Annotated in this window: 63 protein-coding genes and 2 tRNA genes (2 of these 65 cut by a window edge); 51 read left to right on the forward strand and 14 right to left on the reverse strand. The window is 45.4% G+C overall.

The window, feature by feature from the left end; translation table 11 throughout:
* Positions 1–321 carry the 5' portion of an ABC transporter ATP-binding protein gene (locus tag ICN24_RS05270; protein WP_216221870.1) on the reverse strand. The gene continues 786 nt to the left of window position 1, outside the view, so the window shows 321 of its 1107 coding nt (coding positions 1–321); the start codon lies at positions 319–321; the stop codon falls past the left edge of the window.
* Positions 321–974, reverse strand: coding sequence for a molybdate ABC transporter permease subunit (gene modB, locus ICN24_RS05275; RefSeq protein ID WP_011902625.1), 654 nt, complete (start codon positions 972–974; stop codon positions 321–323). The genes ICN24_RS05270 and modB overlap by 1 nt, the downstream gene beginning before the upstream one ends.
* 131 nt (positions 975–1105) lie before the next feature.
* Here modB and ICN24_RS05280 point away from each other — a divergent pair, with 131 nt between their 5' ends.
* From ICN24_RS05280 to ICN24_RS05290, 3 genes are all read left to right on the forward strand, one after another.
* A complete protein-coding gene (locus tag ICN24_RS05280) occupies positions 1106–1411 on the forward strand; it encodes a hypothetical protein (RefSeq protein ID WP_216221871.1) in 306 nt (101 codons plus the stop codon).
* A gap of 85 nt (positions 1412–1496) precedes the next feature.
* Positions 1497–1988, forward strand: a complete 492-nt coding sequence (gene pal / locus ICN24_RS05285) for a peptidoglycan-associated lipoprotein Pal (protein ID WP_216221872.1) — start codon at positions 1497–1499, stop codon at positions 1986–1988.
* A 56-nt stretch (positions 1989–2044) separates the two neighbouring features.
* Positions 2045–2551: a hypothetical protein gene (locus ICN24_RS05290; RefSeq protein ID WP_011902628.1), complete on the forward strand. Its 507-nt coding sequence runs from the start codon at positions 2045–2047 to the stop codon at positions 2549–2551.
* Positions 2552–2927: 376 nt separating this feature from the next.
* On the opposite strand, the gene ICN24_RS05295 is transcribed toward ICN24_RS05290, so the two are convergent.
* The gene (locus ICN24_RS05295; protein ID WP_255532571.1) at positions 2928–3815 is read right to left on the reverse strand and encodes a c-type cytochrome; all 888 of its coding nucleotides are present in this window, start codon (positions 3813–3815) and stop codon (positions 2928–2930) included.
* A 90-nt stretch (positions 3816–3905) separates the two neighbouring features.
* Entirely contained in the window at positions 3906–4619 is a 714-nt protein-coding gene (locus ICN24_RS05300; protein WP_216221873.1) for a cytochrome c, read from the reverse strand.
* Between the two features lie 78 nt (positions 4620–4697).
* On the opposite strand from ICN24_RS05300, the gene ICN24_RS05305 reads away from it, so the two are divergent.
* From ICN24_RS05305 to ICN24_RS05335, 7 genes are read left to right on the forward strand one after another with little or no spacing between them, the layout of a single operon-like run.
* A complete protein-coding gene (locus ICN24_RS05305) occupies positions 4698–5225 on the forward strand; it encodes a YeeE/YedE thiosulfate transporter family protein (RefSeq protein ID WP_011902631.1) in 528 nt (175 codons plus the stop codon).
* A gap of 1 nt (position 5226) precedes the next feature.
* On the forward strand, positions 5227–5796 hold the full coding sequence (locus ICN24_RS05310) for a DUF6691 family protein (protein ID WP_011902632.1): 570 nt from the start codon (positions 5227–5229) through the stop codon (positions 5794–5796).
* 20 nt (positions 5797–5816) lie between these two features.
* The gene (locus ICN24_RS05315; RefSeq protein WP_048812081.1) at positions 5817–6050 is read left to right on the forward strand and encodes a hypothetical protein; all 234 of its coding nucleotides are present in this window, start codon (positions 5817–5819) and stop codon (positions 6048–6050) included.
* An 8-nt stretch (positions 6051–6058) separates the two neighbouring features.
* A complete protein-coding gene (locus ICN24_RS05320) occupies positions 6059–6691 on the forward strand; it encodes a hypothetical protein (RefSeq protein ID WP_216221874.1) in 633 nt (210 codons plus the stop codon).
* A gap of 14 nt (positions 6692–6705) precedes the next feature.
* Positions 6706–7683 carry a sulfurtransferase gene (locus ICN24_RS05325; RefSeq protein WP_216221875.1) on the forward strand — a complete coding sequence of 326 codons (978 nt, stop codon included), beginning with the start codon at positions 6706–6708 and terminating at the stop codon, positions 7681–7683.
* Between the two features lie 12 nt (positions 7684–7695).
* On the forward strand, positions 7696–8013 hold the full coding sequence (locus ICN24_RS05330) for a metalloregulator ArsR/SmtB family transcription factor (protein ID WP_216221876.1): 318 nt from the start codon (positions 7696–7698) through the stop codon (positions 8011–8013).
* Between the two features lie 14 nt (positions 8014–8027).
* Complete coding sequence (locus ICN24_RS05335) at positions 8028–8240, forward strand: DUF2892 domain-containing protein (protein ID WP_216221877.1); 213 nt, start codon at positions 8028–8030, stop codon at positions 8238–8240.
* 41 nt (positions 8241–8281) lie between these two features.
* On the opposite strand, the gene ICN24_RS05340 is transcribed toward ICN24_RS05335, so the two are convergent.
* Positions 8282–9178, reverse strand: a complete 897-nt coding sequence (locus ICN24_RS05340) for a prenyltransferase (protein ID WP_216221878.1) — start codon at positions 9176–9178, stop codon at positions 8282–8284.
* A 163-nt stretch (positions 9179–9341) separates the two neighbouring features.
* Here ICN24_RS05340 and ICN24_RS05345 point away from each other — a divergent pair, with 163 nt between their 5' ends.
* Positions 9342–10058 (forward strand): Crp/Fnr family transcriptional regulator, encoded by a 717-nt coding sequence (locus ICN24_RS05345; protein WP_011902639.1) that lies wholly within the window; start codon positions 9342–9344, stop codon positions 10056–10058.
* 52 nt (positions 10059–10110) lie between these two features.
* Here ICN24_RS05345 and ICN24_RS05350 read toward each other — a convergent pair whose 3' ends face one another.
* From ICN24_RS05350 to ICN24_RS05360, 3 genes are read right to left on the reverse strand one after another with little or no spacing between them, the layout of a single operon-like run.
* The gene (locus ICN24_RS05350; protein WP_216221879.1) at positions 10111–10419 is read right to left on the reverse strand and encodes a high-potential iron-sulfur protein; all 309 of its coding nucleotides are present in this window, start codon (positions 10417–10419) and stop codon (positions 10111–10113) included.
* 12 nt (positions 10420–10431) lie between these two features.
* Positions 10432–11241 carry a sulfite exporter TauE/SafE family protein gene (locus ICN24_RS05355; RefSeq protein WP_011902641.1) on the reverse strand — a complete coding sequence of 270 codons (810 nt, stop codon included), beginning with the start codon at positions 11239–11241 and terminating at the stop codon, positions 10432–10434.
* 2 nt (positions 11242–11243) lie between these two features.
* The gene (locus ICN24_RS05360) at positions 11244–12485 is read right to left on the reverse strand and encodes an FAD/NAD(P)-binding oxidoreductase (RefSeq protein ID WP_216221880.1); all 1242 of its coding nucleotides are present in this window, start codon (positions 12483–12485) and stop codon (positions 11244–11246) included.
* Between the two features lie 146 nt (positions 12486–12631).
* On the opposite strand from ICN24_RS05360, the gene ICN24_RS05365 reads away from it, so the two are divergent.
* The 17 genes from ICN24_RS05365 (at position 12632) to mnmH (ending at position 25938) form a co-directional block, all read left to right on the forward strand.
* Positions 12632–13492, forward strand: a complete 861-nt coding sequence (locus ICN24_RS05365) for an MBL fold metallo-hydrolase (protein ID WP_048812083.1) — start codon at positions 12632–12634, stop codon at positions 13490–13492.
* 50 nt (positions 13493–13542) lie between these two features.
* Positions 13543–14898 carry a sulfite dehydrogenase gene (gene soxC, locus ICN24_RS05370; protein ID WP_011902644.1) on the forward strand — a complete coding sequence of 452 codons (1356 nt, stop codon included), beginning with the start codon at positions 13543–13545 and terminating at the stop codon, positions 14896–14898.
* Positions 14882–15964 carry a c-type cytochrome gene (locus ICN24_RS05375; protein ID WP_011902645.1) on the forward strand — a complete coding sequence of 361 codons (1083 nt, stop codon included), beginning with the start codon at positions 14882–14884 and terminating at the stop codon, positions 15962–15964. The genes soxC and ICN24_RS05375 overlap by 17 nt, the downstream gene beginning before the upstream one ends.
* A gap of 83 nt (positions 15965–16047) precedes the next feature.
* Positions 16048–16500: a thiosulfate oxidation carrier protein SoxY gene (soxY, locus tag ICN24_RS05380; RefSeq protein WP_011902646.1), complete on the forward strand. Its 453-nt coding sequence runs from the start codon at positions 16048–16050 to the stop codon at positions 16498–16500.
* A gap of 54 nt (positions 16501–16554) precedes the next feature.
* A complete protein-coding gene (gene soxZ / locus ICN24_RS05385; RefSeq protein ID WP_011902647.1) occupies positions 16555–16863 on the forward strand; it encodes a thiosulfate oxidation carrier complex protein SoxZ in 309 nt (102 codons plus the stop codon).
* 45 nt (positions 16864–16908) lie between these two features.
* A complete protein-coding gene (gene soxA / locus ICN24_RS05390; RefSeq protein ID WP_011902648.1) occupies positions 16909–17721 on the forward strand; it encodes a sulfur oxidation c-type cytochrome SoxA in 813 nt (270 codons plus the stop codon).
* Between the two features lie 19 nt (positions 17722–17740).
* Entirely contained in the window at positions 17741–18379 is a 639-nt protein-coding gene (gene soxX, locus ICN24_RS05395) for a sulfur oxidation c-type cytochrome SoxX (protein ID WP_011902649.1), read from the forward strand.
* 47 nt (positions 18380–18426) lie between these two features.
* On the forward strand, positions 18427–20157 hold the full coding sequence (gene soxB / locus ICN24_RS05400; RefSeq protein ID WP_011902650.1) for a thiosulfohydrolase SoxB: 1731 nt from the start codon (positions 18427–18429) through the stop codon (positions 20155–20157).
* A gap of 24 nt (positions 20158–20181) precedes the next feature.
* Complete coding sequence (locus tag ICN24_RS05405) at positions 20182–20619, forward strand: DsrE family protein (protein WP_011902651.1); 438 nt, start codon at positions 20182–20184, stop codon at positions 20617–20619.
* A 165-nt stretch (positions 20620–20784) separates the two neighbouring features.
* A complete protein-coding gene (locus ICN24_RS05410; protein ID WP_255532572.1) occupies positions 20785–21588 on the forward strand; it encodes an MBL fold metallo-hydrolase in 804 nt (267 codons plus the stop codon).
* Positions 21589–21647: 59 nt separating this feature from the next.
* Positions 21648–21965: a hypothetical protein gene (locus ICN24_RS05415; RefSeq protein ID WP_216221882.1), complete on the forward strand. Its 318-nt coding sequence runs from the start codon at positions 21648–21650 to the stop codon at positions 21963–21965.
* A gap of 19 nt (positions 21966–21984) precedes the next feature.
* The gene (locus tag ICN24_RS05420; RefSeq protein ID WP_011902654.1) at positions 21985–23106 is read left to right on the forward strand and encodes a YeeE/YedE family protein; all 1122 of its coding nucleotides are present in this window, start codon (positions 21985–21987) and stop codon (positions 23104–23106) included.
* A 25-nt stretch (positions 23107–23131) separates the two neighbouring features.
* Positions 23132–23569: a YeeE/YedE family protein gene (locus ICN24_RS05425; protein ID WP_011902655.1), complete on the forward strand. Its 438-nt coding sequence runs from the start codon at positions 23132–23134 to the stop codon at positions 23567–23569.
* 1 nt (position 23570) lies between these two features.
* Positions 23571–24017 (forward strand): YeeE/YedE family protein, encoded by a 447-nt coding sequence (locus ICN24_RS05430; protein ID WP_216221883.1) that lies wholly within the window; start codon positions 23571–23573, stop codon positions 24015–24017.
* Between the two features lie 11 nt (positions 24018–24028).
* Positions 24029–24412 carry a TIGR01244 family sulfur transferase gene (locus ICN24_RS05435; RefSeq protein WP_011902657.1) on the forward strand — a complete coding sequence of 128 codons (384 nt, stop codon included), beginning with the start codon at positions 24029–24031 and terminating at the stop codon, positions 24410–24412.
* A gap of 62 nt (positions 24413–24474) precedes the next feature.
* A complete protein-coding gene (locus ICN24_RS05440; RefSeq protein WP_255532573.1) occupies positions 24475–24852 on the forward strand; it encodes a thioesterase family protein in 378 nt (125 codons plus the stop codon).
* Between the two features lie 9 nt (positions 24853–24861).
* Positions 24862–25938 (forward strand): tRNA 2-selenouridine(34) synthase MnmH, encoded by a 1077-nt coding sequence (gene mnmH / locus ICN24_RS05445; protein WP_216221885.1) that lies wholly within the window; start codon positions 24862–24864, stop codon positions 25936–25938.
* On the opposite strand, the gene ICN24_RS05450 is transcribed toward mnmH, so the two are convergent.
* Entirely contained in the window at positions 25931–27109 is a 1179-nt protein-coding gene (locus ICN24_RS05450; RefSeq protein WP_216222249.1) for an acyl-CoA dehydrogenase, read from the reverse strand. The genes mnmH and ICN24_RS05450 overlap by 8 nt on opposite strands.
* Positions 27110–27203: 94 nt before the next feature.
* On the opposite strand from ICN24_RS05450, the gene ICN24_RS05455 reads away from it, so the two are divergent.
* Both ICN24_RS05455 and ICN24_RS05460 read left to right on the forward strand, forming a co-directional pair.
* Positions 27204–27914: a queuosine precursor transporter gene (locus ICN24_RS05455; protein ID WP_216221886.1), complete on the forward strand. Its 711-nt coding sequence runs from the start codon at positions 27204–27206 to the stop codon at positions 27912–27914.
* Positions 27915–28025: 111 nt separating this feature from the next.
* A complete protein-coding gene (locus tag ICN24_RS05460) occupies positions 28026–29633 on the forward strand; it encodes an ABC-F family ATPase (RefSeq protein ID WP_216221887.1) in 1608 nt (535 codons plus the stop codon).
* Between the two features lie 47 nt (positions 29634–29680).
* Here the strand turns inward: ICN24_RS05460 and ICN24_RS05465 are convergent, their stop codons facing one another.
* The 4 genes from ICN24_RS05465 to ICN24_RS05480 are packed head-to-tail and all read right to left on the reverse strand — an operon-like array spanning position 29681 to position 33170.
* Positions 29681–29938: a DUF1289 domain-containing protein gene (locus ICN24_RS05465; protein ID WP_216221888.1), complete on the reverse strand. Its 258-nt coding sequence runs from the start codon at positions 29936–29938 to the stop codon at positions 29681–29683.
* Entirely contained in the window at positions 29935–31107 is a 1173-nt protein-coding gene (locus ICN24_RS05470; protein WP_216221890.1) for a GNAT family N-acetyltransferase, read from the reverse strand. The genes ICN24_RS05465 and ICN24_RS05470 overlap by 4 nt, the downstream gene beginning before the upstream one ends.
* On the reverse strand, positions 31107–31496 hold the full coding sequence (gene gloA / locus ICN24_RS05475) for a lactoylglutathione lyase (RefSeq protein WP_216221892.1): 390 nt from the start codon (positions 31494–31496) through the stop codon (positions 31107–31109). Before gloA ends, ICN24_RS05470 begins: the two co-directional genes overlap by 1 nt.
* Positions 31497–31499: 3 nt before the next feature.
* Positions 31500–33170, reverse strand: a complete 1671-nt coding sequence (locus ICN24_RS05480) for an electron transfer flavoprotein-ubiquinone oxidoreductase (protein WP_216221894.1) — start codon at positions 33168–33170, stop codon at positions 31500–31502.
* Positions 33171–33329: 159 nt separating this feature from the next.
* Here ICN24_RS05480 and ICN24_RS05485 point away from each other — a divergent pair, with 159 nt between their 5' ends.
* From ICN24_RS05485 to ICN24_RS05560, 16 genes are all read left to right on the forward strand, one after another.
* Positions 33330–34031: a CoA transferase subunit A gene (locus tag ICN24_RS05485; RefSeq protein ID WP_216221896.1), complete on the forward strand. Its 702-nt coding sequence runs from the start codon at positions 33330–33332 to the stop codon at positions 34029–34031.
* A gap of 46 nt (positions 34032–34077) precedes the next feature.
* Positions 34078–34728: a CoA transferase subunit B gene (locus tag ICN24_RS05490; protein WP_216221898.1), complete on the forward strand. Its 651-nt coding sequence runs from the start codon at positions 34078–34080 to the stop codon at positions 34726–34728.
* Positions 34729–34763: 35 nt separating this feature from the next.
* The gene (locus ICN24_RS10410) at positions 34764–36668 is read left to right on the forward strand and encodes an alpha/beta fold hydrolase (RefSeq protein ID WP_216221900.1); all 1905 of its coding nucleotides are present in this window, start codon (positions 34764–34766) and stop codon (positions 36666–36668) included.
* A gap of 9 nt (positions 36669–36677) precedes the next feature.
* Entirely contained in the window at positions 36678–38699 is a 2022-nt protein-coding gene (locus ICN24_RS05500; RefSeq protein WP_216221901.1) for a bifunctional (p)ppGpp synthetase/guanosine-3',5'-bis(diphosphate) 3'-pyrophosphohydrolase, read from the forward strand.
* 18 nt (positions 38700–38717) lie between these two features.
* Positions 38718–38794, forward strand: a tRNA-Val gene (locus ICN24_RS05505).
* A gap of 100 nt (positions 38795–38894) precedes the next feature.
* Complete coding sequence (gene thrS / locus ICN24_RS05510) at positions 38895–40817, forward strand: threonine--tRNA ligase (RefSeq protein WP_216221902.1); 1923 nt, start codon at positions 38895–38897, stop codon at positions 40815–40817.
* A gap of 42 nt (positions 40818–40859) precedes the next feature.
* Positions 40860–41384: a translation initiation factor IF-3 gene (gene infC, locus ICN24_RS05515; RefSeq protein WP_216222251.1), complete on the forward strand. Its 525-nt coding sequence runs from the start codon at positions 40860–40862 to the stop codon at positions 41382–41384.
* Positions 41385–41523: 139 nt separating this feature from the next.
* Complete coding sequence (rpmI, locus tag ICN24_RS05520; RefSeq protein ID WP_114691330.1) at positions 41524–41721, forward strand: 50S ribosomal protein L35; 198 nt, start codon at positions 41524–41526, stop codon at positions 41719–41721.
* A 25-nt stretch (positions 41722–41746) separates the two neighbouring features.
* Complete coding sequence (gene rplT / locus ICN24_RS05525; RefSeq protein ID WP_068948443.1) at positions 41747–42112, forward strand: 50S ribosomal protein L20; 366 nt, start codon at positions 41747–41749, stop codon at positions 42110–42112.
* 29 nt (positions 42113–42141) lie between these two features.
* Positions 42142–43188 (forward strand): phenylalanine--tRNA ligase subunit alpha, encoded by a 1047-nt coding sequence (gene pheS, locus ICN24_RS05530; RefSeq protein ID WP_216221903.1) that lies wholly within the window; start codon positions 42142–42144, stop codon positions 43186–43188.
* A 20-nt stretch (positions 43189–43208) separates the two neighbouring features.
* Complete coding sequence (gene pheT, locus ICN24_RS05535) at positions 43209–45665, forward strand: phenylalanine--tRNA ligase subunit beta (protein ID WP_216221904.1); 2457 nt, start codon at positions 43209–43211, stop codon at positions 45663–45665.
* Positions 45666–45724: 59 nt separating this feature from the next.
* On the forward strand, positions 45725–46048 hold the full coding sequence (locus ICN24_RS05540) for an integration host factor subunit alpha (RefSeq protein WP_216221905.1): 324 nt from the start codon (positions 45725–45727) through the stop codon (positions 46046–46048).
* On the forward strand, positions 46026–46376 hold the full coding sequence (locus ICN24_RS05545) for a MerR family transcriptional regulator (protein ID WP_216221906.1): 351 nt from the start codon (positions 46026–46028) through the stop codon (positions 46374–46376). Before ICN24_RS05540 ends, ICN24_RS05545 begins: the two co-directional genes overlap by 23 nt.
* Positions 46377–46401: 25 nt before the next feature.
* A tRNA-Pro gene (locus ICN24_RS05550) sits at positions 46402–46478 on the forward strand.
* Between the two features lie 28 nt (positions 46479–46506).
* Positions 46507–46926 (forward strand): PaaI family thioesterase, encoded by a 420-nt coding sequence (locus ICN24_RS05555; protein WP_216221907.1) that lies wholly within the window; start codon positions 46507–46509, stop codon positions 46924–46926.
* 217 nt (positions 46927–47143) lie between these two features.
* Positions 47144–47428, forward strand: a complete 285-nt coding sequence (locus tag ICN24_RS05560) for an H-NS family nucleoid-associated regulatory protein (protein ID WP_216221908.1) — start codon at positions 47144–47146, stop codon at positions 47426–47428.
* 54 nt (positions 47429–47482) lie between these two features.
* On the opposite strand, the gene ICN24_RS05565 is transcribed toward ICN24_RS05560, so the two are convergent.
* Positions 47483–48202 carry an excisionase family DNA-binding protein gene (locus ICN24_RS05565; RefSeq protein ID WP_255532574.1) on the reverse strand — a complete coding sequence of 240 codons (720 nt, stop codon included), beginning with the start codon at positions 48200–48202 and terminating at the stop codon, positions 47483–47485.
* A gap of 279 nt (positions 48203–48481) precedes the next feature.
* On the opposite strand from ICN24_RS05565, the gene ICN24_RS05570 reads away from it, so the two are divergent.
* The 5 genes in view from ICN24_RS05570 to ICN24_RS05590 are tightly spaced (at most 44 nt apart) and all read left to right on the forward strand, a layout consistent with a single transcriptional unit that may run on beyond the window.
* Positions 48482–51337 (forward strand): 2-oxoglutarate dehydrogenase E1 component, encoded by a 2856-nt coding sequence (locus ICN24_RS05570; protein ID WP_216221909.1) that lies wholly within the window; start codon positions 48482–48484, stop codon positions 51335–51337.
* Between the two features lie 44 nt (positions 51338–51381).
* Complete coding sequence (gene odhB, locus ICN24_RS05575; protein WP_216221910.1) at positions 51382–52596, forward strand: 2-oxoglutarate dehydrogenase complex dihydrolipoyllysine-residue succinyltransferase; 1215 nt, start codon at positions 51382–51384, stop codon at positions 52594–52596.
* A gap of 12 nt (positions 52597–52608) precedes the next feature.
* A complete protein-coding gene (lpdA, locus tag ICN24_RS05580) occupies positions 52609–54045 on the forward strand; it encodes a dihydrolipoyl dehydrogenase (RefSeq protein WP_216221911.1) in 1437 nt (478 codons plus the stop codon).
* On the forward strand, positions 54046–55149 hold the full coding sequence (gene zapE / locus ICN24_RS05585) for a cell division protein ZapE (RefSeq protein ID WP_216221912.1): 1104 nt from the start codon (positions 54046–54048) through the stop codon (positions 55147–55149).
* A 9-nt stretch (positions 55150–55158) separates the two neighbouring features.
* Positions 55159–55790, forward strand: partial view of a 3',5'-nucleoside bisphosphate phosphatase gene (locus tag ICN24_RS05590; RefSeq protein WP_216221913.1) — the 5' portion only. Its footprint extends 220 nt past the window's final position; the window shows 632 of its 852 coding nt (coding positions 1–632); the start codon lies at positions 55159–55161; the stop codon falls past the right edge of the window.

Raw genomic sequence — 55790 nt, forward strand, 5'->3', positions numbered from 1 at the left:
GCTGTTGTAAAGGGGAATGCATACATTTTCAATTGCATTGAGATGGGGAAAAAGGGCGTATTGCTGAAATAAGAATCCGCATGAACGCTGGGCTGGACTAAGTGCGGTAGTCGTTCCATTGATTTCATTTGCCTCAAACCAAAGCTCACCATCACATTCAATTTTTCCTGAGGAAGCATTATTGAGTCCAGCAATTGTTCTTAATGCAGTTGTCTTGCCGCTTCCTGAGGGACCTACCAATGCATGGAGTTCTCCAGGAATGCACTCAAGCTTGAGTTGCAAAGGGTTAGGTGTCGTCTGCGATAGTTTAATTTTGAGCATTAGCTTCTCCACCCTTTACCGCGAGAGGGATTGCGCCCAAAGAGGCCATACGAAATAGCAATTGCTATAAGCGAGGTACCCAACAGAATTAATGAGAGCGTACCAGCGCCTGCAGTATCAAAGCTTTGCACCTTGTCATAAATTGCAATAGATACCGTTTTAGTTTCTCCAGGAATTGCGCCACCAACCATCAGAATGACACCGAATTCTCCGAGAGTATGTGCAAACGTCAGTACCGCTGCACTAGTGATCCCTCGCCAAGCCAGGGGAAACTCAATCAAGCGAAAGACTTGCCAATTGGATAAACCGCTCACTTGAGCTGCTTCCCGAATCTCAGGGTTAATAGCTTCAAAGGCACGCTGGATTGGCTGAATGGCAAATGGCAAATTAACAATCAGAGAGGCAATCAGTATTCCGGTAAACGAAAACACCAAAGGGATGCCAAATATAGTTTTCCCACCTAGGCCGACAAGAAGGTAATAACCTAAAACGGTAGGAGGGAGGACTAAAGGAAGTGCTAGGGTAGCCTCAATAAAAGGCTTAATAACTCCGGCATTAAGTAAGTAGCGAGCAGCCAATATACCAAAGGGCAATAGCAGCACAAGGGTCCATATGGCAAGCTTTAGGGAGAGATAAATAGCATCTGAATCCATCACGTGCAATTGTATTGCCTTTGCTAAGGAGTGGAGAGATATTGCCCCAATGGAAGCCTTAAATAAGGTATAGAATCATTAACATGCGCTGCAACAGAAAATCCCTCGCCATTCTTCTTTGCTTATTTCTAATGTCATTTAAGGTGGCGGCCGCTAATATTTTCCTTGATGCTGCTATCGAGCGTGCTCAAATGCATCAAATGGCCCATATTAGCGACTTATCTGATGGCGGAAAATCAGCTATACATGGTAGCAATGGTGAGCGAGAGTCTCATACGCTTTTTTTAATGAGTCATGTCACTGCAAACGTTGGTGAAACTGGGGTGGTAATTGCTTTCGTTCCTCACCAGATTGCAACGTTCATTCCCTCAAAAAATATTCTGTATACACAGAATTTCCCGGATTCAGCCTTCAAGCCCCCCAAAATCACTGCCTAATTTTCTTAGGTGTGGATTCTTGTTTTCACAGAATCCAGTGTCGATTTGACTAAATGATTTAGTCTTAATAGGGAGTATTCTCGCGATGAAGTTTTTTAAAATATGTATTTTGGCGATCTTTGCTGTATTGGTTGCAGCCTGCTCTACTGGTGTAAAGCTTGATGACAATAATAGAGTGGCTACGGTCAGTGCTGGCAGCCCATTGACTTATGATCCGATTTCGGACCCTATATCAAGCGTATACGGTAAGCGTTCAATTTACTTTGAGTTTGATAGCTACTCTATAGATCCAAAATATGCATCCATTATTTCCGCACATGCCTCGTATTTGAAATCCTTTGAGAGGCAAAAAGCATCGATCATTATTCAAGGAAATACAGATGATCGTGGAACTGCAGAATATAACCTAGCCCTTGGCCAGAGGCGATCTGAAGCAGTAAAAAAGGCACTTCTGGCTTTGGGTGTAAGCGAGTCTCAGGTTGAAGCGGTTAGCTTTGGTAAAGAGAAGCCTGAAAACCCAGCTCAAACGGAAGCAGCTTTTAAAGAAAATCGTCGCGCCGACATTGTTTACCGCTAAGTTGAATTTGAATTTAGCGACTTAATTGAAACGTCTTCCCACATTCAGAGGTATGTATGAAATATATTTATCGCAGTATTTTATTGGTTGGATTTTTATTAGTTGGATGCTCAAGCAATAAAGCTCCAACATCTCAGTCAGCAACAGATGTCTCTCAAACTCAAGTAGATAGCGTTTTGAAAAAAATACAGGTATGCCTATCCGAGGTTAACCAGACTGAAGATGCAAAGTACGTTGATCAGAAAATCATTGCCCTGTTACCAAACAACCCCAATGCAAAGACATTATTTAATTCAAGTGACAAGATTAGTTCAGAGCAGGCTGTAATTCTTACTCGATTCCAAGAATCTACTTTGAGATGTCAGGTAATAGCAAAGGAATTACCGTCACCTGATTTAGTGGCTGTCTATAGCAATTACTACGAAAAAATTGGTGATGTCTATAAAGATTTAATTGGCCAGAAGATCACAATTGGTGTCGCCAACCAAGAGCGAGCTATGCGTATTCAATATGCTAGATCACGGTGGGCGCAAATCATGAAAGAGCATAAGGTAGCTAATTAAATGATGTCTTCCGAGTATCGGTTTGTATGTCGATCTTGTAGTTATGAATGCGTTTCTGGGATTGGTGCCGAAAGAGGGCCTCTATTCTCTAAGGCTGCAATGGTATGTAGCTCTTGTAAAGAGGTTGCAACCTGCACGGTTCCCAATCCTGGGACATTTTTAGACCCGCCAGAGGAGTCTTCTGTTTGCAAATCTTGCCATTCTGCAAACCATTTGACTCCTTGGGATGGTTTGACATGTCCACATTGCAGGAAGCGAATGAGAGCAATCGGTCCGAATACGAAAGCGGAACGACCATTTAAGTATTGGTAGCAATTTGAACAAAAGACTGTTTGACAGTCTTTTGTTTAACTAACTTATATAGTGCTGGGTAAAATTATTTTGTTCCTTGCCCAATGAGTACACCATTTAGGGTGGTCCCATAAAGGTTAACACCATCATCGGCATGGAATCGCTTACGCGTTTTTTCAATATCCCCATCAATCAGCCTCGGATCTTGGGGGCGTTCGTGCATATTCACATAAGCAGCAACATCCCAGGCTTCAACATCGGATAATGTTTCACCACGGCCAAGAGGCATATTGTGTTGAATGAATCCGGCTGCAGTATTAATACGGTGCATTCCGGCTCCCCAGTTATAAGAGTCTTTGCCCCACAGCGGCGGAAAGACATAGTTCACGCCAACTTTTTTGCCTTCCCCATTTTCACCATGGCAAATTGCGCACTGCTTTTCGTAAACCACTTTTCCGCGCGCAATATCAAATCCTCCTTTGGGTGGTTGAGGTTCATCAAAACCTCTGCCTGGAAGCGCTTTCCCAGTTGGCGCTCCTGTTGATAACCAATAAGAATAGGTAGTAAGAGCAAGAATAATTTCGCCATCAGCTGGCGGTGGAGTGCCATTCATGCTGTATGAAAAACAACCTTGCAACCTTTCTGCGTAGGTGTTTACTTTATTATTTTTTTTGCGATACGCAGGGTACATTGGATAAGCACCCCACATTGGGGATGAGTTTGCTTTTCTACCTCGATCTAAATGGCAATTCACACAATTCATCTCATTGCCAACATTTTGAGGGGCAAGCGCCTTTGTATTAACAAATAGCGCCTCTCCCTTACGAACCAAATCCCCAAAGGCATTGTTTTGTAGATCTGAATCCTTAGGCGGTTGGAAGTATTTTTCACTACTTAATTTGTTGGGTGCTGCAGGAATCTGTGTTTGATCATCCAGCTTGCTTTTATCTGCGGCGTAAATAGCGGTGCACAAAAATAGTGATATCAGGGCAATGCAATGTTTGGAGTAATTTTTCATATCTCAATACATCTCATGAATATTTATTGTTAGTAGAGTGAATTTTTATCTCAAGCGATGCTGAGATTCATCAAAGGGTTCTGTTGAATCACCAAGACTGCCAAAGTACTCAGATACGGCTTTAATTTGCGCTTCTGTAAGGCTGGCAGCAATGTGTTGCATTAGATGATTAGGATCATTGTGTCTTGTTGCAGGAATATTGCTAGTCTTTTTTGGTGTTGTTAATTTTTGCTCTCTCCATGCATTCAATTGATTTTCAAGATACAAGGGAGATTGACCTGCAAGAGGTGGGAATGAATCACCTACGCCAACACCATCTGGGCCATGACAAAGCGTGCATTCAGGAATATTTTTATTCCACTCCCCACGTGTAGCAATCCAAGCGCCGCTGCCTTGTACTGGATTGGATTTAGTGGAGTTGTTGACATTGACTTTAGGCCGCTTGGAATAGGCAATTGCAAGTTCTTTAATTTCCTCATCAGATAGGGCTTTAGCAATCGGCCCCATTACTGGATTCTCTCTTGCCCCACTTCTAAAGTCGTAGAGTTGCTTTTCAATATATGGGGCTGGTAGACCAGATAACCTTGGAAATCCAGAGGAGGGCATTCCCTTTCCATCTGCTCCATGACAGGCGATGCAAGGCATTGCTGCTGGATTTGAACCGCCGTGAACCATGATGGCTTCCCCGTCTGCTGCAAATCCACTAATGGGTAATAGGGCCCAGATAAAAATGAAATAGACGATTCTAAGTATTTGCATATTTATATTTCCCAACTGCCTATGATTTAATATATATTATGATATATTATATATTAGTAAATTAAAAGGAGAAATTGCATGTCTGAGACAAAAATTTCAAACCTACCTCAGCCTTATTGGAACCCCTTGGTAGCGGGTATTTTGCTTGGAATGGTATTGCTGACGACTTTTGTCATAACCGGTCATGGGCTGGGGGCAACTGGCTTTACTACTCGTTTGACTGCTTGGTTGGGAATGAACCTTGCTCCAGTAGCCACAAGTGCAAATGATTATTTGGGTGGAATGGTAGAGGATGGCAAGCCATTAAATGCCTGGATTACATGGCAGGTGGCTGGTGTTGCTATAGGCGCCCTTATTTCCGCTTATTTTGCCCACAGGATTCAGTTTCAGATGGATGGGCGCAAATTCTTGGGGGGATCTAAGCGTCCCATTACCGCACTGATGGGTGGCGTATTGGCTGGTTTTGGTGCTCGTATTGCTGCGGGATGCACTAGTGGGTTGGGATTATCAGGGGCGGCAGTCTTAAGTCTTGCTGGATTCACATTTTTGTGCACATTCTTTGCGGTTGGCTTATTGGCCAATCGCTTTATTAAAGAGGAGAAATAATATGGAAATCATTATTTCAGGCCTTCTATTGGGCGGTGCTTTTGGTTTTGTACTGGAGCGCGCAGGGTTTGGTAATCCAAATAAGTTGACAGCTCAGTTTCGATTAACTGACTGGTCAGTTTTTAAAGTGATGTTCACGGCGATTGTTGTTGCAGCCGTTGGCTTAATGATTTTTGAAAAGCTAGGCATTGTTGCAGTGGATGAGTTGTTTGTACCACCAGCATTCTTGGGGGCCGCAGCGCTAGGTGGTGCCTTAGTAGGGGCGGGATTTGCTATAGGTGGATATTGCCCAGGTACATCAGTAGTTGGAATGATGTCTGGACGCATTGATGCAGCAATTTTCTTAATTGGCTTGCTATTTGGTACGGTCATATTTTCTGGAATATATCCAAGCATCGAAGCTTTAACGACTCTGGGTGAGTTTTCTAAGGCCGATGCTTTGCCAGCAGCTTTGAATGTTTCAAGTCTCTCTATAGATGTGGTGATGGTATTAGCAGCAGTTGGTGTTTTCTTATTTGGGTCATGGATGGAGAAAAAATCTATAGGTCCAGTGAGCTCTAAATTAAATTAATTCTTATAACTAGGAAATCTATGTCTAAAAAATCAACAGTAGCTGCACTTATATTGGCATTATCTGGTCTAGCGGCAGCTCCAATGGCGCGTGCCGCAGATACTCCTCCTGCAACAACTGGGGCAGAGCAAAAAAATCCATGTGGTCCAAAGAAGGATGCCCCAAATCCATGTGGACCTGCTAAGAAAAAGCCAGCCAATCCATGCGGCCCGTCTAATCCTTGTGGCCCTAAGAAGCGTAAAGCCGCCGAATAATTTTTAATATGCTGGTTCAATCAACTCTCTGCATGGCCGCGCAAGAGATTGTGAGTGTGCAGACCCGCTATGCCAAACAAGGCAAGAGCTTATGTGAGGCTGCACTCTATGGATCAAAGCAGTTTGTTGAATGGCAGCATTACCCAAGAAATGACTTGGTAGATTCTGATAGTGGATATGAATTTTATTATCACTCTCACGAATCCGAAGGGATGCCAAATGGGGAGCATGGCCACTTTCATCTGTTTAAGCGAAGTACAAACACGCCAGAAAAATTTCATCATCTGATTGGAATTGCATTGAATCAACAAGGTTTGCCCGTCAGAATTTTTACCACTAATCAATGGGTAACGGGAGAGTCTATGGTCGACGCTAAAGCAGTCATTAAGGCATTGAGGGGATTTGATGTAGTAACCAAGGGTAGAGCAGGACCAATCGCTCGATGGGTAAGCGCATTCACTAAATTGTTTTATCTTGAAATGGAAAAGCTCATTCATCAGCGTGATGAAAGAATTAACCAACTCAAAGTCAAGGTGGGTAACCTGCCATCGGTATTACAGTCCAAGAAACATCATGTCATTACGGAATGCAAAATTGACTTACTTAATCGTCTTTCTGAGCATTTATTGGTAGTAAATTAATTAAAGGAGTTGAAATGAAAAAGATTCAATGGATGTTGGCTGTTGTCTTAAGTTCATTAATTGGGCTTGTCCATGCGATTGACTTGCCTGGCCCAGTAGTGACGGCAGATTGGCTTAGCAAAAACCAATCAGAGGTTCAAATTGTTGAGGTGAGAACAGATACTGCTAGCTATCTAAAAACTCCAGAATTTGATGTTGATAAAAAAACCGGAAAGAAGTTCTTGGTTGAGATGGGTGGTCATATCAATAATTCAAGTCTTCTTGACTTTAAGAAGGTTAGGGTTGAGCGCGTGGTAGATGGAAAAAAAGTGAAATTTTTAATTCCAGAAAAAGCTGACTTTGAGAAGTTAATTCAATCTGCAGGCGTGAATGCGGATAAGCCAATCATTCTTGTTCCTGTTGGGCAGGATATGTCTGACGTAGATGAGGCACTGCGAACCTACTGGGAATTTAAGGTTTATGGAGAAGATCGGGTAGCTGTATTAGATGGTGGTATTGCTGGCTGGCTCAACGAAGGCCGGGAGTTCACCACTACTAATTCACAAAAAGCCGATGGAAACTGGGTAGCAAAAGCATACCGCAAAGAATTGATCGCCAGCTCAGATGAGGTCGCTGCAGCATCCAAAACTGGCAAACCACAGTTACTTGATGCACGTCAGCCAGCCCAGTATTGGGGTGTTGCAAAGAGTCCTTCGGTATTGACTTATGGCCATATTGCCGGCGCAAAGGAATTGGCCCCTGAGTTGCTAGCTAAACCAAGTAATGGAGCGCTATATTTCTGGAGTAAGAATACTTATGAGGCATTAATGGCTGGTAATGGTCTTAGCAATAAGGCTCCAACTATTACTTACTGCAATACCGGTCATTTGGCTGCGGGAGGGTGGTTTGTAATGTCTGAATTGGTCGGCAATAAATCTACAAAGTTATATGATGGTTCTTTACATCTTTGGACTCTCGAGGGGCGTCCATTAGTAGGTGTGCCTTTAAATTAACAGTTTAAAAATATGACAACCATTCAATCAAAAATTAACTTAAAGAAAATGCAAGCTTCAGCTGATGAGGCTTGTCGTTTAATGAAGGTGTTAGCAAATCGCGACCGCATGCTTTTGCTATGTGAAATCAGTCAAGGCGAGAAATGTGTCGGAGAGCTTGAAGAGGCTCTTGATATTCATCAGCCTACCCTTTCGCAGCAATTGACGGTATTGCGTAATGAAGAGTTGGTTGAAACTAGGAGAGAGGGTAAGCAGATTTATTACTCACTCTCAAGTAGTGAGGCATTAGAAGTTATGAGCGTTCTTTATAAAAATTATTGTGGTAAATAAAAAGAGGTATTAATATGAAATGTAACGTCGGTGGTATTGATCGTGTATTGCGTATCATTGTTGGCTTAGCATTAATTGGAATGACTATTGCTGGCATGATTGGTGTTTGGGGTTGGATTGGTGTTGTACCTTTGGCTACAGGCTTATTCAAGTTCTGCCCTCTATATCCAATTCTTGGAATTAATTCCTGCGGAACCGGTTCTGGCGGTGGTGGTTTCTGCAAGTAAGTGTTAATGAGGCATTCTGAGTCAAGGAATGCCTCATGGCTTTACCCCCAGAAGAGTCCCATGCAAATTAGTAGGGCATATAGGTGGACTCCTATTATATTTAGAGGAATGATCCAGCTTTGCTTGGTTCGATCCAGCGGGAATGCTCGCAGCTGAATTGCGCAAAAGATGAAAATTGGCGCCATTACTAAGGTAATCAGCGTTGATATATATGTCTGTTTATAAAAAATACTAATCGCTTGCAATATATATGCAGACAGGAAGATGACTGAATACCACTTCCATAACTTGTGCGGTAAGGTTTTCACGGCAATTGTTTCTTTGCTAGAGTTTCTATCTGCCTCAATATCAGGTATCTGATTTAAGAACAAAATATTTGCAACCATTAGCCCATAAGCAAGCGCAAGCGGTATTAGGGCAAGATTGACTTGGCCATTTTGCAGCACTGAAAAACCAATAACGACTAGACTCCAGGCGCTTGCTATCGCTATTTCACCTAATATTCCACGGGACATTAGCTTTAATGGTGGTGCCGAGTAAGACCAACCAAAAAAGACGCCGGTAATTCCGATGGCAAGTAATTTCCATGTGCTGGTGTAGCAAAGATAGAGCCCAATCAATGCAGATAAGGCGAGCAATACAATGCTAAGGCGAAAAATTTCTCCCGGGCTGAAAACGTTATCCTGGATAAAGCGGCTGCCACCCGTAAAGGGGCTAATTCTATTGATATTGATAAGGTCAGTTCCATTTAAATAATCAAAATAGTCATTTAATAAATTAGATGATGCATGAATCATTAGGACTGCTAATACAGCGAGAGAATTTAAGGACCATGCCACACTTAGGCTGCTGCTTAGAAATCCTATCCAACATCCGAGTAGCGTAATAACCAGGAATGTTGGTCTAGTTGCCAAAAAGTATTTAAAAAGTTGGTTCAATTAAATTGCCCACTCATTTTGGATGGAGGGAGGTGAAGATTATTGAAGAAATATTTGATAACGGTTCACTTCAAGCGGTATGAAGTTATCTGTGTTAAGTTAAGTGTAAGACTTTCTCTTTAGTTACCCTGTTTATTTTAAATGCACCATACTAGTAGATTCGATGAAAACAATAGAAATTAAAAATGCCTGGCAAGGTGAGAGTGATTGTGAAAATTGCTCCATTAGAAGTTCTGCGCTATTTGCGGAGTTGAATGAGGAAGATTTTTCAAAAATACATTCCCCAATCGATGATCTTAGCTTTGAAGCTTATGCGGGAATCTATCAGCAAGGGGACAAGGCAGGCTCGCTTTATACCTTACGTAATGGCTATATTAAGATCTTGCATATTAATTCTGATGGGTCTGAGCGAATCGTTAGAATTGTTCTGCCCGGAAATCTGTTTGGTATGGAGGCGCTGCTTGGTGAAGCCTATGAGCACTCCGCTTATGCCTTGACGAATGTCCATCTGTGTCGAATCCCAAAAAATATCATTTCAACCTTAGGTGAAGAGTCGCCAAGATTGCATCGTCAAATTGTAAAGAAGTGGGGTGAAGCGCTGCTTCAGTCAGAATCCTGGTTTTCTGAAATCAATACCGGAAGAATTGAGGTGCGATTGGCGCGATTCTTTTTGAAGCTTGCTAAAGAGTCCGGCTCGTTCGCAATTGCGCCTCTTTTTAAGCGGGAGGATATGGGTCTGATGATGGATGTGAAGTGCGAAACAATTAGCAGAGCTTTAGCATCAATGGCTGAACAAGGATTAATCTCCAATATCACTAGGCTATCGGTGCAAATTCCAAACCTAGAACTCCTACGACAGTTTTCTAAGCGCGGAGTTTAGAGTGGAGGCATAAAAAAGGCTGCCTAAGCAGCCTTTTGGGGGCATTGAAGTATTACGCCTTCTTAGCGTAAGCAGAGCACCAGCCTTTGCTAGATACTTGCTTGCCAGCAAACAATGGGCAACCACCAGCAGCGGAACCAGGTTTACCTTGATACAAAGCACAGTTATCGCACTGTTGACCAGCAGCGTACTTAGCGTATTTCGCTTTATCTACCTTAGTAGCTTCAGACTTGTAACCCAAAGCAACAGCTTGTGGATCAGTATCAGCAACCATAGCTTGAGCTTGAACTTTGCTGTTGAGTGCTAGAGTGCAGGCACCAGCAGCAGACATGATAATAAATTGACGACGAGATGATTTCATATTTTCCCCGGGTTAGGTAAAGCATTTGTAAATGAGACTAAGTGCAACTAAAAAAGTAAAGACAGAAAAGATTTGCTGAACTCGTGGACCACTAATATTTTTCTCTAATACTTTTCCAATTAGAAGACCCACAAGAGAACCTACTGCAAAGGGCGCGGCAATAGTTAAGTCCAGCGTGCCAGATACCAGCGACACCGCTGCACCTCCTGCAGAGACGATTGCTAGCACACCTAAAGAAGTTGCCACAATAGCCTTCATTGGCAGGTCAGTAAATTTCTTGAGAGAAGGAACGATAATGAAGCCGCCTCCTACGCCCAATAAACCCGAAAGAAATCCAGCAAAAGCTCCCGCAAGCATCAGGGATCGAGCGCAAGGAACGGTCCAGATGAGTTTGCCTATAGACATATCTAATTGACAAGGCGGTGGTTTGGTAAGCTCTGGTGCTTTACCTGCTATGGTTTGCGTTGCCTGCACAAACATTTTCGCAGCAACATAAATTAATACCGCACTAAAAAGTAAAAGCATTGGTGTATTGGGTGCGCGTTGTGCTACCCATAAACCCAATGGCGAAAGAATGAGGCCGCAAATCGCCATAAACATAGCCGCCTTGTAGCGAAGTACTTTGGCATTCAATCCAATAACAGCGCCAACTCCCGCAGAAATAGCAATAGCAGTTAAGGCAATGGGCCCCGCTTCGGACATTGGCATATGAAAAGCAAAGACGAGTAGCGGAACAGAAAGAATTCCGCCTCCTGCGCCAGTGAGGCCCATCAGAATACCTACGAATGCCCCGAGTGCTGAGGCAATGAACAAGCTATCCATTGTTAGTTTTCAAATGGACGTGCAAGCCATTCTCTGCCCTTGAGCATTGCGTTCCAATATAGCCAAGGAAGTACATCTTTTTTTAGAATCCACGCCAACTTAGTTGCTTTAAGTGGATTAATTAGCCAAGGGAAAGTTGGCATCAGCTTGCCACCAAAACCAAATTCAGCCAAAACAATCTTTCCTCTTTCAACAGTCAGGGGGCACGATCCATATCCATCATATTTGAGAGGCATTGGCTGCTTAGAGCGGGTAGCTAATAGATTTTCAGCAACCACCACTACTTGTTTTCTAGCTGCTGCTGCAGTTTTTGAGTTCGGCGAGGAGCAACAATCGCCGAGACCAAAGATATTCGGATATCGCGTGTGCTGTAGGCTAAATTGATCTACCTCTACCCAGCCATCAGCGTTAGCAATAGGACTTCCAATCAAGCAATCTTGGGGCCCTTGCGGGGGTACTACATGAAGCATATCGAATGTTTTCTCTACTTGAGTCACATTACCATCAGCATCTTTTACTGCAAAGATTGCTTTTTTATTGGGGCCATCGATCGAAACGAGGTTGCAATTGAAATTCAAAGTTGCGTTATATTTTTTTACATACTCCATTAGTGGAGGCACAAAATCTGCGACACCAAAAAGGGCTGCTCCAGCATTATTTAATTCAACTTCAATATTTTTCAGATTTCCTTGTTTTTCCCATTCATAGCAGGAGAGATACATCGCTTTTTGAGGGGCTCCTGGACATTTAATGGGCATCGGCGGTTGTGTAAATATGGCTTTACCAGATTTCATTTGCTTCACTAGTTCCCATGTATACGGAGAGTAGTCATAGCTGTAATTGGAGGTCACTCCATTTTTACCAATTGCCTCTACCAGACCCGGAATTGAATCCCATTTAGTTTTTAATCCAGTGGTGACCGCTAAAAATTGGTATTTAACCGGTGATCCGTGCTGAATCATGACTTCGTTGGCCTCAGGATTGAATCCGGTAACTTTGTCTTTGATCCAAACGACACCAGGAGGAATGATGTCTTTTGTTTTTCTCTTACTATTTTTTACATTAAATGCTCCGCCACCAACTAGGGTCCATGATGGTTGGTAATAGTGGTCTTCAGAGGGCTCAATAATGGCTATTTTTAATGACGGGTCCCGCCACTTAAGGCTCGCAGCTAAGCCAATGCCCGCTGCACCACCCCCAGCAATAAGTACGTCAAACTCATCCATTTGTTGCTTTGTGTTCATCTTCTCTTTCTTCCTTGCTCAATGGTTATATGGAGATAGTCTCTATATAACTAATAGTTATATGCTTATAAGGGTTAGTTATTAGTGTGTTTTTACCAGCAATATTAAATAATTGCACTAGGAAATATTACTTAGGCGAAATTGAAATGAATCCAGTTGTAAAAGGCTTTTTTGATCCAGATACCTGGACCGTAACGTATGTTGTTTATGAAAAAGTAGGGTCTCCTTGCATCATTATTGATTCAGTTCTGAGTTATGACCCTAAATCAGGACGTACTCATACCAAGATGGCAGATGAAGTCATCGAATTTATTAAGAAAAATGATCTAAAAACCGAATGGATTCTAGAAACGCATGCGCATGCGGATCACGTTACTGCTGCACCATATTTGAAATTGAAGCTTGGTGGCAAAGTTGCTATTGGGGATCATATTTCAGTAGTGCAGGGGGTATTCAAAGGGATTTTTAATCTAGAAAATACATTTCCTACTGATGGCTCTCAATTTGACCGTCTCCTTAAGGATGGTGAAGAGATTCATTTTGGTAACCTGAGTTTGAAGGCCATGTTTGTTCCTGGGCATACTCCTGCGTGTATGGCATATCAAGTTGGTGATGCCATATTCGTTGGTGACACTATGTTTATGCCCGATGTAGGTACTGCTCGTTGTGATTTCCCCGGTGGAGATGCCCATGTCTTGTATCAATCAATGAAGAAGATACTAAGCTTTCCTCCGCAGACCCGTTTGTTTATGTGCCATGACTATCCGCCAAATGGTCGACCAGTTAATTTTGAAACTACTGTTGCAGAAGAGAGAAAGTCAAATATTCATATGCATGACGGCATTTCTGAAGAGCAGTTCATTGAGATGCGCACAAAGCGTGATGCCACTTTAGAGATGCCGGTCCTTATTCTTCCTGCTATTCAAGTCAATATTCGAGCTGGTGAATTTCCACCTAAAGAAGCGAATGGAATCGCTTATCTCAAGATTCCAGTTAACGCCCTTTAAAGAATTTAAGAACCCTATTTAGTACTTATATTTACAGGAGTTTTTCCTTAATGTCAGATCCAAAACGAAGAGGTCAAATTCAGAAGGCCCCTGAAAACTTTTTATCTCAAGATCTTATTGCTGATTTAAATAAAAACGGCATGGACAATACACGTCGCGGCTTTATGCGAAATGGTTTCATGGCCGCTGTAGGTGGTGCGGTAGGTTTGGGTACATCCATGAATGCTCTTGCATCATCAGAAGGTGATCCAGCAATTCTCGAGAAGCAAGTTTGGCAGACTACTTTAGGTAAAAACGTTGCCACAATGCCTTATGGCACACCATCTATTTACGAGGCGAACTTGATTCGTCGCGAATCGCCAGGATTGACAAGGGTATCTGCGGCATCAGTTGCATTCACGCCACTACAAGGTTTGTTTGGAATCATTACGCCAAATGGTTTACATTTTGAAAGGCAGCATCAGGGTTGGTACAACATTGATCCTGAGAAGCATCGTTTAATGGTAAATGGTTTAGTTAAGAACAATCGTGTGTTTACGATGAATGATTTGATGCGCTTACCATCAGTTTCGCGCATTCATTTTATTGAATGTGGAGCAAATACCGGCTTGGAGTGGGGTAATGTTGCAGTACCAACTGTGCAGTACACCCATGGAATGCTCTCTTGCTGTGAATTTACCGGCGTTCCTCTCTCAGTGCTTTTGGAGGAGTGTGGTGCTGACCTCAAAAAAGGAAAATATTTGTTGGCGGAAGGTGGAGACGGTTCGGGAATGACCCGAACCATTAATTTAGAAGATGTCTTAAATGACGCTATTGTTGCGTGGGGCATGAACGGAGAAATGCTCCGTCCCGAAAACGGCTTTCCTTTGCGCTTAGTCGTTCCTGGAGTTCAGGGTGTTAGTTGGGTTAAGTGGTTGCGTCGCTTAGAGGTTGGCGATATGCCCTATGCAACCAAGGACGAGGCTGTTCATTACAACGATTTAATGCCCGATGGGCTGGCACGTCAATACACCTCGATACAGGAATGCAAGTCAGTGATCACAACGCCTTCAGGTGGCCAGCAATTGTTGGACAAAGGCTTTTATAACGTCAGCGGATTGGCGTGGTCCGGAAGAGGAAAGATCAAGCGAGTAGATGTTTCTTTCGATGGTGGAAATAATTGGAAAACTGCTCGCTTAGAAACCCCAGTTCTCACAAAGGCGCTCACTCGTTTCAATATTAATTGGGTGTGGGATGGTGCACCAGCTATTTTGCAGTCACGAGCCATTGATGACACGGGTTACGTGCAACCGTCAATCAAGCTCTTAAGAGATGTGCGTGGTACGCGATCTATTTATCACAACAACGCTATTCAATCTTGGAAAGTTGGTACAAACGGGGAGGTTAGCAATGTTCAAGTTGGCTAAAGTTGCAAAATTCACTCTGTTTGCAGTTACAACATTTTTTGCGGTTGGTTCAGTGGTTGCGCAGAATTCGAGCACGCACTATCCAGGCATCGGCAGAGACGCTACGCCGGCAGAAGTTGCGGCCTGGGATATTGATGTTCGACCAGACTTTAAAGGACTTCCCAAGGGATCTGGTTCGGTAGAAAAAGGTCAGCAACTCTGGGAAGCAAAGTGCTCTGTTTGTCATGGTACGTTTGGTGAGTCTAACGAGATATTTACGCCCATCATTGGTGGAACAACCACGGATGATATTAAAACGGGCAGGGTAGCTTCCCTTTCGGATAGAAAGCAGCCCCAAAGGACAACCATTATGAAAGTGGCGACAGTTTCTTCATTGTGGGATTACATCTATCGTGCAATGCCTTGGAATGCTCCGCGCTCACTCACGCCGGATGACACCTTTGCATTGGTGGCTTACTTATTAAATATGGCGGAAGTAGTGCCTGATGATTTCGTGCTTAGCAACACTAATATTGCTGAAGTACAAAAACGAATGCCAAACCGAAATGGTATGACTTTGAAGCATGGCTTGTGGAATTCCAAAGGCACACCAGATGTTCACGCTACTGCTTGCATGACCAACTGTGTGCAATTCGTTCAAATTGGTTCAGAGTTGCCCGATTACGCACGAAATGCTCACGGAAACATTGCAGAGCAGAATCGCCAATATGGCCCATTCCGCGGATCTGACTCTACAAAACCACCCCTGACTAAGTTACCAGGCGCTTCAGCCGAAGGTTTAGCTCATGCATCTGAAACACATGCTTCTAAAAAGGGGCCAGCTGAATTGTTTAAGAGCGAGAACTGCACGGCTTGCCATGCAATGAGCACTAAGCTGGTTGGTCCTTCCGTTGCCGACATTGCTGCTAAATATCAAGGGCAAAGTGGGGCTTTGGATACGCTAATGGCTAAGGTTAAGAATGGAGGTTCAGGAGTTTGGGGACCAATTCCGATGCCAGCTCAGTCTCAATTGTCTGATGAAGATCGTAAGGCGCTCGTGACTTGGGTGCTTTCTGGAGGTAAATAAGAAGTACCCAATAAATAGCCAGTATGGTTTATTGGAAAGTAGATAATGTATTCACGTTAAGAGCTTAAAAAAAGGAGTTTTTTATGAATCAGCAGCGACGCAGTTTATTAAAGTATTCAGCCGTTTTTGGCTTGATGGCTTCTGCAGGCCTCATTAGTGTGGCTCAAGCACAAGAGTGGAACAAAGCCGCTTTTGAGGGCAAAGGTTTAGATGATGTATTCAAAATATTGGGTGCTGGCAGCCCTGATAAATCAGCTGCCGTTACCTTAAATGCTCCGGATATCGCCGAAAATGGCGCGGTTGTTCCTGTAGGCATTACAACCACGCTCAAGGCTGAACAAATGGCTATCCTGGTTGAAAAGAATCCTAGCGCTTTGGCTGCTCAATTCTTTATTCCCGCTGGCACAGAGCCATTCATTACTACGCGTATAAAGATGGGTCAAACTTCCAATGTATATGCTTTAGTTAAAGCGGATGGTAAATGGAGTATGGCTGTTAAGGAAGTCAAAGTAACTTTGGGCGGATGTGGCGGTTAAGCTCACCCAATCTGTATAAACATTTAACTAATTACTAGATTACAAGAGGAACATATGTCTGATCCAATGCGCGTAAGAGCAGCCGAAAACGGTGGAATTGTGGATGTAAAAATTTTGATGAAGCATGATATGGAGTCTGGCCAGCGTAAAGACGCATCAGGAAAAGTAATTCCTGCATGGCACATCACCACCATCAATGTAAAAGCTAATGGCAAAGATGTTTTAAATGCTCAATTTGGTCCAGCAGTATCTAAGGATCCATTTTTGAACTTTAAATACAAGGGCGCTAAAGGCGACAAAATTGTAGTTAGCTGGCTGGATAATAAGGGCGATAAGCGTACTGACGAAGCTACTGCTTCTTAAGTATTGCCTCCTATTATTGCCTTCATAGTTTTGAAAGGGAAACAAATGCATCGTAAATTCACCTTGGGCTTGGCCCTAGGAATATTAGCAGCGAGCTTATCGATTTCATCTTCAGTGTTTGCCCAAACAGCTTCTGATGAGATCGCAAAGTATCGTGAGATGATTGCTGATGGAAATCCTTCAGAACTATATGAGGCTGCTGGCGAAGATCTTTGGAAGAAACCTACTGGCCCCAAAAATGCCACGCTAGAAAAGTGTGACTTAGGCCTTGGACCAGGAGTTGTGAAGGGCGCGGCAGCGCAGTTGCCGCGTTACTTCAAAGATACCAATAGAGTGCAAGATCTTGAGTCGCGCTTGATGACTTGTATGCAGAACTTGCAAGGTCGTAACCCAAAAGAAATGATTGATGCACCATTTCAAGTGGGCCCCAAAAAGGACATGGAGGCTATTGTTGCTTACGTCGTCACTTTGTCTAAAGGTGAAAAGATTAATGTCAGCACCAATCACCCAAAAGAAAAAGAGATGTATGAGCTCGGTAAGCGTGCATTTTATTTCGAAGGCGGCCCTATGGACTTCTCATGTGCATCGTGTCATGGAGAAAATGGTAAACGCATTCGCTTGCAGGATCTCCCCAATTTGACGACTCAGAAGGGCGCAGCGATGGGATGGGGTTCTTGGCCTGCATATCGCGTATCTAGCGGCCAATTTTGGACCATGCAACAACGTTTAAATGATTGCTATCGTCAACAGCGCTTCCCATTCCCAATTTATGCCTCCGATGTCACCATAGCGTTATCTATGTATATGGCAAAGAATGCCAATGGTGGAATAGTAGAGACCCCTGGTTTGAAGCGTTAATGGATAAGAGATAGAGAAAATGAAAACTAAGAACATTAAATCCATCTTCGCTTTTACCGGAATAGCTTTAACTCTGGTTTTAACGCAGGGTAGTGTCTTTGCTCAACAACAAAATGATCCTAAATTTAACAAAATGATGAAGGATGGTTTTAGGGCTGAGGGTATTGCTGGTTTAGATCGCATTCAACAAGATGAAACACAAAAGTTTTGCTCTGACCCTGTATTTGCTAGTAGTGAAAAAGCCCAAGGGATGCGTGAAAAGATCCAAAAAATCAATATGGATGATATTAAGCAGCCATCTGATGGCAAGTACATTGGTGACTGGAAAAAGGGTGAAGCGATTGCCCAAAGCGGTCGTGGTGCCACTTGGACTGACAAAGCTGATACTCCAATTGGCGGCGGTTGTTATAACTGCCATCAAATCGATAAGAAAGAAATTTCTTATGGAACGATTGGGCCTTCTCTTTGGAACTATGGAAAGTTACGCGGTAACTCTCAAGAGTTAGTGGTTTATACCTGGAATCGGATCAATAATTCAAAGGCATATAACGCTTGTAGCAATATGCCTCGGTTTGCTCATTTTAAGCTCTTGAATGAGCAGCAAATTCAAGATTTGATGGCATTGCTATTGGATCCAACTTCACCAGTTAATCAATAAATAAATGAAAGACAGGCCGATAGGCCTGTTTTCATAGAAGGAATCTTATGTCATTAAGTCGTCGCGATTTTTTGCAAGCTTTAGCTATAGCATCTGCAGGAGGGATGAGCCTCCAATCTAATTTTGTAAGCGCTCAAAGTAATGCGCAAAAATTTTATGATTTGCCTAAATTTGGTAACGTCCATTTTTTGCATTTCACAGACTGCCATGCTCAGTTATTGCCAATTTACTTCCGTGAACCTAATGTAAATATTGGGATTGGTTCGCAAGAAGGCAAAACACCGCACCTAGTAGGCGAATACTTTTTAAAGGCAAATGGTATTGCCCCGGACACTCGTGATGCGCACGCTTTTACATACTTAGACTATGTCGCTGCAGCACAGAATTACGGCAAGATGGGTGGCTTTGCTCACATGGCAACCCTCATTAAACAAATGAAGGCAAATCGCCCTGGTGCGTTATTGCTTGATGGAGGAGATACTTGGCAGGGATCAGGTACAGCCCTCTGGACTAATGGCCAGGATATGGTTGATGCAGCACTTGCATTGGGTGTTGACGTAATGACGCCTCACTGGGAAATGACTCTGGGTGAAAAGCGTGTAATGGAGATCGTAAACGGCGATTTCAAAGGTAAAGTTTCGTTTATTGCGCAAAATATTAAGACGGCAGATTTTGGCGATTCTGTTTTTAATCCATATGTTATGAAAGTACAAAATGGCATTCAAGTTGCCATTATTGGACAGGCATTCCCCTATACCCCAATTGCAAACCCCCGTTACTTCACGCCTGATTGGACCTTTGGTATTCAGGAAGAAAATCTTCAAAAAACAATCAATGAGGTTAAAGCTAAGGGCGCTAAAGTAGTCGTCTTGCTTTCTCACAATGGTATGGATGTTGATTTGAAGATGGCTTCCCGTGTGAGTGGTTTAGATGCAATTATGGGCGGCCATACTCATGACGGCGTTCCTATCCCAGTAAAGGTTAAGAATTCTGGAGGTGTAACCCTAGTTACTAATGCTGGCTCTAACAGTAAGTTCTTGGGTGTTTTAGATTTTGATGTGAAGGGTGGCAAGGCTGTAGATTTCCGCTATAAACTTTTCCCTATCTTCTCAAACATGATTCCTGCCGATCCAGCAATGAATAAGTTGATAGCAAAGGTCAGGGCACCTTATGAAACTAAGCTAAATGAGAAATTAGCAACTACCGAAGGTCTTCTGTATCGTCGCGGTAACTTTAATGGTAGTTTTGATCAACTGATTCTTGATGGTCTGATGTCTCAGAAGAATGCTGAGATTGCCTTCTCTCCAGGATTCCGCTGGGGAACAAGTCTATTGCCAGGTCAAGCCATTACACGTGAAAACCTGTTAGATCAAACAGCCATTACTTACCCGTACACCACTGTTACTAATATGACTGGTGAAACCATTAAAACTATCCTAGAAGATGTGGCGGATAACTTATTCAACCCAGATCCTTACTATCAACAAGGAGGTGATATGGTGCGCGTAGGGGGTATGCAATACACCATCGATCCAGTCCAGAGCGCTGGAAATCGCATCTCGGATATGCGTTTAAATGGCAAATCTATTGAAGCTAGCAAGACATATAAGGTTGCCGGTTGGGCGCCTGTAAGTGAAGAGGCTAAAAACGCTGGTGGTGAGCCAATTTGGGATGTGATTGAACGTCACCTAAAAGATGTGAAGGTTGTCAAAGCAGTGAAACTCAATGAGCCCGTTGTTAAAGGGGTTGCTAACAACCCTGGTATGGCTCCTATTTAACCCCCTTATTTGAAGGTCAATGAGATGAAAAAACTCATCAACTTATTTCTTGCCACCATACTGACTTTTGGTCTTGGTTCAATGGCATTTGCACAGCACACAGGCGCAACAAAAGTGGTTTATCACATTGATGATGCTGAATCACAAGGTCTAAAGGGGTTGCGTAATATTCGTAACCATTTGGATACGGCCCCTGATACCACCATCATTGTCGTCACCCATGCCAATGGCGTTGATTTATTGATGGAAGGTGCTAAAGACAAGAAAAATAATATCGAGTACGCACCACTGATTGGGGCATTGAAGTCTCGTGGCGTCAAATTTGAAGTATGTGAAATTACTTTAAAAAATCGCAATCTTAAGAAAGATCAATTTATTCTCGATGCTGATTTCACTCCATCAGGTGTTGTTCGTGTTGCGGACTTGCAATACAAGGATGGCTTTGCTTATATCAAGCCATAACGATTAACCGAAATGATTGGTTTATTACGTAATTCGATAGGGGTCCTGATTGGATCCCTATTCTTTTTTGGGTCCACCTTTGCCCAGATAGCCGCTCCTGACAATATATTACTTAGGCCAATTCAAGTTGCACCACACACCTATTTTTTACAGGGGCGCCCTGAAATGGGAAGTAGTGCAAATCAAAACTTTATATCTAATGCTGGTTTTGTAGTCACCCCCGGCGGTGTAGTGGTGGTGGATGCTTTGGGCTCGCCCATTCTTGCGCAAAAGCTAATTGCTGAAATTAAGAAGGTCACGAATCAAAAAGTCGTTGCAGTCATCGTAAGCCACTATCACGCAGACCATGTTTATGGATTGCAGGAATTTAAAAAAATCGGTGCAACGATTTATGCCCAAGGCGAGGGTAGAAATTACCTTTCTTCTGAAACAGCAAAGCAACGATTAATCGCGTCACGAATTGATTTTTCACCTTGGGTAAATGCCAACACAAAATTAATTTCAGCCGATGTTTGGATCGATCAAAAGACTAAATTGACTATTGGTGGAATAGATTTTTACATCACCCGTGTTGGTCCAGCTCACGCTCCTGAAGATTTGATGGTGTATGTGCCCTCAGAAAAAGTACTCTTTGCTGGAGATTTGGTATTTCGGGGTCGCATTCCTTTTGTGGGTAATGCAGATAGCAAGGGGTGGCTACACGCATTGGATGAAATCGAGCAACTTAAGCCTAATATTGTTATTCCGGGTCACGGAGCTTATTCGGTCAATCCAGCTGAAGATATTGCATTTACTCGAAGCTACCTCAAGTATTTACGAGAATCGATGTCGCCCTCAGCAATTAATATGGATCCTTTTGAAGAGGCCTATAAGCAGGCCGACTGGTCTGAATATGAAGGTATGCCTTTATTTAGAGCGGCTAATCGCATGAATGCCTATAACGTTTATTTATCGATTCAGGCGGAATAAGGTGAAATTAGTCACTTGGCTCTAAAATAGTGGTTTATGCCATAAATCACTGATTTGTAATGAAATTCACCGCATTTATTCGTACGTCATTTGCCTTAGCCATGTTTGGCTTCAGTGTGAGCTCTTTTGCGACCGCGAATCTTGAAAATGGCAAAGAAATTGACCAACATAAGTGTTATTCCTGTCATTCAAAGAAAACTGCCTTTGGTAATGGGGATGCGATTTATACAAGATCTGACAGCAAGGTGAATTCCTTAGCAAAGCTGAAATCGATGGTTGAGCGCTGCAACACTGAGTTACGTCTTGATCTTTTCCCTGAAGATGAGGCTGACGTCACTGCTTATTTGAATAAGCAATTTTATAAATTCAAGCCTTAATTTTCTGAATCTAATTACTATGGAAGTCCTTGATATCCACTCTTTAGGAAAAGCAGTTCTTTGGACAACTTTTGCTATTACTTTTGCACTTGGTATGGTGATGCAAAAAACGGGTTTTTGCACCATGGGTGCCATCTCCGATGTTTTTATTATTTCCAGCTGGAATCGATTAAGGCAGTGGTTCCTAGCGATTGGAGTGGCCATTCTTGGTTTTACATTCTTGGCTCACTTAGGTTTGATTGATTCTTTGAAGACGATCTACACAAGCAATAAGTTTTTGTGGCTCTCAACGATTGTAGGAAGTATTTTATTTGGCATGGGTATGGTGCTTGCATCTGGCTGTGGTAGCAAGACCCTGGTGCGTATTGGCGGCGGCAATTTAAAGTCAGTGATTGTCTTTATGGTTTTGGGTTTAACTGCATACATGACTTTGCGAGGATTTTTAGGTGTTATTCGGATCAATACTTTAGACACTGTATTTATCACATTCGCTTCACCACAAGATTTGCCTAGCCTACTTTCAGCACCACTTGGCATGGCGAGAGCAAATTTGCATTTAGCGCTTGGCTTGATTATTGGAATTGCATTTATTGCGTATGCTTTAGCGGATAAAGCATTTAGAACTGCAGAAAATATTTTTGCTGGTATTTCGGTCGGTCTTGCCATTACTGCCGTTTGGTGGGTATCAGGCAGCCTTGGACACCTTGCCGAGGATCCAAATACGCTTGAGGAAGTATTTTTACTCACTAATTCCGGGAAGATGGAGAGTCTTTCATTTGTTGCACCATATGCTTATTCTTTGGATTGGTTAATGATGTATAGCGATACCTCTAAAGTACTTACGATTGGCATTGTTGCGGTTGTCGGGATGATTTTGGGATCTGCAGTCGTTGCAGTCATGACTAAATCTTTTCGCTGGGAATCATTTCATAATTCAGAAGATACGGCTAATCATTTGGTTGGAGCAGCCCTGATGGGCTTTGGTGGTGTCACTGCGTTAGGATGTACAGTGGGTCAAGGTTTAAGTGGCATATCTACTCTAGCCCTAGGTTCTTTATTGGCGTTACCAGGATTTATTTTTGGTGGTTATTTAGGTGTACGCTATCTACAGATGCGTTTAGCACCCAATCCTTGCAGTTAACGACAAAGAGACTGGAAAACAAGTAATGCAAATCGACTGGCTTTCGTTTACACCCATTCCATCCTTACTTGGTGGAATGATGCTAGGTGTAGCAGCGGCGCTTTATGTAGTACTTCATGGCCGAATCTTAGGAATCAGCGGTATTGTTTCTGGCTTGATCCATCCCAAAGCAGGGGACATCACGTGGCGGCTTAGCTTAGTGCTTGGATTATTGTCTGCCCCTTTTTTGGCGGCCTTAATTTTTGATATTCGCCCCATTATTCAGATTGATACAGAGTGGCTTGGAATCATAACAGCCGGTTTACTGGTTGGCTTTGGCGTTCAATATGGCTCAGGTTGTACTAGTGGTCATGGTATTTGTGGTTTATCCAGACTGTCACCACGTTCTTTGGTTGCAACTCTGACGTTTATGGGCGCAGGCTTTATAACAGTGTTCGTTTTGCGTCATTTGATCGGAGCCTGAGATGAGAAAACATTTTGGACTCGTTAGCCAGTACGCAGTTGGTGTCTTATTTGGCTGGGGATTAATTATTTCCGGGATGAGCAATCCCAAAAAGGTCTTAGGCTTTCTTGATCTCGCTGGATCTTGGGATCCTTCTCTGATATTTGTGATGGTTGGCGCAATCCTGGTTGGTTTAGGTGGCTTTTATGTTGTAAGCAAAAGAAGTGAAGCCTTTTTCGGGGGTGCTTTGCATGTTCCTACTAGGCGTGATATCACTAAGCCATTAGTTATTGGCAGCTTTGTTTTTGGTATTGGCTGGGGAATAGCAGGTATTTGTCCTGGACCAGCTATTGTTGCCTTGGGCGCTGGCTATTTAAAGGCTTTTGTATTTATCGTGGCGATGCTGGTGGGAATGAAAGTATGTGAGCGATTCTTTAGTGCCCATAAGCAGAAACCAAAACAAGCATAATTTAGAATCAAATGAAATTTATCAAAAATTTATTTAAAACAGAGGGTGTGATGAGTCTTCCAATTTCTTGCCATAATGCACAATTCGGTACTCTTGGCCAAATCGAGCCAATTCATTTAGCAGAGATTGCTAAACAAGGCTATAAAAGTGTCATTAATAATCGTCCAGACGGTGAGGGTGGCCCTGATCAACCAAAGAATGCTGATATACAGGCTGAAGCAGAAAAGCTAGGCTTAAATTACGCATACTTGCCGGTAGTCTCTGGCGCTATTACGCCTGAGCAAGTAATTGAGATGGCGCGTTTATTAGCAACAATGCCCGAACCAGTGCTGGCATTCTGCCGCTCTGGAGCACGGTCAACTAATTTGTATCAACTTGCATTGCAAGTTAGATAAGTCCGCCACACATACTCTTCATGCGCATTGATATACCTTCGGAGCGCAAGCTCGTTCATGAGATGATCACCCCCATTCGTTGGGGTGATATGGATGCATATGGCCATGTTAATAATACGATTTACTTTCGTTATATGGAGCAGGCGCGAGTAGAGTGGATTACTTCCTTGGGCTATCAAGTAGCTCCTGGCAGAAATTCTATGTTGATGATGAACGGTTTTTGTAACTTCTACAAACAGCTTTCTTATCCTGGAGAGCTCATTCTCAAAACTTCCATTGGCGCTATCGGGCGAACTAGTATGGATGTCTACACCAGTATGGCCTTGACGACTCACCCAGAGACCGAAGCAGCTATTGGAGGTGCAACTATGGTCTGGGTAGATCTGACTACCAATAAGTCCGCGCCTTGGCCAGACGATATCTTGCAGAAGTTACGCTAGTCTGGCAGCATGCAACCTAGTAATCCCCATATTCTTAAATTAGATCAATTTCTTACAGAGTTAAATCAGTTTGATCTTGTGATTGATGTGAGATCACCGGCAGAATTTGCGTTAGACCATATTCCTGGAGCGGTAAATTATCCCGTTCTGAGCAATGAAGAGCGCATCCAAATCGGTACCTTGTATAAACAACTCTCACCGTTTGCCGCTAAAAAACTGGGTGCCGCATTGGTCTCTCGCAATATTGCCAATCATCTGGAAAATCACTTACTAGACTTGCCACGTGAATGGCGCCCATTAATTTATTGCTGGCGCGGCGGCGAGAGAAGTGGCGCCTTTACCCATATTCTCAATCGGATAGGTTGGAAGGCTAAACAGCTCGAAGGTGGCTATCAAGGTTTTAGGCGGACAGTGATTGATGGTCTGGAAGAAGCTGCTAAGCAATATACATTTTTGGTTGTATGTGGAATGACGGGTAGCGGTAAGACGAGAATTCTGCAAGAGGCTCAGAAGCTAGGCGCGCAAGTCTTGGATCTTGAGGCTCTGGCAATTCATCGGGGATCAGTGCTGGGTAATGAGCCCAATATTGAGCAGCCCTCACAAAAAGGCTTTGAAACAAAGCTATGGAATGCCTTCCGTACTTTAGATCCTAGCAAGACTGTATTAGTTGAGTCTGAAAGCAAGAAGGTTGGGGGTGTACATATCCCCGACGCATTGATGGAAAAAATTCGCAATGGCGCCTGCATTGAGCTGAGGTCTAGTACTCAGACGCGGGTATCTTGGTTGATTCGTGAGTACCATCATTTCTTGAGTGATACTAATAACTTCAAAGCCAAGTTAGCATTGCTGACAGCTCATTATGGAAAAGTGCAAATCGCCAAGTGGAATGAGGCAATTGATGCAGGTAATTTCCCAGAATTGGTTGAGGAGTTACTGGTAAAGCACTATGACCCATCTTATCAATCCTCAATCGTGCGTAATTTTCCTCAATACAACATTGAGAATTATGTGCAACTCGAGAGTGATAGTGATGAGGCCTTCGCCAATGCAGCAAAGGCCATCGTAGCAAAACTGAAGACTAGCTAAAAGCCTGAAGACCAGTTTGCGCGCGACCTAGAATCAATGCATGTATGTCATGAGTACCTTCGTAGGTATTCACCACTTCCAAGTTCATCATGTGACGAGCCACACCATATTCATCAGAGATGCCATTGCCGCCGTGCATATCACGTGCCATACGCGCTATGTCCAAAGACTTGCCACAAGAGTTGCGTTTCATAATGGATGTAATTTCTGGGGCGGCGATACCTTCATCCTTCATGCGACCTAAACGCAAGCAGCCTTGTAAACCTAGTGCAATTTCAGTTTGCATATCAGCCAATTTCTTTTGAATCAGCTGATTGGCAGCCAAAGGCTTGCCAAACTGTTTGCGATCTAAGGTGTACTGACGGGCAGCATGCCAGCACCACTCAGCAGCACCTAATGCACCCCAAGAAATACCGTAGCGAGCCGAATTTAAGCAAGTAAAGGGGCCTTTGAGGCCAGTCACTTCTGGGAATTCATTTTCATCCGGTACAAATACTTCATCCATCACGATTTCACCGGTGATAGAAGCGCGTAGACCTAACTTACCGCTGATCTTGGGAGCGCTTAATCCTTTCATCCCTTTTTCAAGGATGTAGCCGCGAATGATGCCTTCATCATTTTTTGCCCACACTACAAATACATCGGCTATAGGTGCGTTAGAGATCCACATCTTTGAGCCAGTTAAAGAAAAGCCGCCAGGAACTTTCTTAGCGCGTGTGATCATCCCGCCAGCATCAGAGCCATAGTTGGGTTCAGTTAATCCAAAGCAACCGATCCACTCACCACTGGCTAACTTAGGGAGATACTTTTGTTTTTGGGCTTCAGTACCAAAATCATTAATTGGCACCATGACTAATGAGGATTGCACGCTCATCATAGATCGATAGCCTGAATCCACGCGCTCGATTTCGCGTGCAATGAGTCCGTAGGAAACGTAATTTAAATTAGAGCCGCCATATTGTTCTGGAATGGTGACGCCTAATAAGCCAAGCTCACCCATTTCACGAAAGATCGCTGGATCGGTAGTCTCATTTCGGTAAGCCTCTTGAACACGGGGCATTAAGCGGCCTTGGGCGTATTCGGCGGCAGCATCCCGAACCATCCGTTCTTCCTCGCTCAGCTGGGTATCTAGGAGGAGGGGGTCTGCCCAATTGAAGCTGGCTTTGCTCATAGTTTTAGTCATCCTGTCGTTTGATTTTTCTGCTTCCTGCGTATTTCCAGGAATACGGATATTCTTCATCCTATTATCCATTTTTTCCCGGTATATGGACTCCCCTAGACGTCACCATCGCTATTACGACCTCATTTTGGCTGCCTTTGTGGTGGTTCTTTTGTGCTCGAACTTTATTGGCGCCGGGAAAGCCGCAGTAGTGACCTTGCCGTATTTCGGGACCGTGCCATTTGGCGGGGGTATTCTGTTCTTTCCGATCTCCTATTTCTTCGGGGATATCCTGACCGAAGTCTATGGCTACGCCTATGACCGACGTGCCGTTTGGGCTGGCTTTGCTGCTTTAGTATTTGCAGCCATCATGGCGCAGATCGTGATTGCTTTGCCTGTGGCTCCTGGTGAGTACATGGCAAATTACCAGCAGGGTTTGGAAACCGTCTTTGGGAATTCCTGGCGTATTGCCTTGGCTTCAATGTTTTCGTTTTGGTGTGGTAGTTTCACCAATAGTTTTGTATTGGCCAAGATGAAAATTTGGACGCAAGGACGCTTCTTGTGGATGCGTACTATTGGCTCTACTGCGGTTGGTGAGCTAGTAGACTCCTCGTTTTTTTACTTGCTTGCTTTTTATGGCATCTGGCCAACCGATGAGGTCATACAGGTCGCTCTAGCGCAATATGCCCTCAAGACCGCTTGGGAGGTCTTGGCAACCCCATTAACCTATTGGGTGGTGAATTTCCTCAAGCGCAAAGAAAACGAGGATTACTTCGATATTCATACGAATTTCACCCCATTTCGGGTCAAAGTTTGATCCCGGGGCTATTTAAGCCTTTCCTGGCTTGAAAACGTTAAAATAACGGTCTTTGCCCCTGTGAATTGGGGGCACCCCTTGAATTGAATTTCAGAAAGCTAGAAAACATCCGTGCTGTCAGCATCTAATATCACCATGCAGTTTGGGGCAAAGCCTCTGTTTGAAAATATTTCCGTCAAGTTTGGTGGCGGTAATCGTTATGGCCTGATTGGCGCAAACGGTTGCGGTAAATCTACCTTTATGAAAATCCTTGGCGGCGAATTAGAGCCTACCAGCGGAAATATCAGTCTAGATCCTGGTATTCGTTTGGGTAAATTACGTCAAGATCAGTTCGCTTACGAAGATGTCCGCGTACTCGATGTGGTGATGATGGGTCATGAAGAAATGTGGAAAGCTGCCGCTGAACGCGATGCTATCTATGCAAACCCTGAAGCAACCGATGAAGATTACATGAAGGCTGCTGAGCTTGAAGGTAAGTACGCTGAGTACGGCGGCTATACAGCAGAAGCAAAAGCAGGGGAGTTATTGCTAGGTATTGGTATTCCTATTGAGCAACACAATGGCCCCATGAGCAATGTTGCTCCCGGTTGGAAGTTGCGCGTATTGCTAGCGCAGGCTTTGTTTTCTGATCCAGATGTTCTATTGCTAGATGAGCCGACAAATAACTTGGATATTCACTCGATTCATTGGCTAGAAGATATCCTCAATCAAATTAAGAGCACCATCGTCATCATTTCCCATGATCGTCACTTCCTCAATGAAGTTTGTACGCATATGGCCGATATGGACTATGGAACGCTGAAGGTTTATCCAGGGAACTACGATTCCTACATGTTGGCATCTGTGCAGGCGCGCACACAACAACTCAGTAATAACGTAAAAGCGAAAGAAAAAATTGCCGAATTAGCGGCCTTTGTGGCCCGCTTCTCTGCAAATGCTTCTAAGGCACGTCAAGCGACCTCTCGTCAGAAGCAATTGGAAAAAATTGAGATTGTGGAAGTAAAGCCTTCCTCACGTCAAAACCCATTCATTCGTTTTGAGGCTGAGAAAAAACTGCACAACATGGCTGTGGAGTGCAATGCACTGACTAAGGCGTATGACCGCGTTATTTTTAAGAACTTTAAGTTGGGTGTACGGGCTGGTGAAAAAATTGCCATCATTGGTCAAAATGGTGCAGGTAAGACAACTCTTCTCAAAACGATTTTGAGCAAACGTTTTGAAGGTATTGCTGCTGATAGCGGCGACGTGAAATGGGCGGAGAATGCCAACGTAGGCGTGATGCCGCAAGACAATACTGAAATGTTCGCTAAAGACGAGCTCTTGATGGATTGGATGAATAACTGGCGCAACACTGGTGACGATGATCAGGTGATTCGAGGCACCTTAGGTCGTCTTTTATTCTCTGGCGATGATATTGGTAAGTCAGTAAAGGTTCTCTCTGGTGGTGAAAAGGGTCGCATGATTTGGGGTAAGTTAATGCTCCAAAAATACAATGTCCTGGCAATGGATGAGCCAACCAATCACATGGATATGGAATCCATTGAGAGCTTGCAAATTGCCTTAGAGAAATTTGATGGCACTCTGATATTTGTTTCGCATGATCGCGAGTTTGTGTCTGCCTTGGCTAACCGTATCTTGGAAGTCAAGATGGATGGCACTGTAGTGGACTACTCTGGTACCTATGAGGAATACTTACGCAGTCAAGAATTGGCTGGATAACACTAGCAAGGTAGGTTGTTGGTAAAAAATAAGCCCATCTAATGGGCTTATTTTTCTTTTGCTTGTCTCTGAAACCGCGTTGCTGTGCCTTCTGCTCTAATCCGCTTCCAGACGGAGGCTTTTTCTTCATCTGAGAAGAACACCCAATTACTGACTTCGCTGAGAGTGCGCCCGCATCCTTGACAGATTTCGTCATATAAGGTGGTGCAGACGCCAATACAGGGGGAATCGGATTCATCATCCCCTGTTGAGAGGGAATGGGATCCATCTTGATTGGATCGTGTTTTGTTACTTCCTGAATTCATGGACGTACTTTAGTCGATTTCAGCGGACTATGCTCGGCGAGCTCATCTACATAAGCGCCGATACCTTGATGTTCACGTTCTAAGAAATGCCCAACTGCCTTGGCGAACTGAGGATCTTGAATGAAATGGGCTGATTGAATGGTAGTTGGTAAAAAGCCCCTTGCCATCTTGTGTTCTCCTTGGGCGCCACCTTCAAACGTTTGAATGCCCTGGGCAATGCAGTATTCGATCGCTTGGTAGTACGCTGTCTCAAAATGTAAGCAGGGGATATGCTCAATGGCGCCCCAGTATCTTCCGTAGGCTTTTGATTGCGCTTTATCCACCACAATGAGCGATGCTGCAATCGGTTTTTGATCACGCTCTGCAATAATGAGGTGAAGGCTTTCCGGCATCTGTTTGGCCCACAACTTAAAAAATGTTTTATTGAGGTAGGGTGATGACTGATGCTCTAGGTAGGTGTTTTGGTAGCAGTCAAAAAAGAATTCCCAATCTTGCTCGCTGGACTCTTTTCCTGGGATGTGCCGAAATGAAATTGCTTCCTTGTCTACCTGTTGTCGTTCACGCCGAATATTTTTGCGACGCTTCATCGTGAGGACGGATAGAAATTGCTCAAAAGTGGCAAAGTTTTGGTTGTGCCAGTGAAACTGCACGGAGTCACGCAATAAAAATCCTTGCTGTTTGAGTATTTCTGCTTCGCTGGCCTGGGGAAAAAGAAAGTGAGCCGAGGAAAGATGATTGTCAGTTAACAGGGACTTGATTGCCTTGATTAAGGTTATGCCAATCTCAAGGTGATCTAGTTCAGGCTTACACAAAATACGGGTACCTTGAACCGGGGTAAATGGAATGGCGCAAAGAACCTTGGGGTAGTACTGTAAACCCTGTTGCTCATAGGCTTGTGCCCATGACCAGTCAAAGACGAACTCACCGTAGGAATGCTGCTTTAAATACAGAGGTATAGCGCCCACGAGTTGATCAGCTTGTCTTAGGGAAAGGTGAGCTACTTGCCAGCCGGTGTTGCCGCCGACGCAACCCGTTTCTTCAAGCGCGCTGAGAAAAGCATGCTGTAAAAAGGGACCCGCATCGGTTGGTAGGAGAGTATTCCACTCGATCGCGGGAATATCGGCTAGACGCTCAACAATTTCAAGGCGATACTGCCCGGACTTGCTCACTATGAACGCTGTATCAGTTCTATCTTGTAACCATCAGGATCGGTGACAAAGGCAATGATCGTATCTCCACCTGCTACCGGGCCGGCTTCGCGTGTCACATTGCCGCCAGCAGCTTTAATCTTGTCGCATGCGGCATAAGCATCTGGGATGCCAATTGCAATATGACCATAGGCTGTCCCCAAATCATAGGAATGCACGCCATGGTTATAAGTCAGCTCAATTTCCGCTTGGCCGTCAGCATTGCCTCTGCCATACCCTACAAATACTAGTGAGTATTTTTGCTCTGGACGTTCGGTGGTGCGCAAAACATTCATACCCAATACCTTGGTATAAAAATCGACTGATCTTTGGAGGTCGCCAACGCGCAGCATAGTATGCAAAATCATCATGGTTTACATCGCTCCGTAGTTTGGACCACCACCGCCTTCGGGGGTGACCCACACGATATTTTGACTAGGATCTTTAATATCGCAGGTTTTGCAATGCACGCAGTTTTGAGAGTTGATCTGAAGACGTGGCTGGCCATCGGCCTCTACATACTCATAAACACCAGCAGGGCAGTAACGTTGCTCTGGTCCAGCATAGGTCTTGAGGTTGAGGCTTACCGGAATGGCGGCATCTTTAAGCGTTAGGTGAATCGGCTGATTCTCAGCATGATTGGTATTAGAAATAAATACCGATGACAGGCGGTCGAAGGTAAGCTTGCCATCTGGCTTGGGATAATCAATCGGTTTGTGTTGAGAGGCTGGCTCAAGGCACTCATGATCAGCATGCTTGAGATGTATGGTCCAAGGCATATTGCCGCCGAGAACTTTTTGTTCCAATCCCACCATGAGCGTACCAAGGTAGAGCCCTTTAGACATCCATGGCTTGAAATTGCGCGCTTGATTAAGTTCAGTATGCAGCCAACTATTTTGGAATGCGCTTGGATAACCCGCCAATACATCAGCAGAGCGATTATCGTTGAGGGCAGCAACGGCTGCTTCAGCAGCGAGCATGCCTGTCTTGATGGCTGCATGGCTGCCTTTAATGCGTGAGGCATTTAAGAAGCCCGCATCGCAACCAATTAGTGCGCCACCAGGGAAAACGGTTTTCGGCAGACTATTTAAGCCACCTGCTGTGAGTGCGCGAGCGCCATAGGCAATGCGTTTGCCGCCTTCAAAAGTTTCGCGAATCTTTGGATGCAATTTATAGCGTTGAAATTCTTCAAAGGGGGAGAGGTAAGGGTTCTTATAGGACAGGCCCACTACCAAACCCACAGCAACCTTGTTATCGCCTAGGTGATATAGAAACGAGCCACCATAGGTATCGCTCTCTAATGGCCAGCCTGCGGTATGTACTACTAGTCCAGGCTTGCTCTTAGATGGCTCTACCTCCCAAAGCTCTTTGATGCCAATACCATAGCTTTGCGGATCGGAGTCCTTGTCAAGTGCGAACCTGGCAATCAGTTGCTTGCCTAAATGCCCACGCGCACCTTCGGCAAAGAGGGTGTATTTACCACGCAGTTCCATACCCAGTTGAAATTGATCAGTTGGATTACCTTCTTTATCTAGCCCCATAGAGCCAGTAATCACGCCGCTAACAGCGCCTTGCTCGTTGTATAAAATTTCCGCTGCAGGAAATCCTGGGAAAATTTCTACGCCAAGCGCTTCAGCTTGCTCACCTAACCAGCGTGTCACATTAGCCAGGCTAACAATGTAATTGCCTTCATTCTGAAAGCAATGTGGCAAGAGCCAATTGGGAACTTGGTAAGACTTCTCTTCAGTTAAAAAGAGAAATTGATCTTGCGTTACTTCGGTATGTAGAGGGGCACCCAATTCTTTCCAGTTAGGAAAAAGCTCAGTGATTGCTTTGGGATCCATTACTGCGCCAGACAGAATATGAGCGCCGACTTCAGAGCCCTTTTCCAAGACGCAAACGCTAATGTCTTTCCCGGATTCATTGGCAAGTTGCTTGGCTTTAATTGCGGCTGACAGTCCAGCGGCCCCACCCCCAACAATGACCAGGTCATAGTCCATGGATTCCCTTGGTCCAAATTGTTCTAGCAGTTGCGCAGGATTCATGCAATTTCTCCGAGATTTCTTAAAAAATAGGGTATTTCAGTCCAGATAGTTTAGTTCTAACTGTTAAAAACCATTCCGGTGCCCAGACTCCCTAGACGCAAGGGCTTAAGGCGTTATGATTACTTTTTTACCCTTTTTGGCAATATTAGGACAAAAGTTATGAATAAAACCTACCCATCGGCAGTTGATGCCCTGCGGGACATCTTAAAAGACGGACAAAAGCTGGCTGTTGGCGGTTTTGGTCTTTGCGGAATTCCAGAGGCCCTCATTCAGGCGGTGAAGGATCTTGGTGCGCAAAATCTCACGGCAATTGCAAATAATGCTGGTGTTGATGGATTTGGCTTGGGCTTGCTCCTCAATTCCCGTCAAGTCAAAAAGATGGTTGCATCTTATGTTGGCGAAAACAAAGAGTTTGAGCGTCAGTATTTGGCGGGCGAGTTGGAATTGGAATTCACACCGCAAGGCACCTTGGCAGAAAAATTACGTGCTGGCGGTTGCGGCATTCCTGCCTTCTATACCAAAACCGGTGTGGGTACTTTAGTTGCTGAAGGTAAAGAAGAAAAAGAATTCGATGGTGAGAAATACATCATGGAGCGCTCGATCGTTTCAGATATCTCGCTTGTTAAAGCATGGAAGGCTGATAAGTCTGGCAATTTGGTCTATCGCTACACAGCTCGTAACTTCAATCCAGTAGTCGCCATGGCAGGCAAGATTACAGTGGCTGAAGTAGAAGAGATTGTTGAGAACGGCAAATTGCATCCGGATGAGATACACACTCCAGGCATCTATGTACACCGCTTAGTGCTGCACAAGACTCCAGAGAAGCGGATTGAGCAGCGCACTTTAACTGCAAAAGCCTAATTCATAGATTAGTAAGCAATAGAACAGAATATTTAGGAAGATCGATATGCCTTGGAATAGAGATGAAATGGCAGCACGTGCTGCTAAAGAATTAAAAGACGGTTACTACGTAAACCTGGGTATTGGTATGCCGACCTTGGTTGCCAATCATGTGCCAAAAGACATGGAGGTATGGTTGCAGTCTGAGAATGGCTTGCTGGGTATTGGACCATTTCCAACTGAAGATACGATCGATGCCGATTTGATCAATGCTGGCAAACAAACTATTACTACTTTGCCAGGCTCATCTATTTTCTCTTCAGCAGATTCATTTGGCATGATTCGTGGCGGCAAGATCAATATTGCGATTTTGGGTGCTATGCAAGTCAGTGAGCATGGTGACCTTGCTAACTGGATGATTCCAGGAAAAATGGTGAAGGGTATGGGCGGTGCGATGGACTTGGTTGCCGGCGTAAAACACGTCGTAGTACTCATGGAACACGTAGCCAAGAAAAAAGATGGTACTGAAGAGCTCAAAATTTTGCCAAAGTGCACTTTGCCCTTAACCGGCGTTGGCGTGATTAGTCAGATCATTACCGATCTGTGCGTGTTGGACATCACCCCCAAGGGTTTGAAGTTGGTAGAGCTAGCTCCTGGCGTAAGCAAAGAAGAGGTGATTGCTAAAACGGGTGCCCCTGTTGATACAACGGGTTTCTAAACAGCGTCATCATTTAGTGGAATAATGGGTTCACCATGTCGGGATCCCATCATTTCCATTCCAAATCAGCAAAGCCTCAGAGTCAATCTGGGGTAGATCCTTCTCTGCATGCCCATAAAAAAGGCGATGCTAAACATTCGCACAGCAAAGAAGTCTCCAATCAAAATTTACTGCTGATTGCTTTGGTATTAACTCTGGGATTTTCTGGGGTTGAAGGCGCGGCAGCGTATTTTGCAAATTCCTTAGCGTTGATTTCGGATGCAGGGCATATGGTGACCGATGCTGCAGCGCTAGGCTTGGCTTTATTAGCGCAAATTATTTCTCGCCGTCCGCCATCGCCAAAACATTCATTTGGATTTGGTAGGGCGGAAGCACTCGCTGCATTTGTAAACAGTATCGTGATGCTCGCGCTTGTTGTCTGGATTGTGATTGAGGCGGTAAGCCGTTTCTATGATCCACATAAAGTAGATGGTTTGACCGTTACGGTTGTCGCTGCTATTGGTTTGCTGATGAATATCGTGGTGGCTTGGGTTCTGTCACGCGACAAAAAGAGCGTGAATACTCGCGCAGCTTTGGTTCATGTCATGGGCGATCTATTGGGATCAGTTGCTGCCCTCGTGGCCGGTCTGGTGATTCAGCTGACAGGCTGGATGCCTATCGATGCCATTCTCTCTATCTTGGTATCCCTACTCATCCTGAAATCCACCATTTCGATTCTGCATGAGTCTTATCACTTCCTCATGGAGGGTGTGCCACTGCATATTGACTATCTAGAGGTGGGAAAAGATCTTAAGGCGGTGCCTGGCGTTCTTGCGGTTCATGACTTGCATGTGTGGGAGATGACGCCTAGCTTTCCGGCTTTGATTGGTCATATTGAGATTGCCAACATTCAAGAGTGGCCAGCCATCATGCAGAGAATCAATCAAATGTTGCTGGATAAGCATGGAATTGATCACGTGACCTTGCAGCCAGAAGAGGTGCGCAATGTGATCGATTGCATCGAAGATGCACATGAACATGAACATGAGCACGATCATGCCACCCATGAAGTGCGCAACACAGCACAGGCTAACCATGTATTTCATGATGGGGCTACTTTTTATGTGAAATGCTCGAGCGGTGAATCTGAGCATCGCATGGCTTATCACGCATGGGGTGATCCCAATAACTCAAAAGTTTTGCTTTGTGTTCATGGCCTTACTCGCCGTGGTAGTGATTTCAAAACACTTGCGCAAGCCATGTGCAAAGACTATTACGTGGTGTGTCCTGATGTTGTTGGTAGGGGCGATTCGGATCGCTTAGCGAACCCCATGCAATATGCTGTACCTCAATACGTCTCTGATATTGCTACTCTCATTACACAACTGGGTGTTTCTCAGGTTGATTGGGTGGGAACATCTATGGGTGGCTTAATTGGCATGGTGTATGCAGCAATGCCGAATTCTCCAATTCGCAGAATGCTGATTAATGATGTTGGCCCCAGGATTGAACCGGAAGCATTAAAGCGTTTAGGTTCTTACGTAGGTCAGCCATTTGTATTTCAGAATCGTGCTGATGCGCTTGAGCGCCTTAATCAAATTTGCGCCACCTTTGGTGAACATACACCAGAAGAGTGGGAAATTTATAACGGACCCATGTTGGTACAGCGTGATGGTAAGTGGATCATGCACTATGACCCAAATATCGCTGTGCCATTTGCTTCAGTCAATCCGATAATGGCTAAGGCTGGTGAGATGGCGATGTGGCATGCATTTAAGCAAATCCATATTCCGATGTTGATTGTGCGCGGTGGAGATTCCGATCTTCTGTCAGCGGCAACCGTTGCAGAAATGTGCAAAGTCAATCCTTATGCCCGCAGCATTGAAATTCCAAATGTGGGTCATGCACCTGCATTTGTAAAGCCAGAGCAAATTGCTTTAGTCAAAGAATTCTTCGGGTAATCTTTGCCTATGGCAAATACGCCTCAAACTGAAAAGTCAGCTGTATTCCAAGATGCTTGGTTCGGCGAGCCTGCCGAATCGCATGCTTTAGGTGTTAGCCGTATCCTGGAGTCGCTCAATTTGGATGAGGCCACCTTGGTAGCGGCCAATCACATTGCTCGAACCCATGGCAAAGAAGCGCTTACCAAAATGATTGGTGAGGAATCGGCCAAACTCTTGATCGGTTATCGAGGTCTGCGCCAAGCGCAAGCAAAGTTGGTGCGCGATGATGGCGGTCTGAGCGTTTCTGGTCAGGAAGAGATGTTACGCAAAATGCTCTTAGCATTTGGCGATGATTTACGGGTAGTGCTGATTTATCTAGCGTCGCGTTTGCAGACGCTGCGCTGGATAACGCAGGAAAAAATCGAGATGCCGGCTGCATGGGCGCAAGAGATTCTCAATATTGATGCCTCATTAGCTAACCGCCTCGGAATTTGGCAGATGAAATGGGAGATGGAAGATTTAGCCTTTCGTGCTTTATCGCCAGAGACCTATCGAGATATTGCCAAGATGCTCGATGCAAAACGGATTGAGCGCCAAGAATTTATTGAACAGGTGGTACAGCAGCTACAAGCAGAACTCAAGGCGGCCCAAATTGATGGGGAGGTATTGGGAAGGCCGAAGCATATTTACAGTATCTGGAAAAAAATGCAAGGCAAGTCTTTAGACTTTGCCAATCTGTATGACGTGAGGGCGTTTCGAGTATTGGTTGAGGATGTTAAAGCTTGCTATGCTGTATTAGGGATTGTGCATAACGTTTGGCAGCCCGTTCCACGCGAGTTCGATGACTACATAGCACGACCTAAACCCAACGGTTATCAATCACTACATACTGTTGTGATGAATGAAGATGGTACTGCCTTTGAAATTCAGGTACGTACACATCAGATGCACCAACAAGCTGAGTTTGGTTTGGCGGCTCACTGGCGTTACAAAGAGGGTGCTTATATCGGTATGGCGACGCCGCCAAAATCCAATAAACCCAGCATTGCCCACCAGCAAGGCACTCACAGCGCTGAGGTTGCTTATGAGCGACAAATTGCCTGGGCTCGGCAGCTCATCTCTTGGAAGGAAGATGCATGGGATCAACTCAAGCATCACGAGATCGACGACCATATTTATGTTTTAACTCCTCTGGGCAAAGTGATTTCCTTGGAGAAGGGCTCAACACCAATTGATTTTGCCTATGCCGTGCATACCAATCTTGGACATCGTTGTCGTGGCGCACGGGTGGATGGTGCGATGGTGCCTTTAGAGACCGCCTTGCAAAATGGGCAAACTGTAGAGGTGATTGCCGTAAAGCATGGTGGCCCATCGCGCGATTGGATTAGTCCCGATAAACACTATGTGCGCTCTCAACGTGCACGCCAAAGAGTGCGGGCTTGGTTCAACGCTTTGGATGATGATGAGACCGGTCAGGGCGCTAAAACGATAGAGGCCAAATCTGACCCCCAGGCTGAAGTTAAAACTACGCCAGCAACACCAGAGATTGTTCTGCGCAATAGCAGTCGTAAATCAGGTCAGGGAGGTGACGTCTTAGTGGTGGGCGTTGATTCTTTGTTGACCCAGTTGGCGCGTTGCTGCCGGCCAGTGCCGCCAGATGCGATTGCAGGATTTGTGACGCAAGGGCGGGGTGTGTCCATTCATCGGCGGTCCTGCAAGACCTTTCGAGGTCTTTTAGAGAGGGCACCCGAGCGGGTGATACAGACTGCTTGGACCTCATCGGCTGCTAGCCCTGCAGAAAGCGCTGAGCAAAAGCGGGTGTTTCCAGCCGATTTGGTGGTTTCTGGGCTAGACCGCCCGGAGCTAATGCGAGAGTTATTTGAAATCCTGACCCGACAGGGCGTGCATGTCATTGATTTACGTAAATCTGCCAAAAAGGGGCTAGCGCAGATCCTTTTAACGGTTGAGGTAAAGGATTCTGAAGTCTTGCGCCTTGTCCAAAATAGCCTAGAAGAGGTCAAAGGGGTCACCCAAGTGCGTCGCCGGTGATAAACTCTATGGCTGTATAGGCTCGTAGCTCAGCTGGTTAGAGCACCACCTTGACATGGTGGGGGTCGTTGGTTCGAGTCCAATCGAGCCTACCAACGAATAATGACCCAAGATGCGCGGTTGGCCACAAGCTACCGCGCTTTCTTTTTAGGTCGATGAAGTCAAACTGAATTTCAGTCAATAGATGGAGTTGTTATGCCTGTAGTTACTCTGCCCGATGGTTCAAAACGCGAGTTTGAGGCTCCCGTTCGCGTAGCGGATGTTGCCCAAAGCATCGGCAGTGGACTTGCTAAAGCTGCCTTAGGCGGCATCGTAGACGGCAAGATGGTTGATACCAGTTTTGTTATCGATAAAGATAGTCAATTAGCCATCATCACTGATAAAAGTCCTGAAGCACTAGAAATCGTGCGCCATTCCACTGCGCATTTATTGGCATACGCTGTTAAAGAATTATTCCCAGAAGCACAAGTCACTATTGGTCCAGTAGTAGAGAATGGTTTTTACTATGACTTCTCGTACCACCGTCCATTTACTCCAGATGATTTAGTCGCTCTCGAAAAGAAGATGACTGAGCTCGCTAAAAAAGATGAGCCAGTAGTACGTAGTGTTTTGCCACGTGATGAAGCGGTGAAGTTCTTTAAAGACCAGGGCGAGCATTACAAAGCAGAAATTATTGCGAGCATTCCGCAGGGTGAGGATGTTTCACTCTATGCCGAAGGTAAGTTCACTGATTTATGCCGCGGCCCACACGTACCTTCCACTGGCAAGCTCAAGGTCTTTAAGCTGATGAAGCTGGCAGGCGCCTACTGGCGTGGCGATAGCAAGAATGAGATGTTGCAGCGTATTTACGGAACTGCTTGGTTGCGTAAAGAAGATCAAGACGCTTATCTGCATATGCTGGAAGAGTCTGAGAAGCGTGATCATCGCCGTCTTGGTAAACAACTCGATTTATTTCATTTTCAAGAAGAAGCGCCCGGTTTAATTTTCTGGCATCCAAAAGGCTGGTCGATTTGGCAAGAAGTAGAGCAATACATGCGTCGCGTCTATCAGCAAGAGGGTTATCAAGAAGTGAAAGCCCCGCAGATTTTGGATCGTGCATTGTGGGAAAAGTCCGGCCACTGGGAAAACTACAAAGAAAACATGTTCACGACTGAGTCAGAAAATCGGGCTTATGCATTGAAGCCGATGAACTGTCCTGGTCACGTTCAAATTTATAACTCAGGTTTACATAGCTATCGCGAGTTGCCATTGCGTTTTGGCGAGTTTGGGCAGTGTCACCGCAATGAGCCATCTGGTGCATTGCATGGTTTGATGCGTGTGCGTGGTTTTACGCAAGACGATGGCCATATTTTCTGCACTGAAGATCAGATTCAATCTGAGGTGGCTGACTTTGATAAAGCGGTGCGTGCTGTTTATCAAGACTTTGGCTTTACTGAGGTTGCCGTTAAATTGGCTCTGCGCCCTGCTAAGCGTGTTGGCGACGATGCGATTTGGGATAAAGCTGAGGAAGCGCTCCGAGGCGCCCTCAAGGCTTCTGGCCAGCTATGGGAAGAATTGCCGGGGGAGGGAGCGTTTTACGGTCCCAAGATCGAATATCACCTCAAAGATTCCATTGGCCGTACTTGGCAGTGCGGCACGATTCAGGTCGATTTCTCCATGCCGGCCCGTTTAGGTGCTGAATATGTGGCTGAAGACAATAGTCGTAAGACTCCAGTCATGCTCCACAGGGCAATTGTGGGCTCTTTAGAGCGTTTTATCGGCATTTTGATCGAAAATCACGCTGGAAATATGCCTGTTTGGCTTGCTCCGACCCAGGCCGTTGTTCTCAATATCTCCGGAAATTCTGCTGCATATGCACAACAAGTGCAGCAAATGCTGAAAAAACAAGGGTTTAGAGTCGAAGCGGATTTGCGGAACGAGAAAATTACGTATAAAATACGCGAGCACGCATTACAGAAGATCCCGTTTTTGCTAGTTGTAGGGGATAAGGAATCAGAAAGTAATACGGTGGCCGTTCGTGCCCGTGGCGGAGTGGATCTGGGTGTTATGCCTATTGATGCCTTCGTTGCCCGACTCCAGCAGGATATATCCCAGAAAGTCGGACCCGAGCCTAGCTAGGGTTAGAACGGTTTTTATTGTTTTTTTAAAGGAATTAAGAAGATCGCTACTGAAAAATTGCAACGCATTAACCGGGAAATTACTGCTCCTGAAGTGCGTTTGATTGGAATCGATGGAGAGCCCATCGGTGTAGTTAAGTTGAGTGAAGCCTTGGCTGCAGCAGAAGAGAAAGATACCGATCTGGTTGAAATTGCTCCAACAGCTGTTCCACCTGTAGTCCGCATCATGGACTTCGGCAAATTCAAATACCAAGAAGCCAAGCGGATGCATGAAGCAAAGCTGAAGCAAAAAGTTATCCAGGTGAAGGAAGTGAAATTCCGCCCCGGTACTGATGATGGTGACTATGGTGTCAAGCTACGCAATCTAATCCGCTTTTTGGAAGATGGCGATAAGACAAAGATTACGTTGCGGTTTCGGGGTCGTGAAATGGCCCACCAAGAAATCGGAGCAAGGATGTTGGAGCGTTTGAAGTTGGACCTGCAAGAGTATGGCCAAGTTGAACAGTTTCCAAAAATGGAAGGCCGCCAGATGGTGATGGTATTGGCCCCCATTCGTAAGGCTAAGTAACTAGGTAATACCTGGTTCTTATGTAGGGAGGCGCCTGAGGTAATAACTAAGGGTGCTGGCAGTTTGAAGTGCTTCTGGGTACAGGAAGAGTAACCGTCGGTTACCACCTATGTTGCACAAGTAGAAGAAGGGGTGCTTTATGCCCAAGATGAAGAGCAAGAGTAGCGCTAAGAAGCGCTTCACGGTTCGCGCAGGCGGAACGATCAAACGAGGTCAGGCTTTCAAACGCCACATCCTCACCAAGAAGACCACAAAGAACAAGCGTCATTTGCGTGGTTCCACTGAAGTTGCGAAATCTGATGTTAAGTCAATTCGCTCCATGCTTCCATACGCTTAACCTCAGACTAGATTAGGAGAACTAAATGCCAAGAGTCAAACGTGGGGTTACAGCAAGAGCCCGTCATAAGAAAATTACCGATGCCGCAACAGGTTACCGCGGTCGTCGTAAGAACGTATTCCGTATTGCTAAGCAAGCGGTTATGCGTGCTGGTCAATATGCATACCGTGACCGTCGCAATAAGAAACGTGTATTCCGCGCTTTGTGGATTGCTCGTATCAATGCGGCAGTACGTGAGCACAACATGACCTATAGCGTATTCATGAATGGTATGAAGAAAGCTGCGATCGAACTCGACCGCAAAGTGCTTTCTGATATGGCCATTGCTGACAAAGCGGCTTTTGCTGCTTTGGTTACTCGGATCAAATCCGTAGTAAACGCTGCAGCTTAATTCTTAGTTTCTTTACAAACTAAGCTGCAATGGTTTCTCTCGACCAAATTGTCGAGGATGCCAAACGTGATTTCTCTGGAGCTGCCGATTCGGCGGCTCTTGAGGACGCGAAAGCCAGGTATCTCGGTAAATCAGGTGTTCTCACTGAGCGTTTAAAAGCGCTTGGTGGAATGTCGCCTGAAGAGCGCAAGAGTGCTGGCGCCCAAATTAATCAAATCAAAACCCAAGTTGAAGCTGCATTACAAGAGCGTCGCCAAGCTTTGGCTGATGCTGTATTGCTACAGCGCTTAGCTGCCGAATCCATTGATGTGTCCTTACCTGGGCGCGGTCAAGCGGTTGGCAGTTTGCATCCCGTGATGCGCACTTGGGAGCGCGTTGAGGAAATCTTCCGCTCCATTGGTTTTGATGTGGCTGATGGCCCTGAAATTGAAACCGATTGGTTTAACTTTACGGCCCTCAATAGCCCAGAAAATCATCCTGCACGTTCGATGCAGGATACGTTTTATGTTGATGGCAAAGATGCCCACGGCAAGCCTTTGTTATTGCGCACCCACACCAGTCCGATTCAGGTGCGTTACGCCAGTGAGCATGTTAAAAAATATGCCCATGCAGAGGTGATGCCACCAATTAAGGTCATTGCACCCGGTAGAACCTATCGTGTGGATAGTGATGCAACCCATTCACCCATGTTCCATCAGGTCGAAGGTTTGTGGATCGCTGAAAGTGTTTCATTTGCGGACCTCAAAGGCGTCTACACCGACTTCTTGAGAACCTTCTTTGAAACCAATGAATTGCAAGTACGTTTCCGTCCTTCTTATTTCCCGTTTACTGAGCCTTCTGCTGAGATTGATATGGCTTTTGGAAGCGGTAAGTTGGCCGGTCGTTGGTTGGAGATTTCCGGCGCAGGACAGGTTCACCCGAATGTATTGCGCAATATGGGGATTGATCCCGAGCGCTACACCGGATTCGCATTTGGATCTGGCTTAGAGCGCTTAACGATGTTGCGTTATGGCGTTGATGACCTACGCCTTTTCTTTGAAAACGATTTACGTTTCTTAGCGCAATTTCCCGCTTAAGAAAATAACAATAGAACGCTATGCAATTTTCTGAATCTTGGCTCCGTCAATATGTGAACCCATCGCTTGATAGTGATGCATTGGGTCATGCTATGACTATGGCGGGCTTAGAAGTTGAAGAACAACATTCTGTAGCGCCCGCATTTACAAAGATTGTGATTGCGCAGATTCTGTCTGCCGAGCAACACCCAGATGCCGACCGCTTGCGTGTCTGCAAGGTGGATGCGGGTACTGGTCAAGAGTTGCAAATTGTATGCGGCGCACCTAATGCTCGTGCCGGCATCAAAATCCCGTGCGCTATGGTTGGTGCTGAGTTGCCTCCTGCAGAAGCCGGCGGTAAACCTTTCATGATCAAGGTGGGTAAGTTACGTGGTGTTGAAAGCCAGGGCATGCTCTGTTCCGGTCGTGAGTTAGGTCTTGGCGATGATCACGAAGGCATTTTGGAATTGCCTTCGGATGCCCCAATTGGTGAAGATATTCGTAAGTATCTTGATCTCGATGATCAAATCTTTGTGATTAAGCTCACTCCAAATAAAGCGGATTGCCTCTCCTTAATGGGTATGGCAAGAGAAGTTTCCGCAATCACTGGTGCCGCCCTGTGCGCGCCGAAGTGGACGCCGCCAGCTGTAGTAATTGATGAGAAGCGCAAAGTTGCTGTTGAAAACAAAGATCTCTGTGGCCGCTTCGCTGGTCGCGTGATTCGCGGTGTTAATCCACAGGCTAAAACGCCTGATTGGATTGTGAAGCGCCTATCGCGAGCTGGGCAGAGAAGCATTTCTGCATTGGTAGATTTGTCTAACTATGTGATGTTAGAGATGGGTCAGCCCACCCATGTATTTGATATTGATAAGCTAGAAGGCGATATTACTGTCCGTTGGGCTAAACCAGGTGAAACACTGGAACTCCTTAATGGCCAAACGGTGACTTTGCAAGGTCCGGATTCGGCAGGCAAGCTACAAGAGGCGGGCGTTGTTGCTGATCAAAATGGCCCCGTAGCACTCGCTGGAATTATGGGTGGCAATCATTGTGCTGTAGGCGATGAGACTAAAAATATTTATGTAGAGGCGGCGTATTGGCTACCCTCGGCTATTCAGGGTCGAGCACGTCGCTTTAACTTTAGTACTGATGCAGCACACCGCTTTGAGCGGGGTGTAGACCCACAAAACACAGTTCAATGCCTGGAATATCTTTCATCATTGATCGTTGAGGTCTGCGGTGGCCAAGCTGGTCCAGTGGACGATCAAGTATTGAATGTGCCAGAGCGCAAGGCGGTCAAAATGCGTTTGGCACGTGCCATCAAAGTGATCGGTATTCCATTGACTCAGGAAATCGTAGCAGACGTATTTCAGCGTCTTGGTTTTGAATTTAAGCAAGAGGGTGATGCATTTATTGTTACTCCACCAAGCTATCGCTTTGATATCGAGATTGAAGAAGATTTGATTGAAGAAGTCGCGCGCATGTATGGCTTCGAAAATATTCCCGATACGCCGCCGGTAGCTTCACTCAAGATGAGCGCTAAAGCAGAAGCAAAGCGTGGTATTCATTTATTGCGTCAGCGTTTGGCATTACAAGGTTACCAAGAGGCCGTGAACTTTGGGTTTACCGATCTTGAAAGCGAGAAACGCTTAACTGGCGCTACAGAAAAAGATGTAATTGCTGTTTTAAATCCGATTGCTAATCAGTATGGTGTGATGCGCAGCACTCTATGGGGTGGATTGCTATCTAACCTCAAATCCAATTTAAACCGGGGGGCAGGGCGCGTTCGTTTATTCGAAACAGGCCGCGTCTTTAAGCGGGATGCCAATGTCCAAGAGGAAGCTGGCAAGGTTGCAGGCTTCTATCAGCCACAAATGATTGGCGGCTTAGCTTATGGCTCTTTTGTGCCGGAGCAATGGGCTAATGCAACACGCCCGGTAGATTTCTTCGATGTGAAGGGTGATCTTGAGCGCGTCTTGGATCCACTGCATTTCGTTACTGAATCTGCACAACATCCTGCATTACATCCTGGCCGTAGCGCCAAGGTGTTCTTGATAGTAGGCAAGAATCGCATTGATATAGGATGGATCGGTGAACTGCATCCTGGTTTGCAGCAAGCCTATGAGTTGCCTCAAGCGCCAGTATTGTTTGAATTGGATTTAGAGGCTATTCGCGAACTAGGTTTGCCGGTCCCAGAAGAATTAAGCAAGTTTCCTGCAGTCCAGCGAGATTTGGCTCTTGTGGTGAAGCAATCCGTTTCTGCACAGTCTTTATTGGATGCGATGTTTGCTGCTAAGCAAAATTTTGTGCGTGGCATTGAGTTATTTGATGAATTTAAGCCTAAAGCAGGATCGAGCAGTATGGCCGATGATGAAAAGAGCTTGGCATTCCGGGTCACTTTACTCAATACTCAAGAAACATTGCAAGATCCCCAAATTGATGCCGTAATGGCTGCATTATTGGGCGCAGTAGAGAAAAAATGTGCAGCTCGTCTGCGCTAGGTTTAGTATTAAAGAAATTCCAACGATAAATCAGAGACACATTAGAAAAGATTCAAGCCATGAGCGACCTAATTTCTAACGACACCGTAACGAAGAATGAGTTATCTGAAGCGCTTTTTGATCAGGTAGGTCTGAACAAGCGTGAAGCCAAAGATATGATTGATGCTTTTTTTGATCGCATTGGCCAATCTCTTGAATCCGGCACAGAAGTGAAGATCTCTGGTTTTGGTAATTTTCAGTTGCGCAATAAATCGGCTCGCCCTGGCCGAAATCCCAAAACAGGTCAAATGATTCCGATTGCGGCTAGACGTGTAGTTACTTTTCACGCCAGTCAAAAGCTTAAAGATGTAGTGGAGTCACATGCTCGAGAAAACCGAGTTTGATGCCAGCTCAGTTCTGCTGAGCTCTCAACTTCCCCCAATACCCGCTAAGCGTTACTTCACCATCGGTGAGGTTGCTGACTTATGTGGAGTCCGCTCTCATGTATTGCGTTACTGGGAGCAAGAGTTCTCACAACTGAGCCCTCAAAAACGCCGCGGCAATCGTCGTTACTATCAACATCACGAAGTCGTCCTGATTCGCAAGATTCGCTCATTGTTATATGAAGAAGGTTTCACTATCAGCGGTGCCCGCAACCGCTTGGAAGAGGCGCGTGGCGAGCTCCGTTTGCGCGAAGAATTGCAAGCTGTTCTGCAGATTCTGTCCAAATAGTTGCTGATACAATTTTGTTTTTCGTCGGGGCGTAGCGCAGCCTGGTAGCGTACATGCATGGGGTGCATGTGGTCGGAGGTTCAAATCCTCTCGCCCCGACCATTCATTTAATGTTTTAATACATTTCAATATGAATACACCTAACCCCAATTCTCAAAATCACAATAGAACTCTGTACTTTGGTTTAGATATTCCATTTTTGGATCATCTGGGTGTTGTTCCAGAGTTTGCTGAAGCAGGGAAGGTGCGCATCAGTTATACCGTAAGGCCAGAGCACACCAATAGCTTTCACGTGGCTCAAGGCGGCCTCATCATGACCCTGTTGGACTTTGCCATGGGTGCGGCAGCCAGAACGGCATCAAATCATCAGTTGGGCGCCATTACGATCGATATGAGCACTAGTTTTCTGCGTCCAAGCGTGGGAAAAATCGTAGTGGAGGGCACTTTATTAAAGGCCGGTAAATCCATTCAATACTGTGAAGCTGTTGCTCTGAATGAGGCTGGGGAGATTACGGCCAAAGCAAGCGGCACTTTTGCGCTGAGAAGGTAATGCCGGGATTTGAATAAGCATAATTAATAATAGTATTTATAATGATTATGCTGATTGATTATCTTTAATTACCATAAACCATTGATTAATAATGGTTAATAGCTCAATAAATTAATACCTATTAGTTTATTAATTCAAATATATAATAACGATTTGAAATAGATTATTTACTGTCTATTTCCCATAATTCAAACCTATTATTTGGAGAAACCCCTTGATGTCTTCTTATAAAGAGCTTTTAGCTCAACGCGAACAATTAGATAAGCAAATTAAAGAAGCGATTGCACGTGAAAAATCAGATGGCATTGCTAAGGCTAAGTTAATTATTGAGCAATACAACCTATCCGCATCCGATTTATTCAGCCGTAAGGCGGGTGGTAAGTCGGCCGGTGGCAAGGTGGCTCCTAAGTATCGCAATCCAGCTACTGGTGAAACATGGACGGGCCGCGGTAAGGCTCCTAAGTGGATCGAGGGAAGAGATCGTAGTAGCTATTTGATCTAAGCTATTGATTTTCCTAGTATTGAACAAAGGCCGCAGATGCGGCCTTTATCATTCTTAAGCGCACTTACGGGATAGCGCCTCCATGAAGAGGGGTTCTAATAGCTCATGACGTTGACCTGGATTGATGCTGCCTTCTAAGTCTGGGTTGGTTGCTGGATAGCCAATAATCATTGGATTGAGGTCGATTAGGCCATTTTCTAACTCTTTTTTGATGCTTTCAGTCAGATGGGGTTTGTTGCCATTGTTTTCATCTGCTAAGGTTACAACCCCGGGATGGAGCTTAATAAATCCTTCATCTACTAGAATAGGTATCCTCTGTGTGTCCTTGTTTTTACTAAGATAATGGATCAAATGTACCTGCTCAACTGGAGGGATCAGGGCATCAAGAAAGATCAGATCCGGGGCAATAGATACCGTCTTCATGAGGCCCTCTAGGCTATCAACGGCGACCTCCATATCGACTTTGAGTTGCCAGTCTTGAATAGCCTGTAATAACTCTTCGCTATTTTCCGAGCGCCGGAATATACCCATGGCTATACAGTTTTGCGTGGTTTTCTGACGCATTGCCCGTTTTCTGCGTTGCAGTTGCTGTTCCAGTGAGCTCGCAAGAATACGTCTATGGCCGCCGCGGGTCTTCCAGGCGATTAATTCACCGAGCTCAACCATTTTCTGGACTGTTCCCAGGGAGACCTGCAAAACCTTGGCGCTTTGTCGGGTGCTGAGATATTCCATTTCTGGGGTAATTGCTTTCATATTTCCCTTCATTTGATTCATGCATTTGAAGATTTAGAGAATAAAAATCAAATCTCAATGAATCTGTCCGTAAATCTTGAAAGCGGGGTAGGAAAGTTCTTATTCATTTTTAATTCCTAGGGAAATACCCCAAAGCCCCTCAAAATCAGGGAAAGCCCTTTATAGAGCTATGGTCAATCGTGTTAAATTACTGTCGTAGTACCAGTATTTGCACAGAGCAATTCGTGAAACGGTACAGCCGTGTAACGGATGGTTATAACCACAGTTTTTATTCGGGAAACCCGATGAAAGGTGAGCATCATGATGCAGGATCAAAGAGATAATTCCTATCTCTTCGGCGGAAACGCCCCCTACGTAGAGGAACTCTACGAATCCTACTTGCACGACCCCGCTTCCGTAGCGGATCATTGGCGAGATTATTTCGATAACGTGAAACAAGTCCCGGCTGTGGATGGTTCTTCTAGAACTGATATCGCACATGGCCCGATTGTTGCGTCCTTTGCTGAGCGTGCTAAGCAAGGTCCGATCAGAACGATTTCTGATTCGGCTGACTCAGAGATGGGCCGCAAACGCGTTGCTGTTCAGCAGTTAATCGCCGCGTATCGTAACGTTGGCAACCGCTGGGCAAACTTAGATCCATTAAAGCGGACGGAGCGCCAGGACATTCCTGAGTTAGATCCCGCTTTCTATGGCTTTACTGATGGCGATATGGATATCGTCTTCAATACCAGTAATACCTTCTTTGGCAAAAATGAAATGACCCTGCGCGATTTGCTGCAGGCATTGCGTGAAACCTATTGCGGCACGATTGGTGTCGAGTTCATGTTTATTGCTGATCAGAAGATCAAAAAATGGTGGCAAGAAAAATTAGAGTCCATTCGCTCAACCCCACAGTTCAATGTGGAAGAGAAGCGTCAGATTCTTGATCGCGTAACGGCCGCTGAAGGCCTTGAGCGTTACCTCCAGGCTAAGTATGTTGGTCAAAAGCGCTTCTCATTAGAGGGTGGTGAAAGCTTCATCGCCTGTATGGACGAGATGATTCGTGACGCTGGTAACAAAGGCGTACAAGAGATCGTGATTGGCATGGCCCACCGTGGTCGTCTCAACGTACTCGTTAACACCTTGGGCAAGATGCCAAAAGATTTATTTGCCGAGTTTGAGCACAAAGGTCCTGAGACATTACCTGCAGGTGACGTGAAATATCACCAAGGTTTCTCCAGTGATATTTCCACTCCAGGCGGTCCTGTCCACTTGTCTTTAGCATTTAACCCATCCCATTTAGAAATCGTTAACCCAGTAGTAGAGGGTTCTGCACGGGCTCGTATGGAGCGTCGTGGCGATATGTTGGGCGAGCAAGTAATGCCGATCTTGGTGCACGGCGATGCTGCGATTGCAGGTCAGGGCGTGATGCAAGAAACCTTGGCAATGTCAGAAGTGCGCGGATATTCCACTGGTGGCACACTGCATGTGGTGATTAATAACCAAATTGGTTTTACGACCTCGGACCCACGCGATTTGCGTTCTAGCTTGTACTGTACTGACATCATGAAGATAGTGGATGCGCCAGTACTGCACGTGAATGGTGATGATCCTGAGGCGGTTGTATTAGCAACTAAGTTAGCCGTTGAGTTCCGCATGAAGTTCCATAAGGACGTTGCGGTAGACATCATCTGCTTCCGTAAGTTAGGCCATAACGAGCAAGACACACCTGCTATGACGCAGCCATTGATGTACAAGATCATTGCTGCCCACCCAGGTACTCGCAAACTCTATGCAGACAAACTCGAAGCTCAGGGTGTATTGCCTGTAGGTACTGGCGACCTCATGGTCAAAGAGTATCGCGCTGCCATGGACGAGGGTAAACAAACTTCTGATCCTGTTTTGAGTAACTTCAAAGGCAAGTTCGCTGTAGATTGGTCGCCTTTCTTGAATAAGAAGTGGACCGATGAAGCGGATACTGCGATTCCTTTGACAGAGTGGAAACGTTTGGCTGAAAAGATTTCGACAATTCCAGAGGGCTTTAAGGCTCACCCATTGGTTGCCAAGGTTTACAACGATCGTGCGGCGATGGGTCGTGGTGACGTCAATGTGGACTGGGGTATGGGCGAGCACATGGCTTTTGCTTCCTTAGTTGCTAGCGGCTATCCAGTACGCCTCTCTGGCGAAGATAGTGGACGCGGTACCTTTACTCACCGTCATGCCGTGTTGCATGAGCAAAATCGTGAGAAATGGGATACCGGCACCTATATCGCTCTTCAGCACGTCACCAAAGATCAGGCTCCATTTGTGGTGATTGACTCGATTCTTTCTGAAGAAGCGGTGCTCGGATTTGAATATGGTTACGCTGCAGCTGAGCCAAACACCTTGACGATTTGGGAGGCCCAGTTCGGCGACTTCGCCAATGGCGCTCAAGTGGTTATTGATCAGTTCATCGCTTCTGGAGAAGTGAAGTGGGGTCGCGCTAATGGTTTAGTCATGATGTTGCCGCATGGTTATGAAGGTCAAGGCCCAGAGCATTCCTCCGCACGTCTTGAGCGCTTCATGCAATTGTGTGCCGATACCAATATGCAAGTGATTCAGCCTACAACTGCATCGCAGATCTTCCACGTACTGCGTCGTCAAATGATTCGTCAGTTCCGCAAGCCGCTGATCTTGATGACACCAAAATCATTGCTGCGTAATAAAGAAGCTGCATCACCTTTGTCAGAATTTACGAAGGGTGGCTTCCAGACAATTATTGGTGAGCGTGATGAGGCGATTGATCCAAAACAGGTCACCCGTTTGATTATGTGCTCCGGTAAGGTCTATTACGACTTGGTTAAGCAGCGTACTGAGAAGAAGATTGGCGATGCCGCCATTATTCGCTTAGAGCAGCTCTACCCATTCCCGCATAAAGCATTGACTGCTGAGTTGAAAAAATATCCAAAATTGGAAGAGGTTGTCTGGTGTCAAGATGAACCACAAAACCAAGGTGCATGGTTCTTCGTGCAACACAATATTTTGGAAAACATGTCTGATGGCATGAAGTTGGGTTATGCAGGTCGCCCTGCATCAGCCTCACCAGCATGCGGTTACGCTCATTTACATCAAGAGCAGCAAAAGTCTCTTCTCAATGCGGCATTTGCCAAATTAAAAGGTTACGTGATCACGAAATAATCGTTTTCATTACTCAACATACATATAGATAAACAGGATTAATCATGGCTATTTTTGAAGTTAAAGTTCCCCAGCTCTCCGAGTCAGTTGCCGAAGCAACTTTATTGCAGTGGAAAAAGAAAGTCGGCGATGCTGTCGGTCAAGACGAGATCTTGATTGAAATTGAAACTGACAAGGTTGTGCTAGAAGTGCCTGCGCCTTCAGCTGGTGTATTGACAGAAATCGTTGTTGCCGATGGTGGCACAGTAGTAGCAGAGCAATTGATCGCCAAGATTGATAGCACTGCTGTTGCAGCCGCAGCACCTGCTGCTGCCGCACCTGCACCAGCTGCAGCTCCTGCAGCCGCTGCCCCAGCTAAGGCTGCTGCTCCTGCTGCGAAAGCTTCTGGCGCTGCTGCATCACCTTCAGCCTCTAAGATTTTGGCGGAGAAGGGTGTTGATGCTGGACAAGTTGCAGGTTCTGGACGCGATGGCCGCATCACTAAGGGCGATGCATTAAGTGCTTCTGCTGGCGCTGCAAAATCTGCTGCATTACCAAGCGCACCGATTCCAACTGGCGATCGTCCAGAAGAGCGTGTTCCAATGAGCCGCTTGCGTGCTCGTATTGCTGAGCGTTTGCTAGAGTCCCAAGCGAACAATGCCATTTTGACTACCTTCAATGAAGTCAATATGGGTCCAGTAATTGCATTGCGCAACAAATACAAAGATCAGTTTGAAAAGACCCATGGCGTGAAATTGGGTTTCATGTCTTTCTTTGTTAAAGCAGCGACACATGCTTTGAAGAAATTCCCATTACTCAATGCCTCTGTTGATGGTAATGACATCGTTTACCACGGCTACTTTGATATTGGTATCGCCGTGAGCTCACCACGTGGCTTGGTAGTACCTATTCTGCGTGACGTTGATCAAATGAATTTGGCTGACATTGAGAAGAAGATTGCCGAGTTCGGCACTAAAGCGCGTGAAGGTAAATTGTCAATTGAAGAGTTGACTGGCGGTACATTCTCTATCTCTAACGGTGGTGTATTCGGCTCCATGCTCTCTACTCCAATCATTAACCCGCCTCAATCCGCAATTTTGGGTATCCACGCTACTAAAGATCGTGCTGTAGTAGAAAACGGCCAGGTAGTAGTGCGTCCAATTAACTATCTCGCCTTGTCATACGACCACCGCATTATTGACGGTCGTGAGGCTGTGCTTGGTTTGGTTGCGATGAAGGATGCCTTAGAAGATCCTTCACGTCTCCTCCTTGATTTGTAAGAAGGGAAGATCATGAGCCAAGCTTTTGATGTACTGGTAATTGGTGGTGGCCCTGGTGGCTACATCGCCGCAATTCGTGCTGCGCAACTCGGCTTTAAGGTTGCCTGCGCAGAATCTAATAGCTATGATGATCCTAAAGGTGAGCCACGCTTAGGCGGCACTTGCTTAAACGTCGGTTGTATTCCGTCTAAAGCCTTGCTGGCATCTTCCGAAGAGTTCGAGAAGATTGGTCATCATGCTGCTGATCATGGCATCAAGGTTGGCTCAGTCAGCATTGATTCTAAGAAGATGGTCTCCCGTAAGGATGACATCGTCACCAAGATGACTGGTGGCATTCAGTATCTGTTCCGCAAAAACAAAATTACTTTGTTAAAAGGCCATGCTTCATTTGAAGGCAAGGGCGCCGATGGCTATCAAGTTAAGATTGATGGCAAAGACAAAGAAACCGTTACTGCAAAGAACGTGATTATTGCTACTGGCTCAAAAGCGCGTCACTTGCCGGGCTTGCCTGTTGATAACGTGCTGATCTGTGACAACGAAGGTGCTTTGAAGTTTGATTCAGTGCCGAAGAAATTGGGTGTGATTGGTGCTGGCGTCATTGGTTTGGAGCTGGGCTCTGTATGGCGTCGCTTAGGTTCTGAAGTGACCGTACTCGAGGCATTGCCTTCATTCTTAGCTGCTTGTGATGTAAGCATTGCGAAAGAAGCGCAAAAGCTCTTTACTAAGCAAGGCTTAAACATCAATATGGGCGTCAAGATTGGTGATGTCAAAGCGGATAAAAAGGGTGTTGTGGTCAATTACACCGATAGCGCTGGCAAAGCTGCCAAATTGGAATGTGATCGCTTGATCGTTTCCGTTGGTCGCGTTCCAAACACCGATAAATTAGGTTTGGATAAGATCGGCCTCAAAGTGGATGAGCGTGGCTTTATTCCAATTGATGACCATACCTGTGCTACAACAGCTCCTGGCGTTTACGCTGTGGGAGACGTAGTGCGTGGACCAATGTTGGCTCATAAAGCAGAGGACGAAGGTGTTCTCGTTGCTGAAGTAATTGCTGGCCAAAAACCGCATATTGATTACAACTGCATTCCTTGGGTGATCTATACCGATCCAGAAATTGCTTGGGTAGGTAAAACCGAACAGGCCTTGAAAGAGGCTGGTGTGGCATACAAAGCTGGTCAATTCCCATTTGCGGCCAATGGTCGTGCTTTGGGCATGGGCCGCGCGGATGGTTTTGTGAAGGTATTGGCAGACGCAAAGACCGACGAAATCCTCGGTGTACACATCATCGGACCAAACGCTTCAGACCTCATTGCTGAAGCTGCAGTAGCCATGGAATTCAAAGCAGCAGCAGAAGATATTGCACGTATCTGTCATCCGCATCCAAGCTTGTCAGAAGTGATGCGCGAAGCGGCATTAGCGACAGATCAACGCGCACTCAATATGTAATTGAAAACCATTGAGTATTACCAGCAAGAATTAAAAGCGCGCGGGTATCACAGCGATCCCGCGCAGCTTCGTGCTGTTGAGCGTCTACAAAAATGTGAAGATGAGTGGATTGCTTATAAAGAAATCCGCAGCAACAATCTCAAGAAAAAAATATTTAAGCCAACTCTGCCACGCGGTTTGTACCTGTGGGGTGGAGTAGGTCGCGGCAAATCTTTTTTGATGGACTGCTTTTATGCAGCTTCACCGTTAGAAAAGAAAGTACGCATCCATTTTCATGAGTTTATGCGTGAAGTCCATCGCGAACTCCATGAGCTCTCCGGCTTATCTGATCCATTAGATGAGCTCTCCAAGCGAATTGCTAAGCGCTATCGCCTAATTTGCTTTGATGAGTTTCATATCAATGACATTGCAGATGCCATGATTTTGTACCGCTTGCTCAGCGCTTTATTTGCTGATCGCGTGCAGTTTGTGATGACATCAAACTACCGGCCCGACCAACTCTACCCAAATGGTTTGCATCGCGATCGTCTATTGCCGGCGATCAAGCTGTTAGAAGAAAAGCTCGATGTTCTGAACGTCGACGCGGGCAACGACTACCGACGCGTTCAGATGGAGCAGGTTGAGGCTTATCTAACGCCATTAAATGATCAAACGCACGCGACCCTTGAGCAAATGTTTAGGACCTTGATTGGTAATCAGCAAGAAACCTCAAAGCCGGTCTTGAATATTGAATCGCGTGAGCTCAAGCCATTGCATATGGCTGACGGGGTGGTATGGTTTGACTTTCAAACGCTATGCTGTGGCCCACGCTCACAAAATGACTATTTAGAGATCGCCAAGCAGTTTCATACAGTGATTTTGTCTGGCGTGCCGTATATGCCGCCCAGAATGACTAACGAGGCACGACGTTTTATTTGGCTCATTGACGTGCTCTACGACCATAAAATCAAACTGATTATCTCGGCAGAGGTTCCTGCCCCTGATTTGTACACCGAAGGGCAAATTACCGCCGAATTCTCCAGAACCGTCTCGCGCCTCATTGAGATGCAGTCCCGCGACTACTTAGATGCCCCGCGGCGGGTAATTGACACCAGCTTGACCTAAAATAGGGTCATGACCAGCTTTTCCACCATTAATGCCGATTTGCACTGCCATTCAGTTGTTTCTGATGGCACATTGACGCCTGAAGCCTTGGCTGAACGAGCCAAAGCCAATGGTGTTCATTTATGGGCATTAACCGATCATGATGAGCTAGGCGGTCAAGAGCGTGCGCGTGCTGCTGCTAGTGCGTTGCAGATGGATTATGTGGCTGGTGTAGAAATATCTGTCACATGGATGGGTGAAACAATTCATATTGTTGGTCTGGGTATTGATGCAAACCACCTTGGCATTATTGAGGGCTTGCGTCTGACTCGTGAAGGGCGTGGTAACCGTGCACAACTGATGGCAGAGCAATTGCTCAAGGCAGGCATTCCTGGTGCCTATGAGGGCGCACTCCATTTTGCGGGCAATCATCAATTAATTTCTCGTACACACTTTGCTCGTTTCTTGGTTGAGCAGGGGATCTGTCGTAATACAGAGCAGGTATTTAAAAATTATTTAATCGAAGGCAAGCCGGGTTATGTGCCCCATCAATGGGCTAGCTTGGACAATGCGGTTGCTTGGATTAAGGCGGCAGGCGGCGTAGCCGTGATTGCTCATCCGGGTCGCTACAGTAGATTGAGTGCGCTACAGATGGATGAACT

Origin of the sequence: Polynucleobacter sp. UK-Kesae-W10 (genome assembly GCF_018881575.1) — a bacterium.
GTDB lineage: Bacteria > Pseudomonadota > Gammaproteobacteria > Burkholderiales > Burkholderiaceae > Polynucleobacter.

Excerpts from the sequence above, each read along its gene's own strand:
- modB (WP_011902625.1), bottom strand. The coding sequence starts at position 974 with ATGGATTCAGATGCTATTTATCTCTCCCTAAAGCTTGCCATATGGACC.
- ICN24_RS05280 (WP_216221871.1), top strand. The coding sequence starts at position 1,106 with ATGTCATTTAAGGTGGCGGCCGCTAATATTTTCCTTGATGCTGCTATC.
- pal (WP_216221872.1), top strand. The coding sequence starts at position 1,497 with ATGAAGTTTTTTAAAATATGTATTTTGGCGATCTTTGCTGTATTGGTT.
- ICN24_RS05290 (WP_011902628.1), top strand. The coding sequence starts at position 2,045 with ATGAAATATATTTATCGCAGTATTTTATTGGTTGGATTTTTATTAGTT.
- ICN24_RS05300 (WP_216221873.1), bottom strand. The coding sequence starts at position 4,619 with ATGCAAATACTTAGAATCGTCTATTTCATTTTTATCTGGGCCCTATTA.
- ICN24_RS05305 (WP_011902631.1), top strand. The coding sequence starts at position 4,698 with ATGTCTGAGACAAAAATTTCAAACCTACCTCAGCCTTATTGGAACCCC.
- ICN24_RS05310 (WP_011902632.1), top strand. The coding sequence starts at position 5,227 with ATGGAAATCATTATTTCAGGCCTTCTATTGGGCGGTGCTTTTGGTTTT.
- ICN24_RS05315 (WP_048812081.1), top strand. The coding sequence starts at position 5,817 with ATGTCTAAAAAATCAACAGTAGCTGCACTTATATTGGCATTATCTGGT.
- ICN24_RS05320 (WP_216221874.1), top strand. The coding sequence starts at position 6,059 with ATGCTGGTTCAATCAACTCTCTGCATGGCCGCGCAAGAGATTGTGAGT.
- ICN24_RS05325 (WP_216221875.1), top strand. The coding sequence starts at position 6,706 with ATGAAAAAGATTCAATGGATGTTGGCTGTTGTCTTAAGTTCATTAATT.
- ICN24_RS05330 (WP_216221876.1), top strand. The coding sequence starts at position 7,696 with ATGACAACCATTCAATCAAAAATTAACTTAAAGAAAATGCAAGCTTCA.
- ICN24_RS05335 (WP_216221877.1), top strand. The coding sequence starts at position 8,028 with ATGAAATGTAACGTCGGTGGTATTGATCGTGTATTGCGTATCATTGTT.
- ICN24_RS05345 (WP_011902639.1), top strand. The coding sequence starts at position 9,342 with ATGAAAACAATAGAAATTAAAAATGCCTGGCAAGGTGAGAGTGATTGT.
- ICN24_RS05350 (WP_216221879.1), bottom strand. The coding sequence starts at position 10,419 with ATGAAATCATCTCGTCGTCAATTTATTATCATGTCTGCTGCTGGTGCC.
- ICN24_RS05355 (WP_011902641.1), bottom strand. The coding sequence starts at position 11,241 with ATGGATAGCTTGTTCATTGCCTCAGCACTCGGGGCATTCGTAGGTATT.
- ICN24_RS05360 (WP_216221880.1), bottom strand. The coding sequence starts at position 12,485 with ATGAACACAAAGCAACAAATGGATGAGTTTGACGTACTTATTGCTGGG.
- ICN24_RS05365 (WP_048812083.1), top strand. The coding sequence starts at position 12,632 with ATGAATCCAGTTGTAAAAGGCTTTTTTGATCCAGATACCTGGACCGTA.
- soxC (WP_011902644.1), top strand. The coding sequence starts at position 13,543 with ATGTCAGATCCAAAACGAAGAGGTCAAATTCAGAAGGCCCCTGAAAAC.
- ICN24_RS05375 (WP_011902645.1), top strand. The coding sequence starts at position 14,882 with ATGTTCAAGTTGGCTAAAGTTGCAAAATTCACTCTGTTTGCAGTTACA.
- soxY (WP_011902646.1), top strand. The coding sequence starts at position 16,048 with ATGAATCAGCAGCGACGCAGTTTATTAAAGTATTCAGCCGTTTTTGGC.
- soxZ (WP_011902647.1), top strand. The coding sequence starts at position 16,555 with ATGTCTGATCCAATGCGCGTAAGAGCAGCCGAAAACGGTGGAATTGTG.
- soxA (WP_011902648.1), top strand. The coding sequence starts at position 16,909 with ATGCATCGTAAATTCACCTTGGGCTTGGCCCTAGGAATATTAGCAGCG.
- soxX (WP_011902649.1), top strand. The coding sequence starts at position 17,741 with ATGAAAACTAAGAACATTAAATCCATCTTCGCTTTTACCGGAATAGCT.
- soxB (WP_011902650.1), top strand. The coding sequence starts at position 18,427 with ATGTCATTAAGTCGTCGCGATTTTTTGCAAGCTTTAGCTATAGCATCT.
- ICN24_RS05405 (WP_011902651.1), top strand. The coding sequence starts at position 20,182 with ATGAAAAAACTCATCAACTTATTTCTTGCCACCATACTGACTTTTGGT.
- ICN24_RS05410 (WP_255532572.1), top strand. The coding sequence starts at position 20,785 with ATGGGAAGTAGTGCAAATCAAAACTTTATATCTAATGCTGGTTTTGTA.
- ICN24_RS05415 (WP_216221882.1), top strand. The coding sequence starts at position 21,648 with ATGAAATTCACCGCATTTATTCGTACGTCATTTGCCTTAGCCATGTTT.
- ICN24_RS05420 (WP_011902654.1), top strand. The coding sequence starts at position 21,985 with ATGGAAGTCCTTGATATCCACTCTTTAGGAAAAGCAGTTCTTTGGACA.
- ICN24_RS05425 (WP_011902655.1), top strand. The coding sequence starts at position 23,132 with ATGCAAATCGACTGGCTTTCGTTTACACCCATTCCATCCTTACTTGGT.
- ICN24_RS05430 (WP_216221883.1), top strand. The coding sequence starts at position 23,571 with ATGAGAAAACATTTTGGACTCGTTAGCCAGTACGCAGTTGGTGTCTTA.
- ICN24_RS05435 (WP_011902657.1), top strand. The coding sequence starts at position 24,029 with ATGAAATTTATCAAAAATTTATTTAAAACAGAGGGTGTGATGAGTCTT.
- ICN24_RS05440 (WP_255532573.1), top strand. The coding sequence starts at position 24,475 with ATGATCACCCCCATTCGTTGGGGTGATATGGATGCATATGGCCATGTT.
- mnmH (WP_216221885.1), top strand. The coding sequence starts at position 24,862 with ATGCAACCTAGTAATCCCCATATTCTTAAATTAGATCAATTTCTTACA.
- ICN24_RS05450 (WP_216222249.1), bottom strand. The coding sequence starts at position 27,109 with ATGAGCAAAGCCAGCTTCAATTGGGCAGACCCCCTCCTCCTAGATACC.
- ICN24_RS05455 (WP_216221886.1), top strand. The coding sequence starts at position 27,204 with ATGGACTCCCCTAGACGTCACCATCGCTATTACGACCTCATTTTGGCT.
- ICN24_RS05465 (WP_216221888.1), bottom strand. The coding sequence starts at position 29,938 with ATGAATTCAGGAAGTAACAAAACACGATCCAATCAAGATGGATCCCAT.
- gloA (WP_216221892.1), bottom strand. The coding sequence starts at position 31,496 with ATGATGATTTTGCATACTATGCTGCGCGTTGGCGACCTCCAAAGATCA.
- ICN24_RS05480 (WP_216221894.1), bottom strand. The coding sequence starts at position 33,170 with ATGAATCCTGCGCAACTGCTAGAACAATTTGGACCAAGGGAATCCATG.
- ICN24_RS05485 (WP_216221896.1), top strand. The coding sequence starts at position 33,330 with ATGAATAAAACCTACCCATCGGCAGTTGATGCCCTGCGGGACATCTTA.
- ICN24_RS05490 (WP_216221898.1), top strand. The coding sequence starts at position 34,078 with ATGCCTTGGAATAGAGATGAAATGGCAGCACGTGCTGCTAAAGAATTA.
- ICN24_RS10410 (WP_216221900.1), top strand. The coding sequence starts at position 34,764 with ATGTCGGGATCCCATCATTTCCATTCCAAATCAGCAAAGCCTCAGAGT.
- ICN24_RS05500 (WP_216221901.1), top strand. The coding sequence starts at position 36,678 with ATGGCAAATACGCCTCAAACTGAAAAGTCAGCTGTATTCCAAGATGCT.
- thrS (WP_216221902.1), top strand. The coding sequence starts at position 38,895 with ATGCCTGTAGTTACTCTGCCCGATGGTTCAAAACGCGAGTTTGAGGCT.
- rpmI (WP_114691330.1), top strand. The coding sequence starts at position 41,524 with ATGCCCAAGATGAAGAGCAAGAGTAGCGCTAAGAAGCGCTTCACGGTT.
- rplT (WP_068948443.1), top strand. The coding sequence starts at position 41,747 with ATGCCAAGAGTCAAACGTGGGGTTACAGCAAGAGCCCGTCATAAGAAA.
- pheS (WP_216221903.1), top strand. The coding sequence starts at position 42,142 with ATGGTTTCTCTCGACCAAATTGTCGAGGATGCCAAACGTGATTTCTCT.
- pheT (WP_216221904.1), top strand. The coding sequence starts at position 43,209 with ATGCAATTTTCTGAATCTTGGCTCCGTCAATATGTGAACCCATCGCTT.
- ICN24_RS05540 (WP_216221905.1), top strand. The coding sequence starts at position 45,725 with ATGAGCGACCTAATTTCTAACGACACCGTAACGAAGAATGAGTTATCT.
- ICN24_RS05545 (WP_216221906.1), top strand. The coding sequence starts at position 46,026 with ATGCTCGAGAAAACCGAGTTTGATGCCAGCTCAGTTCTGCTGAGCTCT.
- ICN24_RS05555 (WP_216221907.1), top strand. The coding sequence starts at position 46,507 with ATGAATACACCTAACCCCAATTCTCAAAATCACAATAGAACTCTGTAC.
- ICN24_RS05560 (WP_216221908.1), top strand. The coding sequence starts at position 47,144 with ATGTCTTCTTATAAAGAGCTTTTAGCTCAACGCGAACAATTAGATAAG.
- ICN24_RS05565 (WP_255532574.1), bottom strand. The coding sequence starts at position 48,202 with ATGAATCAAATGAAGGGAAATATGAAAGCAATTACCCCAGAAATGGAA.
- ICN24_RS05570 (WP_216221909.1), top strand. The coding sequence starts at position 48,482 with ATGATGCAGGATCAAAGAGATAATTCCTATCTCTTCGGCGGAAACGCC.
- odhB (WP_216221910.1), top strand. The coding sequence starts at position 51,382 with ATGGCTATTTTTGAAGTTAAAGTTCCCCAGCTCTCCGAGTCAGTTGCC.
- lpdA (WP_216221911.1), top strand. The coding sequence starts at position 52,609 with ATGAGCCAAGCTTTTGATGTACTGGTAATTGGTGGTGGCCCTGGTGGC.